Raw genomic sequence first — 57,671 nt, forward strand, 5'->3', positions numbered from 1 at the left:
ACGTCGAGGCGCGCTTTCCAAGGGTCGGCCTTGGTGACCGCACGCCCGTCGGCCTGAAACTCCAGCAGCGGATCGTCCGCCTTCGTGACCGGCAACCACGTGGGCAGGTCTTCACCGTTCGGATCGCCGCTCCGTGCGAAATTCACCCAGTAACGGTGCATTGTCGAAGCGATCGCTGCGTCGGTCGTACTCACCTTGTCGCCGAGGAGCGCTTCGACGCGGTCGAATGCATAGACGACTTCGCTCGAATGCTCGGCGCCCTTGATTGGCTTGCCACGCTGCGCTTCGGCGACATAGGAGAAGCGGAAAAGCCAGGCCGGCTTGCCGTTCGCCGCGATTGTGCGGGCGACGAGCCGCGCAGGTTCGATCATCGTCCGGTCACGGCCGATCATGCCGTTGACATCGTCGAGCGTTGCCGTGCCTGCGGGATCATAGGCAGCGCGCGCCTCGGCCGCCAGCGGACCGAAGGCGGCGAAGGCCGCGTCCTTCGACGGCGCGCGATTGAGGCCGAGGTCGGCTTCGTCGGCGCCGACGATCATCGGCAACGGCGGCGCGGCCTTCAGCGCTTCCGCCGGCTGCGCAGTGACGATGCGGCCATCGACGATCGGTCCCGAAAAACGGCTGCGCTCACCAAGGAACAACATGCCGAGCGCCGTCAGATTGCCCGCGACCTTTTCGGCGGGCAACGCGCGGAGCTTTTCGAGCGCCGCCGCGTCGCTCCCGTCGACGCCGACACTGGTTGCAAAGGCAAGGCCGATCTTCTCAGCCGATGCATGCGCCTCGGTATCCGTCGCCAGCATCTGCGCGCCGAGCAACTGCGTGCGCCCGCCGCCCGATTGGGCGATCACGCGCCGGAACAGCCCGCGCGCGAGCGGCGAGGCGGCGAGCGCGAGCACCGACTCGCCGCCCGCCGACGCGCCCATGACCGTGACATTGTCGGGATCCCCGCCGAACGCCGCGATGTTGCGCTTCACCCATTGCAGCGCCGCGATCTGGTCGAGATAGCCGTAATTGCCCTTCGGCTCGTCGGGCCGCTCGGCGGACAGCGCCGGATGCGCGAAGAAGCCGAAGCGCCCGAGCCGGTAATTGGGCGCCACGAAGATCACCCCGTCGCGCGCGAAGGCGGCCCCCGACGCCTCGGCCGGAACATTCGATCCCGACACGAAGGCACCGCCGTGGATCCAGACGATCACGGGCCGCTTCCCGGTCGCCGCGCCGGCGGGGCGCCAGACGTTCAGGTAGAGGCAGTCTTCGGAAGGCTCGAATGCCGGATCGGCAGCCGGGCGCATGCAGTCATGCCCGAAGCGCGCGGCCGCGCGCACGCCCTGCCAAGACAGGACGGGCTGCGGCGGTCGCCAGCGCAGATCGCCGACGGGCGGGGCGGCAAAGGGAAGGCCCTTGAATGCCTCGACACCCTCTTCGGCAACCCCCCGCACTTCGCCATCAGCCGTCATTACGTCCTGAGCAGCAACGGGCGTTGCCGCCGCTAGCAAGCTGACGACAAGCATCGGAAAGCGGCGCATCGGTCAGCGCTTCCGGTTTTCGGTGGCCGCGGTGAGCAGGGCGCTGCCGCTCAGCATCGGCTCGCCCGCCGATTTGCCGACAAAGAAGCGATATTCGCCGCGCGGCCTTACCCATTTTTTGGCGGCTGCGTCGTACGAGAGCAGGAGCCAGGGATCAGCCTCGATCGTCACCTCGCGGCTTTCGCCCGGCTTGAGGTCGACCTTTGCCCAGCCGGCCAGCCGGTGCGTGCGGCCCGGCGGCGCGACGTAGAGCTGCGCGACTTCGACGCCTTCACGGTCACCGCTATTGGTGATCCGCGCCTTGACGCTCAGCGCCTTGCCGCCGCGAAACTCGAGGGCCCCATAGTCGAAACTCGTATAGGTCAGACCGTAACCGAAGGGGAAGAGCGGCTTCGCGCCGGCCCGCTCGAACCAGCGATAACCAATGTCGCTTCCTTCGATATAGTCGATGGGAAAAGGTTCATATTTGACCCCGATCCCGAGTGGTCGCTGCTTCGCCGGATCGTAACCGACGACCGTCTTTTGCGGGAGCTGTCCGGCGCTCGCCGGGAAGCTGATCGGCAGTCGCCCTTGCGGCGCGCTTTTCCCGGTCAGGATAGCGGCTATCGCCTCGCCGCCGCGCTGGCCCGAGAACCACGCCTCAAGCACCGCCCCGACCTTGCCCAGCCATGGCATGGCGACGGGATTGCCGGTCTGGAGGACAACGACCGTTTTGGGATTGGCTGCGGCCACCGCGTCGATCAGCGCATCCTGCTCATAAGGCAGCGAGAAGTCGGCATGATCGATGCCCTCCATCTCGGGCTTGACCGCATAGACCACGACAAGGTCGGCCTTCTTCGCCACTTCGGCCGCGCGCGTCGCGTCGCTGCCGTCGTCGTAGCTGATCGCGGTACCCGGCAAGGCGGCCTGCAGCGCCTTCAGCGGCGAGGAAAGCCCGTAGCTCGGCGCCAGCAATGCAGAGAGCGGATTGGCGCCTGGCGCGTCGCGATAGACGCCGCCCCATCGGATGACCTGCGACGAGCCGCCGCCGATCGGCACGCCCTTGTCGGCGTGGCGGCCGATGACCGCGATGGATTTTGCGGACGCAGCTAGTGGCAGGACGCCATCATTCTTGAGCAGGACCATGCCCGCCTCGGCCATCGCCTGCGCCTTCGCACTATTGGCTTCGCGGTCGATGGCACCGCCCGGCGCGGCGCGATGATCGAGCGCGCCGACGAGGGTCATCGATCGCACGATGCGCAGCGCCATGTCGCGGACCCGCGCCGGCGCGATCTCGCCCGCCCTGACCGCGGCGGAGAGCCCCGCGAAATAATCCTTGTCCTGCGGTGACTGCTGGTCGAGCCCCGCGTCGATCGACGGCTTGAGGCTGTGCACTGCGCCCCAGTCGGACATCACCCAGCCCGAATATTGCCAGTCGCCCTTCAGCACGTCGCGCATCAGAAATTCATTCTCGCACGCATAAGTACCGCCCACCTTGTTGTACGCGCACATGATCGAGGCGGGCTTGCCGCGCTTGATCCCGATCTCGAAGGCCAGCAGATCGGATTCGCGCAGCGCCGCCTCGTCGATCCGTGCGTCATAGACAAAGCGGCCGCTTTCCTGCGGGTTCAGCGTATAATGTTTGATCGTCGAGGCGACGTGGCGATCCTGGATGCCGGCGATCTGTTCGCCGACGAGGGTGCCCGCGAGCAGCGGATCCTCGCCCAGATATTCGAAATTGCGGCCGTTGCGCAGTTCGCGTGCGAGGTTGACGCCCCCGGCGAGCATCACATTGATCCCTTTTGCGAAGGCTTCGGCACCGATCAGCCGGCCAGCCTCGCGCGCCATCGCGGGATCGAAGGTTGCCGCAAGCGACAGCGTCGCGGGCAGCGCGGTCGATTGCTGACCGGGACGCAGATAGCCGATATCGGCGACCCCGAGGCTCGCATCGCCCAGATGAAGCGCAGGGAAACCGACGCGGTCGACCGCGGGCACGAAGCCGGCGGTGCCGAGCGCACCGTCGGGTTTCGGCTGCCGCATCGCTTCGGGGATGAAGGCCGGGAGCGGAATGCCGAGGTCGAGCAGGCTGCCGCCCGACATCGATTTCGTCAGCGACATCTGCTCGTCGAGCGTCATCGCATCGACGATCGCAACAGCGCGTTTTTCCGCCGTTTTTTCCTGTTCGGTCATTCCGTCCGCCTCTTTCGCCGTCGCCGGCATGGCAATAATCGTGGCAACCGCCAGAATGGCGGTGGACATGGCGCGTCCCATTTCCCTCTCCCGTTATTTGCTGTTTTCAGGTCCCACCGACAGCACCCCGGTTTCGAGGCCGGCGGCCATCAAACGCTTGAGCACCTTCACCGAATCGCGAACGCTGCCGGGTTCGGGCGCCAGCACCTGCGCGATCGAGAGACCGCGGATCGCCCAGACGATCAATCGCATGACAGCCATCGCCCCGCGGGCGCCCTTCGCCGAAGCGAGGTGCGAAAACTCGAGGGCTTCCTTCTCGATCCGCGTCTGCACAGGGGCGAGCATCTCGCAGAGTTGCGGGTCGCTGCGCGAGCCCTGCATAATCTCCAGCACCGCGACGCCCGACGGGCGACTGAGCACCTCCCACGCCATTTCGGGATAGGCGAGGAAACGAGCCTGCGGGTCGGTGATGCCCTTCAGATATTCCGAATAATGCTCGAGCTCGGCCTCGAACACGGCTTCGACAACGAAGGTCATCAGATCGGCCTTCGTACGAAACTGGTGCAGCATCGCGCCGCGGCTGACCCCCGCTTTTTCGGCGACGAGCGTCGTCGAGGTCGCGGCATAGCCATGCTCGTGCAGCGCCTCGATCGCGGCCGCCAAGAGCAGTTCGCGCGTCCCCGCGCTCCGCTCCGCCTGTGTCCGCCGCTGCGGTTTCTCGGCCATGTTTTCGCCTCTCCATTTACAAGCAGTGTTGACCGTAACATATGGACGACATAGGATCATGGCAAGCACAAAGGAGCACGCCATGATAGAACGCCGCCAGTTTCTTGCCGCCGCTGCGGCCACCGCGATGCTTCCCGCGGCCGCCATTGCGGCGCCGGCGAGGCCGGTGATTGGCGTCCAACTCTATATGGCGCGCGAACTGCTCGCGAAGGACTTCGAAGGGACGCTGGCCGCTATCGCTGCAACCGGCGTGCGCCATGTCGAATTCGCTGGATTCTACGACAGGGATGCCGCTGCCCTTCGCAAGATCCTTGCCGATAACGGTCTTGTCGCGATCGGTGCCCACGCGGTGCGCGCCGACATGGACGATGCCGAGATCGACCGCTTGATCGGGCAATGCGCCGGGATCGGCATGGCCTATGTGGTCGCCCCGGTGCCGCTCGTCCCCGCCTATCGCGCGTTGGCCGGCAAGTCCGACAACCCCTTTCGCGATGCGATCGCCGCGCTCACGCGTGAGGATTTCCTGCGCACCGCCGACCGGTTCAATGGCATTGGCGAGCGGGCGAAGATCGCGGGGATGCGCTTCGCCTACCACACCCACGGTCTCGACTTCCTGCGCTTCGACGGGCGCTATGCCTTCGACGACATGGTCGAACGCTGCGATCCTGGGCTGGTCGATTTCGAGCTCGATATCGGCAACACGATCGCGGCCGGCGTCGACCCCCTTCCCTATCTCGCGCGCCTCGGCCGCCGTGCAAGTCTCGCGCATCTCAAGGATTGGCGCGGCCCGATCGAGCCCGCGGTCGACCGCATTCCACCGACCGCCCCCATCGGCGAGGGCATCGTCGATTTTCAGGCAATGATGCGGACGATGTCCGCCGCGGGTGTCGGCTATGCCTTCATCGAGGAAGAAGAGACGCCAGCGGACCGTGTGATCGCCGCCATCGGTTCGGCCTATCGCCATCTCGGGCGCCTATGAGGCCTTGCGCGCCGCCGATGCCAGCGCACGCTCGGCGATCGGGCGCATCACGGCATAGCCGGCCGGGGTCGGGTGGACGCCATCCTCGGCATGAAGCTTTGCCAATCCATGCTCGCCGTCGTCGAGGGCGGCATAATAGTCGGCGAACACAAGATTTCGCTCCGCCGCCAGCGCCCGAAGGCGCGTGTTCAACGCGGCGATCGGCTCGACCGGCGCGATTTCGGGACGCCAGTTGAACCGCCGGGCGGGAAGCACCGAGCCGATCACCACTGCAATCCCATGCGCTTCGGCGAGGTCAACCATCGTACGGATATTGGCCTCGATCCGCTCGATCGAGGTCGCGCCGATATTCCCGGCAATATCGTTGGTTCCAGCCATGATATGAACGATCCGCGGCTTCAGATCGACCACGTCGGCGCGAAATCGCGCGAGCATCTGCGTCGTCGTCTGGCCGCTGATCCCGCGATCAACGCGGTCGCCGGAAAAGAAATCGGGCTGCTTGGTCAGCCATGCTTCGGTGATCGAATCGCCGATGAAGACTATCCTGTTCGATGTCGCAGGCGGCAGGGCCCGATTCGCAGCGGCGTAGCGGCACAGGCCTGCAAAGTCGGCAAAAAGCAGATCCTGCTGCCATTTCGCATAGATAGCCATGCCATCCTCGGAACGCGGCGGCAGTGGATCGCCGGCGGCCAGCGCAGCCTTGGCGCGCGTCATATAGTCGGCAACAACGGCAGGCATCGGCGGCAGGGTAGCGCAGGGGTCGGAAACAACGCCGACGCGCGACGTAGGCTCACCCGCTGCCACCGGCAGCGAAACAAGCGCCAACGGCAAGAAAATCAACGATTTCATCAGCTACCTCCCAACGCTCAGGCCTGACACCCTATCACTCAAATGATAACTTACAAGCGGTCTTGACTGCTTTTATGTTACAAGCCTATCAAGCGGCACCGGCGCCGCGAGCGCCTTGTTGGGGAGGTTATCATGGTTCGATTTGGCGCGCGGCGCATATTGCTCGGTTCGGTTGCTGCGATGGCACTGCCCGCGATGCCGGTGTTCGCGCAGGACGCGGAGCCCGGCGCGGCGGCTGCGGGCGACGAGATCATCGTTACCGCAACCCGCCGCGAAGAACGATTGCAGGATGTCCCGCTTTCGGTAACCGCGGTCTCGGGCGAGAGCCTGGCGCAGTCGGGACTGAAGGAAGTCAGCGACATCCAGTATCTCGCCCCGAACATCACCTTCTCGGCGACCAACCCCGTGTCGAACGGCGGCGGCTATCAGATTCGCGGTGTCGGCACCCAGACCTATGACAGCGGCGTCGAGCAGACCGTCGGCCTTGTCATCGACGGCGTCGTCATCGGCCTGTCGCGCGACCCCGGCTCGACGGGCTTTGCCGATATCGAACGGATCGAAGTGCTGCGCGGTCCGCAGGGGACGCTGTTCGGCAAGAATTCGAGCGCGGGGGTGATCCAGGTGGTCACCAAGCGGCCCCGCATGGACGATGCGTCCTTCTCGCTCGACCTCAAATATGGCGAACGCAACGATCGCGTCGTGCAGGCGAGCGCCAACGTCCCGCTCGACGACACGCTCGCCCTGCGCATATCGGGCTATAGCAACGGACAGGACGGTGCGATTCCCTATGTGCTGGCCCCGTCGCACGCGGTCGGCGACCGCAGGAACAATGGCGTGCGCGCTAAGCTGCTCTGGGAACCTTCGGACACTCTCTCCTTCCTGTTATCGGGCGAATATCAAACCGCCTTTGCGCGCGACGGCCAGATCATCCAGTCGCTCGGCACCAGTGCCCTGTTCAATTCGCAGTTCGCCAGCTTTGCCGAGAAGCCCGGTCCGAACGTCTACAAAAGCTATATGGATGGCGACTGGACGGCCGATACCAAGCTCTATGCCGGCTCGATCGAGATCAACGCCGACATCGGCGAACACACGCTGACCTCGATCACCGCTTACCGGCAGCTCGAAACACTCCAGCTATCCGACATCGATGCCTCGCCCGCGAACATCTTCAACAACAGCGACGGCGGCGTCGACAGCAATCAGTTCACGCAGGAGCTTCGTCTGACATCGCCCGGCGGGAACCGTCTCGAATATGTGCTGGGGCTCTATTATTACCGGACCGAGAACGGCGGCTATGCCGTCCAGTACGGCAATTATTACGGGCTTTTCGGCGCTCCCGTGGTCGTCGGCGGCGGCCGGCGCGATGCGACGAACAAGGTGCGCAGCCTCGCCGCCTTCGGCAACGTCACCTTTGCGCTGACCGACGCGTTCAAGCTGATCGGCGGCCTCCGCTATACGAACGACCGAAACCACGGGACGCTCGTCGTCTCGCCCTTGCCTTTCCCGGCGGTCCCGCTCGGCATTTTGCCGAATTATGACGGCACAGTGAAGGCCGACAATGTGTCGGGCAAGGTGGGCGTGCAGTTCGAGCCGAGCCGCGACTTCATGCTCTACGCGACCTATTCGACAGGCTTCAAAGGTCCGGCGATCGACGGCACCGCCGGCATCATCCGGGAGGTTCGCCCCGAAACGGTGAAGAGTTGGGAAGTTGGCCTCAAGACCAGCTTCCTCGACGGCAAGGGCAATTTCAACATCGCAGCTTACTGGTCGAACTATCGCGACTTTCAGGCGCAGACGTTCGACATCACGATCACGCCGCCCGCCTTCTACCTGTCGAACGCCGGGCTGCTGCGCGCACGCGGTATCGAGGTCGAAACCGGGTTCCGCGTGATACCGGCGCTGCGGCTGTCGGCGAGTGGGGCGTATAATGACGCGACCTTCCGCGAATATGACGGGCAATGCTATCCGGGCCAGCCGATATCGCCGGTCGTCGGCCAGGGCTGCTACGTCGTCCCCGGCACGACGACGACGGTCGCCAACTATCGCGGCTTCCGCCTGCCCAATGCGCCGAAATGGTCGTACATCCTGCGCGCGGATTACAAGCAGGCGGTCGGCGGCGACATGGCGATCGACGCCGCCGCCAATTGGGCGTGGCGTACGAAGACCCAAGCCGTGATCGGCGATCCGAACGCCCAGATTCCGTCCTACGGGCTGCTCAACGGCACCATCGGGTTCGGCGCGGAAGACGGCAGCTGGCGGGTCGGAATCTACGCGCGCAACCTGCTCGATAAGCGCTTCTATGCACCCTATGCCGCGGGCGTGATCAATCCGGGCGGCTACTCCAAGATCGTGATGCCCGAAGCCTTCCGGACGATCGGCGGCACGCTCAGTTTTCGGATCTGATCGATCTGACTCCCTTCACCCTGTCAAAGGGCGAAGGGCGGAGCGACACATCATATTCCGAAGCGCCACGATCCGACGTCATTCTCGATCTGTCTTCCGTCCTTGGCCGGTTAGAGACGGTCCGGTTTTAGGCGCATGACGCAAAGAGCGGACGTTCGACGTATGCGTACGCTAGCAGGCCGTTTCTTCTCTAGTACTGAAATTTCGCCTGCAATGCGATCGTGCGCGGTGGCTGTATGAACTTTGAGATGATGCCCGCGGCAAGCGGGGTGTTGAAGGCATGGCTTGCCGTTAGCTCGTCGGTGAGATTCTTGCCGACCACCGCCAGTTCCCATCGCTTGCCGCTTCCCCGGATGCCTATCCGCAGATCGAACTTTGTGAAGCTGTCCTGCGCCGCCGCGGGGTTGAAGGATTCTTCCAGAAAGGCACTGCTGCGATAGGTGACGCCGCCGTTGGCGATGAAGTCGACCGCGCCGTTCAGCGGAAGTGCGATATCGGCAAAGAGCGTGCCGCTCCATTTCGGTGAGCGCGGCAACGGCCGCCCCGCCGCATTGTTGTTCGCCGGCACGCAGGTCGGGTTGGTGAACGGACACGGAGCGCCGGGGAAGTCGATGAATTTCGCGTCGAGATACGCCAGCGAACCGTTGAGCGCGAAACCGTCGGCGATCTGGAACACGAAGTCGGCTTCAACGCCTTGGCTGCGCGCCTTGCCCGCGTTGCTCGTGATGAAGCTGTTGCTCACCGCGTCGAAGGACGAGACCTGAAGATTGGTGAAGTCGGTGCGATAGGCGGCGATATTGAAACGTAGCCGGCGCTCGAACAGGGCGAGCTTGGCACCCACCTCGAAAGTCTCGGCATTTTCGGAGTCGATCTCGAACTGGGCCTGCGTCGTGGTCGACTGTGCCCCGATGAAGCCGCCCGCCTTCGATCCTTGACCATAGGATGCGTAAAGCATGGCATCGCGCCCGGCATCCCACTGGACCGCGGCAGAGGGATCCCACTCACGCTCTACGCGCCGCCCCGCAAGCGGCGTCGCGAGCCAGCTCGGCTGGACGACGCCGCTATTCGCGCGCGTCTGAGTCGCGGTCTTGCGGTCGAAGGTATAGCGAAGGCTACCGATCAGCCGCAGCGTGTCGGCGACATTCCAGGTCGCACTTCCGAATGCCGACCAGGCGAGGTTTTCCTGACGGAATGTGCGGTCAGATCGACCGTTGAAGGGCCCGAAATTGATGAGCGTCGTGCCGAAAAGGTCATAGTCGTTGACGTGGAAATAGCCCCCGACGATATATTCGAGGCTGCCTGTTGTGGGCGACGCGAGGCGAATTTCCTGCGACATCTGGCTGAATTTTTCGGCGAAGCGCGACGCGAACGACGGCGCGGCCCCGAAATCGGCATCGACCTTTTTGTCGAAATCATAGGATGAATAGCCTGTGATCGATGTCAGGACATGATCGCCGATTTCGATATTCGCCGTCGCGCTGGCGTTGAGGTTGTTGGTGTTGTCGTAATCCTTTTCCATGAAACCCGGGAAACCGCCGGTCGCGCGCTTGCGGTCGGGGTCATTGGGAGTCGAAAAACGTTCGACCGCCGTGCCGGTCAGATCGACCTTGCCGCCCTCGACCCGGATCAGAAGGTCCGCACCATTGCCGGGATCGATCAGGACGGACGCTCGGCCAAACAGGCTCTTGCGCTTGGTCTCGTTCCCGCCGAGCTGGGTGTTTTCGATATAACCGTCGCTGTCCTCATATTGCCCCGCGACGCGGACACTGACCGCCTCCGACAACGGCCCCGATGCCATGCCGAACAACCGGGCGCCCCCGAGCTCGAATTCATAGCTGCCCTCGAGCGTCGCGCGGAAGTCGCGTGTCGGCCGCGCGCTTACAACGCTGATCGCGCCCGCGCTGGTATTCTTTCCGACGAGCGCACCTTGCGGGCCGCGCAGCACCTCGATCCGCTCGACGTCGAGGAAGGGCGCCTGGAATTGGCGCGCGTGGCCGCCGTAGATGCCGTCCACGAACAGGCCGACCGTCTGTTCGAAAGCGAGGTTGCCCGGGGTCGAGCCAATGCCCCGAATATAGAAAGCGTTGTTGCCCGGGGTCGTCTGGACATAGAAATTGGGAACATAACGATCAAGTTCGGTGAAGTCGGCGATTCCAAGATCGCTGAGCTGTTCGCCGCCAACAACGGTCATAGAGATGGGAACATCCTGGACGTCCTGCTCGCGCTTCTGCGCAGTGACGACGATGACATTGGCATCGTCAGCCTCGACAGCCGTAGCCGCTTCCTGTCCCATGGCAGGAACGGTGAGCAGCAGCGCGCTCGACGCAATCAGGCATGCCCGAACCGAATATCCATATGCCTTGCCATTCGACATCCACATTCTCCCTCTTGTGGTTTCGGCGGCTCCGGGATTTTCCGGATGCTGATCGCCATCACGGAATTCATTTAGCCTTCTAAGGATATTTTGTAAAGTAGGTTGACAAAGTTGCGGCGATGGAGAAGCTTCATCATTGCCGGAACCACTCACAAATCCGGGCTTTTCGAAGTTATCCCTTCGGTCTGCCCATATCCCCAAGCGCAATGGGCCCGGTGAGAAAAACGGAGCAAAACGGCTCCTGAAACTGGAAGAGGAGAATCGGATGTTGTCGCGGCGCAATCTGGTGAAGGCAGGAGCGGCTTCGGCTGTCGCCGGGCTCTTGGGAACGCGGGCGCAGGCTCGCACGCCGGCGCGTAGGAAGCCCAATATCGTCTTCATCCTTGCCGATGATCTGGGCTCCGCCGACCTCGGTTGTTTTGGACGCGAAGACATTGCGACACCTTCGCTCGACGCGCTCGCGGCGGGCGGCGTCGCGCTTCACCGGTCCTATTCAAACAGCAGTGTCTGCTCGCCGACACGACTCGCGCTGATGACCGGGCAATATCAATATCGCTTCCCCGGCGGGCTCGACGAGCCTCTGGGCCTCCATCCCGATTTAGGTCTACCGGATTCGGCCATCACCCTGCCCGACCTTTTGAAGCGCGCGGGATATGACACCTCCCTCGTCGGCAAATGGCATCTGGGCGGCTTGCCGGAATTCGGGCCGCGCAAGAGCGGCTATGACAGTTTCTTCGGCATCTATCAGGGCGGCGCCGATTATTTCGAACATGGCATGACGATCCGCGGCCGGTTCAAGCACGACCTTTGGGAGAATGAGACCGAGATTCACCGCACCGGATATCTGACCGATCTGATTACCCAGCGCAGCGTTTCAGAACTCGGGCGTTTCGCGGCGGCCGATCGCCCCTTCCTGTTGAGCGTCCATTACACCGCACCGCACTGGCCATGGGAGGGTCCCGAAGACGAGGCTGTCGCCAAGACAATTCGCGACTCCTTTCATTATGATGGGGGTTCGAACGCAGTCTATGCCGCGATGGTCGAAAGCCTCGACCGTGGCGTCGGCAAACTGATGGCGGCGCTTGCCGCCAACGGACAGGCAGAGAATACAATCGTTATTTTCACGAGCGACAACGGCGGCGAGCGCTTTTCGAAGGTCTGGCCGCTGCGCGGCATAAAGGGCGAACTGCTCGAAGGGGGCATCCGCGTTCCATCGATCCTGCGCTGGCCAGGCCGTATCAAGGCCGGGACGACGAGCGACCTCGTGCATATCACGATGGATTGGACGCCGACCCTTTTGGCGACGGCAGGCGTCGCGCAGCGCGAACTGCCAAAGCTTGATGGGCGCAACCTGCTACCCGATCTTCTGGACGGCAACGCGACTTCCCCGCGCCAGCTATTCTGGCGTCACAAGGCCCAGGATCAGCGCGCTGCGCTCGACGGAAATCTCAAATATCTGGCGATGAGCGGGCATGAGTTCCTGTTCGACATTGCCGCCGATCCGCGCGAGGTCGCCAATCTCAAGACCGTAAGAGCCGAAGATTTTGCGCGGCTGAAATCCGCCTTCGAAAGCTGGAACAAGGACATGCTGCCCTATCTGCCGTCGACCTTCAGTTACGAACTGCGCGGCAACGGACACCTCGCCGGCTATTGAGCGGAGGGCAACGCCGAAATCTCGGGCGGAGGTCCCCAGTCGCGCCCCAGCGTCGCCCGCAGCGCGTCGACGGTCTTCCGTCCAAGCCGCTCGCCTAGTTCCTGGTCGATCCGGCTCAGAATTTCGAGCGCGTCGGCGCGAAGCTGCTGCGACTTGTCGCTGAAGGCCACAACCGAGGCGCGCCCGTCGGTCGGATCGGGTTCGATAACGATCCATTCGCGATCGACCATCTCCTGCAGCATTTTGCTCACCCCCTGCCGGGTGATGCCCAGATTGCGCGCGAGATCGATGGGACGCCGTACGCCCAGCGCAATATTGGCAAAGGCCATCGACTGCGAGCGCGACACGGCTTCCCATCCGCGCGCGCGCAGCGCCGACTGCAGCCCCTCGTCGAACCAGTAGAAGGCCCGCATCACGTCGAGCATGAGAAATCCGTCGGTCATGCTGCCCGCTTCGCCCAGCAGCGCCGATTGCGCAACCAAATTGAGTGCTGCGCCGGCAAGCGGGAACAGATAGGCGCCATCGTGAAAGCCAAGCGGGCGGCGGTCGTCACGCAGCGCCACGTCGACGACTTCGCCGATTACAACCGCATGGGTAGCATGGTCGACAATGCGGCCGGGGCGCAGCAATATGCTCGCACAGGCATCTGCGAGCCGGGGCGGCCCTCCGGGGCCGAGCACCCAGTCGCCGACTTCGAAGCGCTCCTCCGGCACCACGCCCCCGCCACAGCGCCGCGATATTTCGCGCTGATCCTCGGCCAGCAGGTTCAGGCAGACGTCGGCACCCTCGGAAACTGCCAAATGCGTCGCGTTCAAGCGGTTGATGCACACCAGCATCGATGGCGGATCCATGCTCACCTCGCAAAAGGCGGTGGCGGCCATCGCATGGTTTCGCCCGGCATGAGCAGCGGTCACGACGGCGACGGGACGGACAAGCGAGCGGAGTGCGCCGCGCAGACCCTCGGCACAATTTTGCGATGGAAACATCATGGCGAGATCGTGTCGTACACAAAGTATTTTGTCAACCTAGTTGACATATTTCATCGGCACGGACTATGGTCGGAAAAACAGAATGGAGACGATGATGTCCGAAAAGCTCGCCGATCGCCGCATTCCCGCGGGCGACGATTTCCTTTCGCGCGAAGAGGTGGAGGCGATCACCCCCGAGAGTCTGGTCGAACGGATGCTGGCGCTCAAACCCCTGATCGCCGAGAAGGCGGCTTCGGCCGAACGTGAGCGCCGCCCCGACGACACTGCATGGGAAGCCCTGCGCCAAAGCGGCTATTTCTATATGTACGTCCCACGCCGTTTCGGCGGGCTCGAATTCGACACCGACACCTATATCAGCGCGACGCTGCCGATCGCCGAGGCCTGCCCCTCGACGGGCTGGACCGCCTGCTTCGCGGCCGAACATAATTGGCTCATCGCCCAGATGCCGGAAAAAACTCAGGCTGAAGTGTGGGGCAAGACTCCGTACGTAATCGCGCCGAGCGCGGCCTCCCCTCCCGGCATCGCAACCCCGGTCGACGGCGGCTTCCGGCTGAACGGCCGCTGGAAATGGGGCACGGTCGTGATGAACGCCGACTGGATCATGCTCAATGCACTTGAACCGGTCGAAGGCGCCCCCCCGGTCGCCCGCATGATGCTGCTGCGCGCAGAAGAGGTCGATGTAATCGACACATGGCAGATGGCGGGCATGGCCGCGACGGGCAGCAACGACATCCGTGTCGACGACGTCTTCGTGTCCGAAGGCTATCAGTTCGCCGTGCAGCCCGTCCGCTCGGGCCGCGGGCACGGGCGCGCCATCTATGGACCGGGGCTTTACGGTTCGCCGATGCTTCCCAATCTCTGCGTCACCGCCGCGATCCCGGCGCTCGGCGCCGCGCGGCAGGCGGTGCAATTCTGCCGCGAGCGGCTTCAGACCCATGTGAAGTTGGGCGGGATGACCACAAGCGTCGAAAAGCCCGCTGCGCAAATGCGGCTGGCCCGCGCCGATCTGCTTGCCCGCTGCGCCGAGCGGACGATCCGCTCGGCAGCGCGCGAGAATCTGCTGATCGGCGAAATCGAGGAGCCCGAACAGACGGGCGAGCGCATCCGCATACGCGCGGAAATCGCGATAGCAGTCCAACAATGCGTCGAAGCGGTACGCACTTGCTGTGAGGCAGTCGGCTCAAGCGTTCATGCGCTCGACAACCCGATGCAGCGTCTGCTGCGTGACGTCCAAGTCATGCAAAGCCACATCGTTTATGATCTCGATGTTGCGACGGAGCTTCACGGCCGGACGCTGGTCGGCCTCCCCCCCAACTCGCTCCTCCTTTAAGGCAGCGGCGGACCGAGCCGATGCCGCGGCGCGAGTTCTGGGGCCTTGATGACAGCATCGGCTATCTGGCGCGCATCGTGTTCCGGCGCTTCACCGGCGCCTTCGAAAAGCGGACATTGCCTCATGGAATTTCGATGGGGCAGTATGCCTTGCTTCGCAGCCTCTGGAAAGCAGACGCCCTTACGGCGCAACCGCAATCAGGTCGCCCGCCGCTATCGTGCGATCGGCACCTTCAGGGATTATGAGCTCGAACCGTGTCCGGTCGGAATCGTTCAACGTAATACTCCAGCGTCCGGGTGCCAGCCCGGTCGCGCCAAACCGGCCCGCCGCATTGGTGAACAGCGGCACCGGCTCGCGCTCGGGATGCGCTTCCTCGACCGCGGTTCCCGCGATTAACGTGACCGGCTCGCCATCGGTGCCGAGCAGTCGTCCCACTACACTCACCATATAATCCGATCCTACCGTTAGCTTATATCCGCTGCGATAGGCCGGTAGCAGGCGGAATGACCCTTCGCCGAGGTCGGTGCCGATCGGGGCGTCGGGCGCAGTGACGAGCAGATTGCGCTCGCTGTAGCTGCTAAGGCTCGGCTGTAGCGCGGTGCCCATCGCGCCGCTGTTCGCGGTCGAGAAGCGGCCGTTGGCGTCGATGAAAAGGTCGGTGCCCTTCAGCGAAGGATGGGCGCGGACGATCGCGAAACTGTCCTGGACGGGGCGGCCGATCGAGAAACTGCCGTCGGCCACCGCCAGCGAGGTGCCGAAGCGCAAGGAACTCCGCTGCCCCGTCGATCCGCCAAGGTCGCGGTCAAAAGTGCCGAAATGGCTGAAGCCGAGTTCGGCGCGGTTGCTATAATAGATGCCGTTCGCGGTCGTCGCGATGCCGAGGTCGCTATGCTCAACATCGGCGCTGAAATTATACGCGCCCGTGCCCGAGCCATGATAGGTCTGATAGGTCAGCCGCTTGCGGTTGTTGCGGCTGTCATAGTCCGATCGCAGGCTCGACGCGCGGTCGAGGCGGAACACGAGCGAAAGGAAGACGCCGACGCGGTCCTGTCGGCCGGCGCGTTCATAGCTGACGTCGCCGGTCAGGTTCAGCCGCGGCGAAATACGCCAGCCCCCCGTCGCACGCAGGCTCGCGACATTGGGCTCGTCGTCACGGCCACGCGAATAGCGCGCGTCGAGCCCGGCATAGAGCGCATCGTTGATCGCGCCATTATAGCTGGCACCCGCGACATAGCGGTACGGGTTGGACGGAAGCCCGACGCCGATCGGCGCGAAGTTGCGGCTGCGCGTCTCGAACGACAGCGACAGCGCATCGGCGCCGCCGCTACGCCGCGTGATCGTGCGCTGAAAGGTCAGGATCGAAGCCCAGCCCGACCCCACATCCTTGACGTGCGACGCCGAGGCGAAACCGCCGAACGAGCCGATCGGCGTCGCGACCACCGTCTCGACCCCGCCCATCCAGCCATTGGGATCGGCCTGCGCATTCGCGCCGACGGTCAGCTGGTCGCTGATCCCGCGGCGGTAGAAGCCGCTGAACGCCATATCGTTGCTGTAAACCGGGCCGCGCCGGCCGAGCGGCGCGAGCACTCCAGCGTAAAGCCCGAACTCGCTCAGCCCCTCGGCGAGTTGCGCCTGATCGAGGAAGATGTCGAAATTGAATGATTCGGTGCGACCCGCGTCGTCGGTGATCGTCAGCCGGACGTCGTTCGAGCCCTGTGTGAAGGGAAAATCCTTGAGGTCGAAGGTACCGGGGTCGAGTTCGAGCCGCCGTACCAGCTGGCCGTTGACGCGTACTTCGACGACCGAGCGGCGCTCGATGCGGAAGCTGCGGTTGCCGCGCGGACGAATGATCCGCTGTGGGTCGAGCAAAGAATAGAAGCGCGAAATCGACAGGCCGCTGATCTCGGGCGCCGCCTGGAATCCGCGCGCGAGGGTCTGCAGATCGCCGCCTGCCCAGCGGACGAGATTGTTCCGGTCGTCGTAGATGAAGCGCGTCCCGCGGCGCTGGAAATCGGCGCCGCGTGCCCCCGCCTGCCAGTTCGCTTCGCTTTCGAGCACCACCCCGCCCGCGCGCACCGCGCCGTCAAGGAAGGTGATCGGCGCCGCGAGCCCCTTGTCGTTGCCTTGCTGCACCCAGTCCATCGACCCGCGGATATTGAGATAAGCGCTGAAATCGGCGGGGGCGATATAATTGACCGCCCCGCGTGCCGCATCGTCGCCGAGCGTGACCGACCGGGTGGCGCGGCTCGCGGGCGCAATGTCCATGACCAGTTGCAGCGTGAGCGGATTGTAGCGAATGCCGACGCCAACACCTTCCAGGTCGGTGCGCCCGATCGTACCGCGTTCGGCGAGGCGCGCGCGCAAGCGTTCGATGAGCGGCGGTGCCAACCGCGGCGCGAGCAGCGCGAGCAGACGCTCTGCTGAAAAGCTCCCCTGTCCGCCGGGTTCGAGCGTCAGCGTCGTATCGCCAAGATAGGTCTGCCCGTCGAACAACGGCGCGGTCAACACGACCGCCCGCCCTGTCGGGTTGATCGCCGCGCCGTCGGCGCCCGGGTCGATGACCACGCGCGTGCCGGCATCCGCCGGGCCCTGCGCATGGCCAGCAACCGGGATCGCCGAAGCCGCGAGCAAAAAACCTGCAATGAAAAGAGGGTTCATGCGAACCGCCGGAGCCTTCAATTGTCGGGCGTGAACTGCGCCTCGATCCGCCCGCCGGGTTGCGGAAGGCGAACAGGCAACGTCATCCGGCGCGTCTGGCCGCCACCGATCAACCCATAGCCGAGCGTCTGCTGCAGCTCGGGTCCCGAGATTTCCTTACGGAAGACTTCCTTGCCGTCGGGGCCGAACTGAATAACCCGAACGCGTCCGCGCGACAGATAGCCGTGTGCGGCCGAGGCGTTGGCCACCGCGATCACCGGCGCCGGATTGCCTTCGGCATCCTTGCCGATTTCGGCCGAAGCGATCGATAGCGACGGCTTCGTCCCGTCGGGCGACACGCTGACGAGGACCTGGAAATTATAGAGCAGCTGGACGTTCGATTGCGTGTCGTTCGTCTGCACCGGAAGCTGCGCCGCGGTGACGAAATAATGCTTGCTGCGCGCGAGCGTCGGTTCGCCAACATACTGGACGCGAAAGCTCTGGCGTTGGCCGGGCTGGATCAGCGCCTGCGGCGGAAAGACCGAGAGGTCACCAGGATCCTTGCCCGTCGCATTCACGCCGTCGGGGGTGAGGTCGAGGCCTTCGATGCGCATTTCCACCGGCAGCGGCTTGTCGAAGGTGTTTTCGACCGTGATCACCTGACTCATCGCGCGGCCCGAGGTGGTGAGGTCGATGACCACCGGCTGTACTACCATCGCATAGGCGGCCACCGACACGGCGGCCGCGATCGCCACGGCGACGATCGCGCCGCCAAAACTCCTGAGCAACTGCAATGATCTACTCCTCGCCCGTTGCCCCACCCGCGGATGCGACGATGGACCGAAGCCGGTGTTCCGCCAAGAAAGAAATTTAGTAATCATAGCGTTATCCATAAAGGCGACCGGCGGTCGCTCGCCGGTCGCCTTCAGTTGGGAAGGGGAACTCCCAACCAGTCGGGCCTGCCGCCGAATGCCGGCGTATCGGCCAGATTTTCATATTCGGCCGCCAGAAAAAGCAGGTCGGCCCGTTCCTGCGGTTCGGCGTCGAGCGCGCGACGGCGAAGTTCGGTTGCAAGAGCTTTGGGATTGCACATGACCATATCCTTCAAAGGTTAATCCCGGCAGGCCTGTGGACTTAGGCCTGCCGGGAACACCCCCCCAGGTGTCAGGCGGTCGGTGCGATCGTGATTTCGACCTTGCCGGCATAGGTGCCGGCGTCGAGGATCGCCGTCGAATCAGAGGTCAGGCCGCTGCCCACGGTCAGCGTGATGTTGTTCGCGGTCGCGGCCAGGCGGTCGCCGACCTGCGCCGTGGTCGCACCCGTGCTCAGCGACTGGTCGGCAACCGGCGTGGTGCCGCCCTTTGCTCCGGTCGCGACCAGCGTCGCGGTATAGTGGACGGTGTTGGTGTAACCGTTCGGCGAGTTGGTCGCGGCGGCGTTCACCAGCGGCTTGGCTTCGACCGAAATCTTCGGGTTCGAACCGTTGCACTTCACCGTGAAGTTGCGGCTGAGGCCACCGGTATTGCCGGCGAAGCTCGCATCGACGGTGCCGTCGCTCTTCGCAAGTTCGCCGAGCGTGATACTGCCGGTGATTGCGGTGACAGCCGAGCAGCGCGCGGCGACGGTGCCGGTCACGTCGACCGAGCCAGCAGCGGACTGAGCGAAAGCGGGAGCAGCGGCGAAGGTCGAACCGATGATCAGGGCCGAGAGAACAAGCTTTTTCATTTCATATCTCCAATCGAAAATCCGGGAGGGCTCATCGCCCTGACGAGTTGGAGATAGGCCGGATCGGCTTCCGCCAATATTTAGCGTCCGGCAAAAACGAAGCTAACTTCGGGAATCATTTCCTATACCCGACGATATAGGGGCGGGTCAGAGGCCTGCGCAGCTGGTCGCCGAGCTCGCAGTGACGATCGGCGTGAAGGTGATGCTGATGATGTCGCTATAATTGGTCGCGGGCGTCTTCGCCGAGCCGCCTTCCTTCAGCGTCGTACGCAGTGGCAGCACCCCGGCGCTGCCGTCCATGCCCGCGCGCGCGCAGGTGCGCGTGCCGAAACCGCTGTTGGAAGTGATTTCCTGCCCCAGGAAGCGCGCGCTGTAACGGATCGTCTGCGCGGCGTTGGACAGGCTGCCGCCGGGATAGGTCAGTTTAAAGTCGTTCTGCGAGCGCATCCTGACCTCGAACGGTCCCGAGCTACGCACGCGAAGCGAGTTGGACGCTGGAGTCGTATAGCGATCGGGCGCCGCGAGCACTGCCGCGGTCGTCGCCTCACCGATCTCGCCGAAATCGAGCGGCGATCCGGCATAATAAGCCTGCAGCGCGCTCACCGTATTGACGTTGATCCGGATCGTGCCGGTGTCGCGCGTCGGGACCGACACGCTCGCCATGCCATTTTCGCCCGAGCAGATATAAAGAAGGTCGAGGATGATCGGCTCGCCTGCCGACAGGTCGGTCCCCGGCGGCACGGTCACACGCAGGTTGAGCGGAGTCGAGGTGTCTGCGGCGAGCAGGCTGCCGAAATCATAGCGGATCTCGCCCGCCGCGCCCGCGCCATTGTCTTTCGAATTGAGCGAACGCGGGCGGCCCGCGGTCGAACCCTCGGGATAGATGACGCGATAGCCATTATAGGTGACGTCGAGCGCAGGCGACCCCGACGGGGAGACGAGGACAAGGCTGACTTCGCGGGTGCGGCCGAGGATAAGCCCGCGGTTGCGCCGGAGAATCAAAGGCACCGTCGCTTCGGACAGACCGCCGGGCGAAAAAGGATCGTAAGTGATGCTGGCGGGCGCGGTCGCTGCGCCGGTCACGCCGCAAACCGAGGATATCTGCGATTGGGCAGCGGCGGGCTGTGCGAGCGCGAGCCCGCACGTCAATCCCAGCGCTGATAAACCGGCCGTCCAAACCCTCATAGCTGAGGTGTTACGACGATCTCCAGCGCGGTGCGAGGGGAGAATGGCGCGGTGCGATCGGTCGCCGTCGGCACGCGCTTCATCAACGCACCATCCGAATCGATCATCCGCACTTCGGACGCCAGAACGGGCTGCGCCTGATTGCAGATCGCACGCGCGGGAGGCACCTGCACCGCCGCATTCGTCGTGGCGACCTTCATCGGTTGAGCAACCCAGCAGCGCGGCGCCACTTCCCCATAAATGGCGACCTGATTCACCTCGTCCGCCATCGCCGGCACCGCCGGCACCGCCAAGCTCATGCTGGCCAGGACAATCGCCGCGCGGGCGATCCGGTTCGAAATCAATATCGTAAGTGCCATCATATCGGACCCCGAAATAGGATCCGATAGTTAATAAGCGCGGATTCGACTTGTTCAACATAACGTTAAGGACTGACACTGACGGTGATCGAGAGGGTATCGCTATAGCGACCCGCGGCGAGCATATCGGTTCCAGCATAAGCCGGCGCGCTGACGCGCAGATACGACCCGTTCGCCTTGGTCGACGCGCCGCCGAGGCGAAGCCCGGTCGCGGTGCCTGCCGTACCGGCAAAGGTGCAGCTGCCGCCCGCGGCGAGCGTTGCGGCGGCGCAGGTCGCCGATGCGTTGGTGCCATTATCGGCGGCGACATAGAGCGCGACGTTGTACGGCGCTTTCGTCTGATACCCCGTGCCGCCGGCCGCCGCGGTCGTCATCCCGCCGTTCGCCGACGACACCGCAATCCGCGACGCTCCGGTGCAATTGAGCTGGATCGCGAAATCCTTGGTAAAGCCGCTCTTGTCGAAATCGGCCTGATCGACAGCACCGGTGGGCGCCCCGCCGGTCGCAAACCCGCAACGCCCGAGCACCGACGCGCGCACCTCGACGCCGACCTCGACGCTGTTCACCGCGCCCTGCCCCACCGCATAAGCGGTGACCTGCGCATGCGCATGCTGGCTGGCGATCACACCGATCACCGCCAAGACCAGCAAGAAAAGGACGCGAAGAAAGCCCATGAATCGCCTGTCGTCGGTGACGGCCCGATGCCGCCAACTTGATCGACAGATGCGCTATCTTTTGCGCGTGCGATATTTACCGCGAAGCGACAAGGCCGCTCACCAACGGCTAAAAGCGCTTATATCTTCCGGTATAGTTTCAGGCGCCGCGGTCCTGCCCGAGCAGGATCAATTCGGTGCGGCCGCGGATGCTAAGCTTATCAAAAACCTTATGAAGATGGACCTTGACCGTTCCTTCGGTCAGCCCGAGCTCGTCGGCGATTTCCTTGTTGCGCAGCCCGCGCTTCGCGAGCGAAGCGACCGCGCGCTCACGCCCGCTCAGGACCTCGAGCGGGTCGCGCGGGGCACCCGGCGACATCGCCTGTTCCATCACGCGCTGCATGACATCCTGATCGAGCCAGCGCCGTCCCTGGACCACGCTTTCGAGGCAGGTAAGCAGGTCGCGCGGCGCGGTCGCCTTGATCACGATCCCGTTGACCGACAGCTGGATCGCCTCGCGCGCCAGTTCGTCGTTCAGGCCGCCGGTGAGCAGCACGACGGGCCGGCTATCGCCACGGCTGCGCAGCGTGCGCAGCACGTCGAGCCCGCTGCGTTCGGGCATGCCGTTGTCGAGGATCAACAGGTCGGGACGCGCGCCGGGCAGTGTGTCGAGCACCGCAGCGCCGGTGTTCACCGTCGCCACCACTTCGAAATTACTCTTGTCGAGAAGCGCCGTAATTCCTGCCATGGTGAGCGGATCGTCGTCCGCCACGAGCACTTTCGTCATTTCAATCACCACGATGCTGTTGAACTTACATATTATCACCGGCGGCGGGCCATGGTCCACCCTCCGCCGTTAAGCATAACCACCGATCAGGCGCGATTTAGCGCGGCCATTTGAGTGAGTAAATCCCGCGTCAGACCAGCAATCGCATCGCCCGAAAGCCCAGCGTCGACCGCTTCCTCGACCCGCCGCGCGGCATCGCCGATCGCGCCATAACCGAACATCCCCGCGCGCCCCGTCAAGCTGTGGCTTAGTCGCGCCAGTTCGGACCAATCTTCGCAATCAAGCGAGGTCCTAATCTCAGCTGCAGTGTCGCCCATCTGCGCGGCGAAGCGTTCAGCAATCGCGGCTAGGCGCGCGTCGATCTCAGCCATCGATAAAGCCTCGCACCTGTCCGGCCAGCGCCATCGCGTCGAAGGGTTTCGCCAGCACGCCCCGTGCGCCAAGTTCGCGCAGCCGGGCCACCTCGTGCGCCTGCGTCCGCGCGGTGATGAACACGACCGGGATCGCCGCGGTCGCGGCATCCTGTCGGAGCAGTTCGAGCACGCCCGGTCCGTCGAGTTCGGGCATCATCACGTCGAGCAGGATCAGGTCGGGTTGCCATTCGCGCGCCGCCGCCAGGCCTTCGCGGCCCGACCCGCACGTCCGCACAGCGAAGGATGGATCGAGCTCCAGCGCCATTTCGGCGACCTCGCGAATATCGTCCTCGTCATCGATATAGAGAATCCGGCTGCTCATTTTCCGCCTCCGCCGTTCGCCCGCTTCGACCCGATCCGGTCGGTCACTTCGCGGACCAGCGTGTCGAGGCTGGCGCGCGATTTGACGAGGACGAGGTCGATACCGTCTTTCGGCGCGCCGTCGACCTCCTGCGCGGTGAATAGGACGACGGGCAAGCTGGGCGCGCGTTTACGAAGCGGCGCGACAAGATCGGTTCCGCATCCGTCGAGCATCCCGATATCGAGGATTGCGGCGTCGTAGCGCGTCCGCCGGATCGCGGCGCGCGCCTCGGCCACGCTCGGCGTCGAATGGATCGCCGCCTTGCCGTCGAAGGCACTGGCGACGACCGCGAGCATGTCGGGATCGTCATCGACATGAAGCACAACCGGCAGCGCGGCATCGCCGGGCGGCGGCGCCTCGACCTCGCTCGGCGCCGGAACGACGCCGAGCAATTCGGTGGCGGGCAGATCGACGTGAAAGATGCTGCCCGCGCCCTCGACGCTCTCGAAATCGACCGATCCACCATGCCGGACGACGATTTCGCGCACGATGCTAAGCCCGAGCCCCGTGCCGCCTTTTTGTCGTGAGTCCGACGCATCGGCCTGTGCGAATTTGCCGAAGATGCGGTCTCGGAAAGATTCTGGAATCCCCTCGCCCCGGTCGATGACGCTGATGCGGTAGCGCCGATCGAGCGGCGTCACCCGAACCGTTACCACCCCTCCGCGCCGCGAAAATTTTATCGCGTTGGAGAGAAGATTGGTGGCGACCTGCATCAACCGGTCCTCGTCGGCGAGGACCGCCACAGACGCCGCGACCGGCTCGACCTGAACCGATACGCCATATTCGCCGGCAAACCCCGCCGTCTGATGCTCGGCCGCCTCGAGCAATGGGCCCAATGCGAGTGCCTTGAGATCGAACTGCATTCGCCCCGCCTCGATCTTCTCGATATCGAGGATGTCGTTGATCAGCCGCACGAGGCGCGCCGCGTTGCTGTGTGCAATCTCGACCAGCCGCGCGGCCTTCGGCGGAATCTCGCCAGCCGCACCGCCACTGATCAGGCCGAGCGACCCCGCAATCGAGGTCAGCGGCGTGCGCAGTTCGTGGCTGACCGTCGCGACGAACTCGCCCTTCATCTGCTCGACCTCGCGCCGGTCGCTAATATCGCGGATCACCGCGACGAACAGCGTGGCGTCGGCGAGGTGTACCGGACTGACCGACACTTCGAGCGGAAAGGTCGCGCCATTCTGGCGGCGGCCGACGAATTCCTGGATCTGTCCGTAATTCTCCTTCCGGTTCGCCTTCAGCCGGCGCAGGAAGGTCTCGATCTGCCCCCGGTCGGGGGCGATTTCGAACAGCGACCCGATGTCGCGCCGCAGCAGCGATTCGGAGGGCACGCCGAACATCTTGGCGGCGGATGGATTGAGGCTCTCGATGCTGCCGCTCGGGTTCAGGACGATCATCCCGTCCTTGGCGCTGTCGAAAATCGCCTCCTGCCGCGCGGCAAGGTCGCGCACGCGGCGATGCGCTATTTTGCGCGCCCATTGGCTGCGCGCGATCAGGATGGACGACAGCGCCAGTAACAGGATCAACCCGATCTGCAGCGTAAAAGTACGATCACGCAATCGCTCTCGGGCAGCGTTGACGTCCACGGTGCGCTCCTCCAGCTTTTGCCGTTCGCCCTCGGAAATCTCGCTGATCAGCATGCGGATATGGTCCATCGACCGCTTGCCTTCCCCGCTCGCGATCAACCGCACCGCCTCGTCGCGCCGTCCGCTTTCCACGAGACCGACCGTCCGTGCGACGAAACGCCGCTTCTCCGCCGAGATCCGTCGAAGCTCCTCGATCCGTTTCCCCTGTCCGTCATTTCCGGCCAGTTTTTCAAACAGGTCGAGATTGGCGTCGATACGGGACGCCCCGCTTCGATAAGGCGCCAGAAATGCGGGATTACCGGTAATGACATAGCCTCGCTGGCCAAGCTCGAGGTCCTGATGCCGCGTCAACACGCCCTGCAAGGCCGCTCTTGCATCATAGGAATTCGATACTTGCTGGCGCAAACGAGCATTCTGCTCGAACCCCCGATCAGTTGCTAGCGACAGAAAGAATAGTATCAAAAGGGCGCCCGCACCGGTGACGACGAGCACCCAGTTGCCCCTGATCGACCGCTGCCAGCCTGCCGCCTTGCGCATGCTCGATAGTCCTTCATGATGCACGGACCCCCGTGTCGGGTGCATGACTAGCAGAAGAAGGCGACACGCGCACCGAAACGAGTGGTTAATCAGTGGTATCGCCACAGGAAAATGCCGGCGAGCCCCGGCGCGTCGAGCTTCCTTAAGAGCGTTCGAACGCAGCTGGCCGATAGTGGATGGTCGGCTTCTGTATAGAAAGTCGTGAAAAGCTGCCGTACGGCGGGCAATAGCCTGCTACATTAGAACATCGATTCTTCCGAGCGCCGAGGCTCCCGGCCCACACACAAGAGCCGTTGCCACCAGCCGACATCGTGCCAGGCATCAAATTTTCGTCCGACATCGCGGTAGATGCCCACCGGTTCGAAGCCCATAGCTTCGTGCAGCCCGACGCTCGCGTCGTTTGGCAGTGCGATGCCCGCAAATGCAGCATGATAACCCAAGCTCGCCGCGGCAGGCAGCAGACAGGAATACAACCGACGCGCCACTCCGCTTCGCTGTGCGCCGGGCGCGACATAGACTGTGACGTCGACGGATGTTCGATATGCCGCGCGAGTCCTGTGCTCGCTGGCGTAAGCGTAACCGACAACCTGCCCATCCACTTCGGCCACCAGATAGGGGTATTTGGGCAGAATGGCGGCGATGCGCCTTTCCATCTCCGCAATATCGGGCGGCACGTCCTCGAACGATACGGTGGTGGACGTGACATAGGGTGCGTAGATCGCCTGAACCGCTGGAGCGTCTTCTAAATCTATCTGACGCACATCCATGTTTGCACCAATTCAAATCAGAAGCTCGAAATACTGATCCGCCGAGACCGGAGAATCAAGGCCCTGCTCAACGCTGCATCCGCAATGCCCGGGAGTTGCCTGTCCGGACGCCAAGCAAGATCGGCGACGCCAACCCATCGGAAATTCACGATACGATTTGACTTGACAATATACATCGCATAATTCCGATGCATGAACCATGACGCAGCCTTGCTAGCCCTCGCCGCACTCGCACATCCGACGCGGCTCGAAGCCTTCCGGCGCCTCGTCCAGCATGAGCCGGAGGGACTTTCGACAGGCCAACTCGTCGAGCAATCAGGTCTGACCCAGAGCACCTTCTCCACGCACCTCGCCGTGCTCGCAAAGGCTGGTCTCGTTCAGTCGGAGAAGCGGGGCCGGCACTTCATCCAGCGCGCCGACATCGATGCGCTTCGTGGCCTGATGCTCTTCCTCGCGAAGGACTGCTGCCAAGGCCGTGCCGAGCTCTGCGAGCCCCTGCTTGCCGAACTCGCCTGCTGCTGATCGGAGCGAAACCGTGACTGACATCATCATCTACCACAACCCCGATTGCGGCACGTCGCGCAACACGCTCGGCCTCATCCGCAATGCCGGGATCGAACCGCATGTCGTCGAATATTTGAAGACACCGCCGTCGCGCCCGCTGCTTGAACAGCTGATAACCCGCGCCGGGATCGCGCCGCGTGATCTGCTTCGCGAAAAAGGCACCCCCTATACCGATCTCGGCCTCGACGATCGGGAGCTCGGAGATGCCGAGCTCATCGACGCAATGATGGCGCATCCGGTGCTGATCAACCGCCCACTGGTCGTCTCGCCGCTGGGGGTCCGGCTCTGCCGCCCTTCCGAAGTCGTGCTCGACATTCTCCCGACGGGCCAGCTCGGCGCTTTCGCCAAGGAAGATGGCGAACCCGTCGTCGACACCGGCGGCAAGCGCATCGGCAACTGACCAATGGCTGACACCAACCGGGAACGGCTGTCGTTCCTTGACCGCTACCTGACGCTCTGGATATTCCTCGCGATGGCGCTCGGCGTGTCGCTCGGGTCGTTCTTCGAGGGGCTGCCCGACGCAATCGATGCGATGTCGATCGGCACGACCAACATCCCGATCGCGATCGGTCTCATCCTGATGATGTATCCCCCGCTCGCACGCGTGCGCTACGACGAACTGCCCCGCGTGTTCGACGACCGCCGCGTGCTTGCGATCTCGCTGATCCAGAACTGGCTCATCGGTCCGGTCCTGATGTTCGCGCTCGCGGTCGTCTTCCTCTCGGACAGGCCAGAATATATGACCGGCCTGATCCTGATCGGCCTCGCGCGCTGCATCGCGATGGTCGTCGTCTGGAACCAGCTCGCCAAGGGCGACAATCAATATGTCGCAGCGCTCGTCGCCTTCAATTCGGTCTTCCAGATCCTGTTTTTCAGCGTCTACGCCTGGTTCTTCCTCGCCATACTGCCGCCGCTCTTCGGTCTCGAAGGCAGCGTCATCGATGTCGGCTTCGGGACGATCGCCGAGGCCGTGCTCATCTATCTCGGCATCCCCTTTGCCGCAGGCTTCCTGACCCGCCGTATGCTCTCGAAGGCCAAGGGGGATGAATGGTATGAGACGCACTTCCTCCCGAAGATCGCGCCGATAACGCTCGTCGCGCTGCTGTTCACCATCACCGCGATGTTCAGTCTCAAAGGCAGCGATATCGTCACTATTCCCGGCGACGTGATCCGGATCGCGATCCCGCTCACCATCTATTTCGTGGTGCAGTTCCTCATCAGCTTCTGGATGGGCAAGCTCATCGACGCCGACTATCCGCGCACGACTGCGATTGCCTTTACCGCCGCGGGCAATAATTTCGAACTCGCTATCGCGGTCGCGATCGCCGCCTTCGGTCTCGCATCGCCGGTCGCCTTTGCCGCCGTCATCGGTCCGCTCGTCGAGTTCCCCGTCCTCATCCTGCTCGTCAGCGTCGCTTTTCGGCTCGGTCGCCGCTGGTTCCCCGCAACCACACCCTCGGACATATAAAATCATGGCAGAACAGAATTTCACGCGCCTGCGCACGCTCGCTGACGCCGATCACCTTCCGGCTCTCAACGCCGAGTATCTCCGCGCACAGCCCGCGCTCGGCCTCGGACCTCTCGATCCCGCGCCGCGCATCCTGCTGCTCTACGGCTCATTGCGCGAACGCTCATACTCGCGGCTGGTGGTCGAGGAGACTGCGCGCCTGCTGCAGCTCTTCGGATGCGAGACGCGCATCTTCGATCCGTCGGACCTCCCCCTGCCCGATCAAGTCGCCGATGACGATCATCCCGCCGTCGAGGAACTGCGCCAGCATTCACTCTGGTCGGAAGGCCAGGTCTGGTGCAGCCCCGAACGTCATGGCCAGATCACCGGCATCATGAAGGCGCAGGTCGATCATCTCCCGCTCGCATACAAAGGCCTCCGGCCGACGCAAGGCCGCACACTCGCGGTCATGCAGGTCTCGGCAGGGTCGCAGTCGTTCAACAGCGTAAACACGCTGCGCATCCTCGGCCGCTGGATGCGGATGATCACCATCCCCAACCAGTCGAGCGTCGCAAAGGCCTATCAGGAGTTCGACGAGGTGGGCCGGATGCTCCCATCGAGCTATTATGACCGGATCGTCGATGTCGCCGAGGAACTGGTGCGCGTCACGGTGCTGACGCGCGGCCATGCCGATCAACTCGTCGACCGCTATTCGGAGCGGAAGGATCGGAAAGAACCCGTTGTGACACCGGCAGAACTGGCCAGAATTCCGGGCGCCTGACGAGCATTTCTGGCCGATAGCAGCCAGTCTGCTCTTGGGCGGAAAAGCTCGGCAGCGGACGTTTGCATATCTATTTAATGTTCGCGGCCGGCCTTCCACAGGGTTTGGGTGAGCGGTTCGAACAGATATTCGAGCGCGGTGCGTTTACGCAGCGGGACCATCACCTCGGCGGGCATGCCCGCGCGCAGGCCGTTGTCGCCGCGCAGCGCCGCGATCTTCTGCATTTCGGCCGGCGGGACCATCACCTCGATCTCGAAATATTCGAGACCCGTCCGGTTGTCCTCGAAACTGTCCGCCGACACCTTGCTGATCTTGCCCATCAGAATCGGCAGGCTGCGTTCCTGGATCCCCGAAAAGCGCACCTGCGTTTCCATGCCGCGCGACAGATCGTCAGCGTCGTTGGGCGACGCCTTCGCCAGCACGACCAGCGCCTTGTCTTTCGGCACGATCTCCATCAGCACATCGCCCGGTGCGGCGACGCCGCCGACGGTAAAGACCTTCAGACCGACGACGCGCCCGCTCGCGGGTGCGCGTACAACCGACTGCGTCAGGCGCTCGCGCGTCGCGAAGAGGCGCGGCTGCAATTCGTCGAGCCGGACCTGGACTTCGCGAAGCTGGGTCGCGACCTCTTCGAGCGTGCGGCGGTCCATCGACACCATCTGAAGCCGCGATTCGCCGATCGCTTCCTGGAGCCGCGCGACGTCCGAGTTGAGCGCGCCGAAATCGCCGTCGAGCTGCGCCGCGCTGCGCTCGATCGCCCGCAGCCGGTTCGTCGACACGAAACCACGCGCGGTCAGCGTGCGCAGCCCCGTCAGTTCCTCATGGATCAGCCGCTGCTGGATCCGGTTCGATTCGATCTGCGCGCCGTAACCGGCGATTTGCTGGTTATGCTGCGCGACCCGCTGGCCGAGCATGCCGCGTTCGGTCGCGTTCGACCGCCGGCGCGCGTCGAACAGCAGGCGCTGGCCGCGCATCGCTTCGTCGGCGAGCGCGCGGTCGCCTGCGAGGAAGCTGGAAAACTCGACCGGTTCGGCAATGCTGCCCGCCCCGTCGCGCTCGGCGATCAGCCGCGCCCGCTGTGCCAGCAGCGCGACAACCTCGCCCGTCAACCCGCGCTCCGCCGCGACCACGTCGGATGCGGATATCTTGAGCAGCACATCGCCGCGGCGCACCTCGCTGCCTTCCGCCACCATCAAGGCGGTGACGATGCCGCCATCCTTGTGCTGGACCGCCTGACGGTTGCCCGCCACCGACACCGACCCCTGGGCGAGCGCGCCGGCATCGAGCGGAGTCAGCGCCGCCCAGCCGAGCAGCCCGACGAAGAAGGCGCCGGCGATGATCAGGCCGGCCCTCACCTCGCGTCTGGACGAATCGATCGCCTCGACCGGCAGCGGCGCGCCGTGCAGGTCGTCGCCGAAGCTCATCGCGTTCATGGCTTTTTGCCCCTCTGCATCTTCACGACATTGGCGGCCGCGCGCGCGGCGCTCTGCTTGAGCTGTTCGATCACCTGTTCGCGCGGCCCCTGATGTTCGATGATCCCGTTCTTCATCACCGCCAGCCGATCGGCATCGCGGAGCGCCGCCTGCCGGTGGGTGACGATCATGATGGCGGCCTCGCGCGCCTTCGCGGCGGCGATCGCGTCGCCCAGGGCTTCCTCGCCCTGGCTGTCGAGCGAGGCGTTGGGCTCGTCGAGGATCAGGATCTTGGGATCGCCATAGAGCGCGCGCGCCAGCGCGACGCGCTGCGCCTGTCCGCCCGAGAGCCGCAGGCCCCCGTCGCCGATCCGCGCATTATATCCGCCCGGCAGGTGCAGGACCATGTCGTGGATGCCCGCCGCGATCGCGGCGCGCGTGACCTTGTGGTCGATGTCGGCCGCATGCTCGCCGCGCGCGGCGGCGAAGCGCGAGATATTGTCGCCGATCGTGCCGGGAAGCAGGGTCGGATCCTGCGGCAGATAGCCGATATGGGCGGCGAGCCGCTCGCCGTCCCAGTCGCCATATTGGGCATCGTCGATGCGGACTTCGCCGCCGTCGGGCGGGATCGCGCCCGCCGCGATGCGCGCGAGCGTCGTCTTGCCAGCTCCCGACGGACCGATCACGCCGAGCACTTCGCCGGGAATGATCCAGGTCGAGACGCCGCGCAGGATCAGCGCGCTGTTGTCGGGGGTGCGCAGCAGGACGTTGGCAAGTTCGACATAGCCCTCGGGCGCGGGAAGAATGAGGCGCTCGCCGACCAGATCGTCGGTATCGCGGAACAGCGCCTCGACCGACGCCTTCGCCTGACGCGCCTGGCCCACCGAGGGCCAGGCCTGCACCATCTGTTCGATCGGCTGGAGCGCGCGCGCGAGCAGCACCGAGGCCGCGATGATCGCGCCGACCGAAATCTCCGCATGGATCGCCAGATAGGCCCCGGCGCCGAGCGCGAGCGATTGCATGAACATGCGCGCGAATTTGACGAGGCCCGAATAGCGCGTGGCGACGAACTGCGTCGTCGCGCTCGCCTCGATCCCGGCGCGGCGATCGGCGATCTGGCGCGCGACCATCGCGCGCCGCATGCCGAGCGCGCGCACGATCTCGGCCTTGTCGAACATCGCTTCCTGTCCCGCATAGGCCAGCGCCATGGCGCGGTGCCCGTCGGCGGCCGAGCGCCTGGTCGCGCGTTCGTTGAGCAGCGCGAGGCCGAGGAGAATGACGCCGCCGCCAAGGATGATCATTCCGAGCAGCGGATGGATGAGAAACGCGACGATGAAATAAAGCGGCGTCCAGGGAATATCGAACAGCGCGATCGCGGCGGGGCTGGCGACCGCGCCGCGAAAATTGTCGAAATCGCGCATCGCCTGCGCGGCGCCCGGATCTCCGCTTCCTTTGGCCCGCGCGAGCAGCCGGTCGAGGATCGGCGCCGCGAGCTGGCGATTGAGCCGCAGCGAGGCGCGCAGCATCAGCCGGCTGCGCACCATATCGAGCGCGCTGAGGCAGGCGATCGATATGCCGACGATAACGGTGATCCAGAACAGCGTCAGTTCGCCGCCCGTCGGCACGACGCGATCGTAGACCTGCATCATGTAGATGGTCGGCGCCAGGTAGAGGATATTGACGAGCGCGCTGAACAGCGCCGCCGCGGCGAAGTGCCGACGGCAGGCCGCGAACGCGGCCTTGATCTGAACCGGAACAGCGGGATCGTTACGCATGATCCTGGCCTTTTCTTCTGATGATCTTGCTCAAGGATAGGCAAGACCCGGACCGGCTGAGCCGATCCGGGTCCCCGGGGGATTTCACACATAGTCCCAATCGTTGCGGATCATGTCGAAGCGATCGATCCACCAATCATGAGCCTGTCCCGACCAGCGATGATGGAGCTGGGGTGTGGGATCGAGATCGGCCGCCGACGGCGTGCCGCCTTCCGCGGGCGCGGCGAGCGGCGCAGTGCCGACGGCGCCCCCGGCGAAGCGGAAGGACGCGCCCGCAAGATCGCCCGCTGTCATGTTGTCGAACAGCATCGAGTGGCCATCGATCCGAAGAACGGCTCCGTCGCCCGATTGCGCCATCGCGACGCGCGCCGCGAAGCTCTGCGCGGTGATGCCAAGCGCGCTGAGGTCGATCACATCGTCATCGACATCGAAATCGGTCACCCGATCGTCGCCGGCACCGAAGACGAAGACGTCGTCGCCGCTACCGCCCGTCATCACGTCGTCGCCCGCGCCGCCGTCGAGCCGGTCGTCGCCCGATCCGCCGCCGAGCACATCGTCGCCGCTGCCGCCCGAGAGCAGATCGTCACCCGACCCACCCGACAGCACATCGTCGCCGGCGCCGCCTTCGAGTTCGTCGTCGCCCGATCCGCCCGAGAGCGTGTCGTCGCCGCCGCGCCCGCGGATGACGTCGTCGCCCGACCCGCCCTTCAGCACATCGTGCCCAGCCGTCCCGGTCAGCGTATCCGCATCCGAGGGCAGCGGCGTATCATCGTCGTCGTCATCGTCATGATCATCGTCGTCGTCGTCATGATGTCCATGGTCGTCGTCATCGTCGTCCGAAGCCGACGCACCGCCCGCGTTGGCAGCGGTGCCAAAGAAGGTCACGCTGTGCCCTTCGGTGGCCAGCGTCGTGCTGCCGTCGGCATTTTCGGTCGCGGTATAATCGTCAAGAGTTTTGCCGTCGGCGAGTTCGAAACGATCCTGTTCGCGCATCTGGCCCAGGATCACGTCGTTGCCGCCGCTCGACTTGAACACGACGCGGTGCGCCGACTGGAGCGCGCCGATGTCGACGATGTCGTCGCCGTCGCTGCCTTCGATCGTGATCGTGCTGGTCGACAGGCTGGTCGGAGCGAAGTCGCCGATCGGGAGGAAGGTATCGCCACCGCCGCGACCGTTGATCACGATTTCCTCGACATTGTCGAGTTCGGCGATGATGTCGGTGTTGGTGGTGCCGTTGCGCGTGATGATGATCTCGGCATTGGCGTTGAGTCCGGTCAGCCCCGCCGCCAGCGCCGCCGCGCGCGAATAGATGCGGAAGGTTTCCGCGCTCGCATCGCCCACGACCTTGACCGTGTCGGTGTCCGCCCCGCCATCGATGAAATCACGGCCATCGCCGACCGACCAATAGGCGGTGTCGTTGCCCGCCCCGCCGTTTACCGCGTCATTGCCCTGACCGCCAACGAGCAGATCGTTGCCCGCGCCGCCGTTGAGCGAGTCGGTGCCGGCAAAGCCGAACACCGCCTGCGACCCGCCAGCGCCTGCCGCGCCGTTGAGATTGGCGTTGTTTGCTCCGGTCCCCGCCACCACGCTATAGTTGGTGCCGGCGAAGCGCAGCGTTTCGATCGTGCTCAGCGTGTCGGTGCCTTCGGCGCCCGTCAGGTCGGTTACGATCAGATTGGTGCCGTTCGACGCCAACGCGAAGTTTGCGACGTTGCCGGCAAAGACCGCGACGTCGGTTCCGGCCCCGCCGTCGAGCCGATCGTCGCCCGCTCCGCCGTTCAGCGTGTCGCTTCCGCCCGCACCGTTCAAAATATCGTTGCCGCCGTTGCCGTTTAGCGTGTCGTTGGCCCCTGCGCCGAACAGGCCGCTGGTGCCATCGGCGATATCGTCGCCGGCGGTGCCGTTGAACGTATTGGCGAGGAAGGGAACCGCGTCCCAATTGTCACCGACGACACCGGTCGGCGCGGAAACGAGCGTTTCCTGATGCCCCGCGCCGTCGGTGAAGCTGACACTGACGCGCAGCAGTCCGCCGACCTGGCCGCCGATACCGAGAATGCCGTCGGTCGGGGTAAAGGACGCCCCCGTCCCGCCGGTCAGGACGTTATTCCAGGTCGCCCCATTGTCGCTCGAAACCTGCCACTGATAGCCGAACGCGCCGAGGCCGTTTTCATCCTGGATCGAGCCGACATTCGCCGTCAGCGCCTGACCTTCGGTCGGGGTAAGGTCGCTGATCACCGGTACACCGGTCGCGGGTGTGTTGATCAGCCCCGCGGTCGAAATCCGCTGGTCGCCGAACTGCAGCCATTCGACATTATGGACCTGATCGATGCCGTCGGATTCGCGGTTGCGGCCAGTGACGGGGTCGATCGCGCCGCCGGTCTGATCGACATGTTCGATGCGCAGCCCGCCGGTGGCGTTGCTGGTGATCGTGTAATTTTCGAGCACGTCCCAGAATACCGCGGTGTCCTCACCGCTGTCGTCGGACAGGATTTCGCGGACGATCTCCATCGCGCCCGGGTTGATCCGGCCGTCGATCATCCAGCTCGTCAGCGACTTGGTGACGCCGCCCAGCGTGACCGAATCCTCCATGCTGGTGACGCTGAAGGCGATGCCGTCCTTCGTGACGCCGGCCAGCTTGACGCTGAGATAGCGGTCGCCGTCGATCACATCGTCGCCGCCGCGGCCCTCAATCGTGTCGCTGCCCCCGCCGCCGAGCAGGATATTGCCGCCGACGAAGACCGCTTCGGTGATACCGGTCGCGCCATTCTCCCACGATCCGGTCGCCCAATAGGGCAGCGTCTGCATCAGGTCGGGGGTAATGATCTCCGACAAGCCAGCGATCCGGTCGATCCCCGCCTGATTGAGCTCATTGTAGCGGAAGCCCGTTTCGGGCGTCGGATCGGTCGTCGTGCCGCCCTCGGCATCGGCGCCGGTGCGGTCGTCGCCGCGCAGCACGTCGTTGCCGTTCCAGCCCGACAGCGCCTCGACCTGACTGAAACGATCGCGCAGCACCTCGTTGGGCAGCGTCGTGAAGATGTCGACACGCATATCGGCATCGACACCGCTCGACTGCCCCTGATGGGTCACCCAGTCATGGCCCCACATGCCGATATTCTTCTGGATGCCCTCGCCCGCGAACATGATGTCGTCGCCCGAGTCGGCGTCATAATCGGTATCGCCCTGCCCGCCGTTCAGCACGTCGTGGCCGATGATCGTCGAGTTGAAGAACAGTTCGGCCATGTCGCCGGCGATGAAGTCGAAACCCCCACCGCCCTCGACCCAGTCATTGCCCTCGTTGCCGAAGAGCATGCCCATGCCGTCGCCGCCATAGATGAAATCGTCGCCCTGACCACCGCGGATTTCGCCGTCATCGAAACCCGAGACGATATAATCCTTGCCATCACCGCCGAAGATTAGCGACATGCCGGTGCCGTCGACGATGACGTCGTTTCCGCTCTCGCCCTTCAGCACCGAGATGGCGCCGATATCGGTGCCCGCGCTGGTGATGATATCGTCGCCCGCACCGCCGTTGATGCTGTCGACGCCGTAGCCAGCTTCGATGCGGTCGTCGCCATCCTCGCCCCAGACGGTGTCGTCACCGCCGCCCGCGACGATATGGTCGTTGGCGTTGGTGCCCTGGATGACGATATGGTCGAGCCCGTTGTAGCGGATATATTCGGCCACCCCGTTGCCATCGACATCGCGGCGCTCGACGAGGCTGGAGATGCCCTGCAGCACGGCATTTTCGTGCACCGGGTCGGCGGTGTTCGTCATCGCCAACTGCTTGCTATAATCCATGTAAAGGATGTGATCGGGGGTCGAGAAGATGTCCGCCGGCAGCGCGAAGCCGTCGAGGTCGGTATTCTTCTTGACCATCTTCGCGAGCGAGTTGTTTTCCAGCTCGGTCAGCAGGTTGAGACCCTGCGTGCGCGACAGATAATAGAAGCGGTCCGAATCCTGCAGATTTTCCATCTGCATCTGGAACACGAAGGAGAAGGTCGATCCCAGCATGCCGCCGAACGCCATCTTCTTTTCGGCCAGGCCGCCGATCCAGAGGTCGACGTCGTTGAGCCCGCCGAGGCTGCCGCCCGCATAGGCGCCGGTGGCGTTGAGGAAGTCGAGCCGGTCGCCCGGCGCGCCCTCGCCGCCGAAGACGAGCGCCATCGCGGCGTCGCGCTTGCCCTCGATGGTCGTTTCCGCGGTGATCGTACCATGCGTGCCATAGGCCGCGATGAAGTTGATCACCGATTCGGGGTTGCGCATGTTGAGCGCGAAGTCGGTCCAGCTGGTATAGGGGCGCAGCAGCGTGTCGCCCATCGCCATATCCTGGAACTGTTCGCGCGCCTGATTGAGCGTCGGCATGCCGGTGTCGCGGCCGCGCGCGATGTTGAGCGCGGCCAGGTCGAGCGGAATGCCGACAAGCTGATTGCGCAGCACGTCGGTGACGAATTCGTCGATCTCGTTGCCGACCTGCATCGTCATGCCGCGCACGATCGCCGCCGCCGCCTCGCGGTGATCGACCGTGTCCGATCCGAACGCCAGCGGATTGAGGAAGGCGTCGAACAATTCCATGTTGGTCACGGTGCCGTCCGCATTCTGCTGATCGACCGTCTGGTTCAGCATCGAATGGCCGAAGCGATAGACGACGTTCGCGAACTCGGCGAAGATCGCCGGGTTCAGTTCGACATCGGGCTCGACGAGGAAGATGTCGACGTCGGGCTGGATCTTGCGCGCGAACTCTTCGAAAACGAGGTGCTGATACTGCATTTCGGTCGCAAAGCGCGCCGCCTGGAACAGGCGTTCGCCATCCCACGCCAGCCCGTCCATCGTCGCGGGAATGCTCGTCACATCGACGGCAAGCCACTGGTTGAGGAAAGCGAGATCGCCGGATTCGAACGCCGTCTTCTTGATCTCGTCGACCTGCCGGTTGTGTTCGGAGTGAAAGACGTGGTGAACGGCGGTCAGACCGATATTCTCGTTCCCGCGCCCGTCGCCCGTGATGTAGTGCGCGTCGAGCAGCTCGTCGTCATATTGCGTCTGCTGGCCGCGCGTGTTGAAGCCGCCCGAATAGCCGACGGCATCGTCGGCATCCTGTTGCAGCACGCCGCCGGCGACCACCGGCACCGCCGCATGGGCGATGTCGTCGAGGAAGGCGTTGCCGGTGCGCGCCGCCGAAACGGTTTCGCCCGCCTCGATCACATTGTCGCCGCCCGATCCCATAATCACCGTTCCCACGGGAAGCTGGATCGCCGACGGGTTGATCGGGCTCGCAAGGCTGCCCTCGACATAGATGGGCTCGCCCTCGGGCGTGAAGGCGGCGAGAATCTGCGGCAAGCCGTTCGGGCCACGGATGAATTCGCCATAGGGATCCATCCGGAAGACGGGCACCTGTGTGACGTCGGCGTCGGTCAGTTCGATGCCGAGCATGGTGCGCGCCTGTTCCTTGACGTCGGCCCAGGTCGCCATGCCACGCTCGCCCTCGAGCAGATGGCCCGTCGAGACGGGCTTGCCGCCCACCATTTCATATTCGCGCAGGAACAGCTGGTGTGAGGCGTTCGACGTATAGGTCTGGTTCTGATCGACCCAGGGCGTGGTGACGTTGCCCGCGCCTTCGCCCACCGTCGCGCGCGTCATCGCCATGAAATTGGTGTGCGGACTGTCGGGGTTATAAAGCGGATCGTCGGGCTGGAGCGGGATGTAGACCGTCCCATTGCCGCCCTTGGAGACGAGATCGAGGCCGTGGTCGAAGAACTGACCAAAGAGGGTAAACCAGCCGTTGTAGGATGCCGACAGGCCCTCATCGGGCGACACGTTGCGCAGGAGGACGCTATTGCCGTCCATCTCGACGCCATAGTCGTCGAGGGTCGCGGAGAGCACGCCCTCGGCGACCTCGACCGCGTCCTCGGCCGCAGTGACCGCGACCTGGGCTTCGGCCTGCGCCGTAGCAGCGGCGGAAACGGCGGCAATAAGGGCGGGTATGGCGGCCGGATCGGTCTCGGCGATCAGGTTCGCGACCGCCTGATTATAGGCTTCCTGCGCGCTCGTCAGCGCCAGATTGGCCCCGGCAAGTCCCTCCAGCGCGTCGGGGTGCGCCTGCATCGCCGACCTGATGGCGGCAATGCCGTCCATGATTTCGTTTTCGGGATGCCCCGCGAGGCGGAGCGCCGCGGCGATCACCGCCGGATTGTTCAGCGTCTGGTCGACGATCAGGTTGGAAATGGTGCGCGGATCGGCGTCGACCAGCGTCCCGCCGCCAAGGCCGCCGGGGCCCGAAGGCGGGCCGTTTTCGCCGTAATTGCCGTCGGTGAAGGTGATCTGCCCCGGCGATCCCGCGCCGAAGATGATCGAATCATCGCTTTCGTTGACCCAGTTCGGCGTCGTCAGCCGGGGAAAGGCTTCGCCCGACGCGCCCCAAAGTTCGCGGCCGGGAACAAGGTTGTTGAAGCTGCCGTCGACGGTGCGCAGTCCGTTTGGAAGGAGCGGATTGTCGACGAGCAGGCGCAGCGCCTCACCCGGGTCCATCCCTTCTTCCTGCACCAGCCGGTTATGCTCCTCGGCGAGCTCGATCTGATCGAGGATGAAATTGAGGTCATGTTGAGTCAGCTTAACCATGTCACGTCTCCGGTCCTGCCTTCTCGCGAACCAGGCGCGAGCGGCCTCATCCGCAAATTCGTGCGGACGAAAGGTTGAACATAGAGCTGGTGCGGCCCCGCCAGCAGCGCCGAACGTCACGAGTCAATGGACTCGCCCGACGACTTAATGAAAGCTTAAGAAAAACTGGGAGTCAGAGTCGATTGGGCTTTCGGTATTAGCCCAAAACGGGACTCCATGAGTCCTCGGTATTATCGATCTGGTGAGACTATCTAATACTTTCGGCCATGATTGCGGCGCGAGAAACTGGCACGGTGAAATCGTGCAGTTTGATTAGCTTATGGATGTTTCAACCGAAGGCGCGCTTGCGCGGCTCATACGCCTTGCGCGCGCCGAGCAGCTGGTCGCGCATGAACACCGATGCGCCGCTCCGGCCCTCGATCACCGCCACGGCCCCGACACGATTGCGAACGCCGAGCAGGCGAAACGCGGCCGCCACATGCACTTTGACCGTGCTTTCGGAGATGCGGAGCGAGCGGGCGATTTCCTTGTTCGATTTACCCATCGACATATGGGTAAGGACTTCGCGCTGCCGTTCGGTCAGGCTGGTGATCGAGGCTTGGTGCGAACCAGAAGAGCCCGGCGCCAGCGTTTCCGCATCAACGTCGCTGACGATCGGCGGAACGTAAACCTGACCCGCAATGACCTGCCGAAAGGCCTGGAGCATGTCATCCTGCTCCATATCCTTCGGGATGAAACCATGCGCCCCTTCGCCGATGGCGCGGAGCACGGAGTCGCGGTCGCGCCGCCAATCGACGATCACCAAGGCGAGCTGCGGGTAGCGGCGGCGCAATCCGCGAATGCCATCGGGCTCCACGGGCGCGAGGTCGATTCCGCCGTCGAGAATGAGCAAGCCGGGCGCGTCGGTCGCCGCCAGCCAAGCCAGCGCCTGGTCGGCGTCGCCGGCTGTCGCAACCTCAATGGTCCTGAATTCGCGCCGGACAATGGAAGCGAGACCGCTCCGGCAAAGCAACTGCCGTTCCCAAACCAACGCCGTCGATACAGCCGACAAAATCTTTCCCCCACAGTCCATCAACGGTTGCGACCCGCTGTGAACGCCGGATAGCTGCTCGCCTTATTTTGTTCTGAGCCAGTCCGTCGCGAGGTTCGGCCCCCACCGAATCCTTCACGCCATATCCTACCGGATTTTGCTGACAGAAAGCTTACGAGGCCCGGACCTGTCTCAGGATGCTACATTCGCCCCGAAATCCAGTTCGATCGACGGCTCTTCGGGATGCGAGCGCATCGTTCCGCCATGAACTTCCACGATCCGCGCGACGATCGACAGGCCAAGGCCGGCGCCCCCGAAACTCGCATGTTCACCGCGCCGGAAACGATCCGACAGGGCCAACAATCTATCCGGGTCGATCCCGGACCCGCCGTCGGCGACCCGGATCTTTGGTCCCGGTCCGCGGATGATCATCACCTCTCCGCCCGCGGCGGTTACCCTGACGGCATTCTCGACCAGATTGCGCAGCGCCGCGGTGATGGCTTCGACGCGGCCCATAACGGGCGCGGCGCCTTCGTCGCGATAGGCGAGCGCCACCCCCTTTTGCGCGGCATCGACCGCACAGAGCTTGATCGCTTCGAGCGCCGGGTCCCGAAGGTCGATGGACCGAAACGGCTGCGGCGCGGCCGCATAGGCGTCGAGCTGCGCGAGTACGAGCAACTGTTCGACCAGCCGGTTCATCGTCGCGAGATCGGCGATTACCCGGTCGGTATCGGGGGTCTTGAGCCGTTCGAGTTCGAGCATCGCCACCGCCAGCGGCGTCTTCAGCTCATGCGCGACGTCGGCGGCGAACCCCTCCTGCCGCCGCGCCGCATCGTCGAGCCGCGATAGCAGCGCATTGACCGCCTCGGCGAAGGGCAGGGCTTCGGTCGGAAAATCGGCGAGCCGGACGCGAAAGCCCCTTTCACGGCCCGTGGCCTGATGGATGAGATCGGCGGCGTCGTGCAGCGGCCGCAGCGCGCGGCCGATCAGCCACCGGGTCGCGATCGCCAGCGGCGCGAGCAGGACGATGATCGGGAATATCACATGGTCGATGACCTCGTGCGCGATACCGATATGTCCGTATGTCCGGCGGATTTCAGCCTGGAGCAACTCGAAATCGACGACCAGAAAAGCGGCGAGCACGATACTGCCCGCAGCCGCCATCCACGCGAAACCGGAACGCAGTTCCGCAATGATCGACCGCCCGCCCGTCATCCGCCCACGGGCTCGATCATCAGATAACCGACGCCGCGGAGCGTGACGAGTTGGTCGTGCACGCCCAGCGTCGCCAGCTTTTTCCTGACCCGCGATACCAGCACCTCGATGGCATTGGGTGTAACCGGATCGTCGAAAGGATAGAGCGACGCCTCGATCTGGTCGCGGCTGACGACGCTGCCCGCCTTGACCAACATCAGCTCGAGCAGTGCCGCTTCCCGTTGGCTAAGGTGCAACGGTTCGCCGCTACAGGTGCCGGTCCGCGCAATCGTGTCGAATTCGATCGAGCCAACGGAAAGCTGCGCGCTCAAACGCGCGCCGGGCCTTCGCAACAGCGCGCGCACGCGGGCGCCAAGTTCTTCGACTGCAAACGGTTTTATCAGATAATCGTCGGCGCCCGCGTCGAGACCATCGATGCGATCTCCCAGCGCGGAGCGCGCCGTCAGCATGATCACGGGCGTCGCAAGGCCATGCGAGCGTTCGACCATCAACCATTCCCGGCCGTCGCCATCGGGCATGCCGAGGTCGAGCACGACGATGTCGTAACTGGTCGCGGCAAGCAGTTCCGAAGCCTCGGCAAGCGTCGGAGCGATGTCGCAACAAAAACCCATCGCCGAAAGGCCTTCGGCGGTCAAAGCGCCGATCCTGGCATTATCTTCAACAAGAATTATGCGCACCTTCGTCCCCTGAAAGGATTGCACCACCCTGATCGGAAATGGTCAAGCGCTACCATCTAGTCCCTATGGCTTAATGCGATCAGCCAGATAGACGGCGCCGCGATCGCGCTTGAATTATTACAATCTTGGATACAGATGTCATAATTGGCCGGGGATCGGAGGGGTAATGCGCAAAGAAGGCTGGTTTCTGGGTGCCCTTGCCTCCCTCTCCTTGCTGTGGCTCGTGCTCCACATGTTTGACATACTTTAGATCTTTACCTCATGTTCTGAGCAAACCTGATTAAGTTGCGGACCCTGACGAAATGGCCGGTTCCAGATAGGCAGCTTCCAGGCCAGGATTGAGAGAAGCGGACATTCGCTGTCGCCGAACTTGACGGGCGGGCTCCGCTCGCGGAAGGATCGCACGTCCGGGGGCGGAACAAACAGATCGGGGCAAAAAAGGGTCGATGAGAGGTTTATTCCACCGCGGAATCGCGGCGTCAGAGGCTCAGGGGGCCGCCGGGCCGGGTGCCCGCGCGTGACTGTATCGGCGATTGAGGCGAATGCAGCGGCCGCGGTACTTGCCGTCGACGCGCCGGCGCTGCCTCGTGACACGCCCGCCAAACCATCGGCAAGGCGCCTGCTCGGCCTTTATCTGCTGCTCGGTTTCTCGGCGGGGCTGCCATTTTACATGTTCAATGCGGTGCTGACGCTACGTCTCGCGCGGCATGGCGTCGACATCGTGATCATCGGCTTCTTCGCGTGGATCGCGTTGCTGCCGACCTTCAAATTCGCTTGGGCGCCGCTGATCGAAAGGTACGACATCCCCGGCTTTTCGCGCTTCTGGGGGCGGCGGCGCGGGTGGATCATGCTGTCGCAGCTCGGCATTTTTGTCTCGATGGTCGCGATGGCGCTCACCTCGAGCGATCAAAGCCTGCCGCTCACCGCCTTGTTCGCGATCCTGCTCGCCTTCTGGACGACGACGCTCGAGGTCGCAGCCGATGGCTGGCGGATCGAACTCGCGCCCGGCCAGGCCGCACAGGCGCCGATCGTCGCCGCCAACCTGTGGGGTTATCGCAGCGCGATGGTCGCGGCGGGGAGCGGCGCGATTCTGGTCGCGGCCTGGGCCGACTGGACGATCGCCTATCTGGTCATCGCAGTGGCGGCGTTTGCGCCTTTCCCGATCCTCGCGGCGATGCGCCCCGAACGCGAAGGCGCGGGCGGCCGCGCCTTCGCGCTGGCGAGCGGGATCGGCGCCAGCCTGCTTATCCTGCTGATCGTCGCGCTGATCACCGCGGCGGCCGGCTGGGTCCTGCTGTCGGCCGCTGCGGGCATGGGGCTGTCGGCGAAGAGCAATGTAACGCCCGTCGTGCTGGCAGCGGCGCTGCTTCCCTTCGCGGCGCTGGCATTGGCGTTGCCGCGGATCAATCGCCTTTCCGCCGGTACGACGGCCACCATGCCCGCCTTCGCCGCGCCCTATGTCGAGCTGTTCTGGCGCTATGGCTATGCGGTGCTCGCGGTGCTCGCCTTCGTTTCGCTCTACCGCATGGGCGACGTGCTCACGCTGACGCTGTCGCATCCGCTGTGGAACGCGAAGGGCTATTCGCTACACCAGATCGGCGTTGCCGACGGCGTGGTCGCGCTGTCGGCGAGCATGGCGGGGGTCGCGCTCGGCGGCTTTCTGTCGACGCGGCTGTCGCTCGGCTGGACACTCGGTATCGGTGCGGTGACCGCCGCCGTGGGCAACTGGATCTATGTCTGGCTGTGGCACGCCGACCCGTCGGCGGTCGTCCTCTACACCTCGGTCGCGGTCGACCAGTTCGGCAACGGCTTCGCGGGCGCGGTCTTCGTCGTCTATCTCTCGATGCTGGTAAGCCCGACTTATCCCGGCGCGCAATATGCCCTGCTCTCGGGCTTCGCTTTCCTGCTGCCGCGCCTCCTCGCAGGGGCATCGGGATCGATGCAGACGCAGATCGGCTATGACGGTTTCTTCCTGCTGTCGGGCGCGCTGAGCTTTGCCGCGATCTTTCTGTTGCCCGTTGTCGCCCGCGTGAAAGGGCGCGTGCCGGCGTGACGGTCGAAGCTGTTTGCGAGGCGGCCTTCGCCCCCGCGCGCGAAGCGGTCGAAAGCGGGCGCATTCCCGGCGCAGCGGTCGGCGTGGTTGGTGCCGACAGCCGAAGTGCGGTGCAGCTGGCGGGCATGGCCGCGCTCGTTCCCGCGCGCGAGACGCTGACGCGCGATCATTGGTTCGACCTCGCCTCGCTCAGCAAGGTGATCGCGACAACGACGATGATCCTGACGCTCGCCGAACAAGGACGGCTGGGCCTCGACCGGCCGCTGACCGACGCGATCCCCGACCTGCGCCAATATGACATCGCGGGCGCGCCCGAGCGCAAGCTGACCTTTCGCGATTGCCTGATGCACCGCAGCTTCCTGCCCGCGGTCGAGCCCATCTATACCTATGGCGACGACCCGGCGCGGCTGCGCGCCTTCGTCCTTCAGCGCGAGTGGCGGCACGGACCGCCCGTCTATTCCGACATCAATTTCATCCTGCTCGGCATCGCGATCGAACGTCTTACCGGCGCGCCGTTGTCGGACTGGCCGCTCGGCGAAGGGCTCAGTTTCGGTCCGCCGCCCGGCCCGGCGGTCGCGACCGAGCATTGCAGCTGGCGCGGGCGCGTGATGAAGGGCGAGGTCCACGACGAAAACGCGTTCGCGCTCGGCGGCGCGCCGGGTCACGCGGGACTGTTCGGCACGGTCGACGGCGTGCTCGGCTTTGCGCGCGCCATGCTGCGCGGCGAAATCCTGTCGCCAGCCATGATGGCCGAGATCCGCACGGCGGGCGATCGCCATCGCACTTGCGGCTGGGAGCGCGCCTTTGCCGGATGGCACGGCGGCGATGCCTGTTCGGCAGAGACGATCGGTCATACCGGATTCACCGGCACCGGCCTCTGGATCGATTTCGAACGCGGCCTTGCCTGGACCTTGCTCTCCAACCGGGTCCATCCGACCCGCCACGCCGATAGCGGCATTGCGACCCTGCGCCCTTCCGTCGGCGATCGGGTCATCACTGCATGGGACGAACAGACGAAATCATGAACGCACCGATCAACAAGCTCGCTCTCGCCGCCGCGCTCGCGCTGTCGTTTTCGTCGGTCGCAACGCAGGCGCAGACGGCTACGAGCCCGGCGGCTGCACCGCTGCTGGCGACTGTCGAGCAGAAGCTGGCAGAAGGGCCAGCGGGTTCGCGCTTCGGCGTGCTCGTCACGACGCTCGACGGCGAGGTGCTGGTGTCGATCGCCCCCGACCAGCGATTCATCCCTGCGTCGAACACCAAAATGTTCACGACAGCCATCGCCTATGCCGAACTGCCTTTGCTGCAGCACACCGCAAAGGGCACGGGCGTGCGGCTCGAAACCGGCGCCGACGGCAAGGTCGATGTGGTGCTGCACGGGCGCGGTGACGCGGCGCTGTCGAGCGCCGACGATTGCAAGAGCGATTGCCTGCGGACGCTCGCCGATGCGGTCGCGGCGAAGACGCGTCATGTCGGCAACATCATCGGCGATGACAGCTGGTTCCCCGACGAGCGCTGGAGCCCGGGAATGAGCTGGAACAATATCCCGTCGCGTTACGGCACCGGCATATCCGCGCTGACGCTCGACGACAATGAGCTGGTGGTGAAACTGGCGCCCGGGAAAGTGGGCGCCGCGCCCGTTCTGCAAACGTCGGGCTATTACGTCATCGAAAACCGGATCGTCACCATCGCGGGCAAGGAAGAGGCAATCGAGGCCGATCGCATGCCGAACAGCCGCACCCTCCGCCTGACCGGCACCGTCGGCGCCGATGTCGCGCCGATGACGCTCCGCTATGGGATCGACGATCCCGCCCATTATACGGCGTGGCGCTTTGGCGAACTGCTGCGCGCGCGCGGAGTGCGCGTCGACGGCGATATTGCGGTGCGTCACCGGCCGCTGACCGCCGCCGACGATCCCGAAGAGCGCAAGGGCGCGCCGACCACCCTGCCCCCCGAACCCGCCATGCTTGCCGAATTGCCCGCGTCGTCGCTCGCCGAAAATATGGTGCGGATCAACAAGGAGAGCCAGAATCTCCACTCCGAGCTGATGCTGCGGCGCGTCGCGCGGCACGCGGGCAGCGGCTCGATCGCTGACGGGCAGGCGGTGATGCGAAAGATCATGACCGGGGCGGGCGTGTCCGAGGCAGGCTATCACTTTGCCGACGGGTCGGGCATGTCGAGCTATAACCGCCTCAGTCCGCGCGCCGCGGTCGGCCTGCTCGGCTGGATCGCACGCCAGCCATGGGGCGCGGCGTGGCGCGAGACGCTGCCGATCGCCGGACGCGACGGGACCCTGCAGAACCGGTTCAAGGGCACGATCCTTGAAGGAAAATTGTTCGCGAAGACCGGCTCGCTCAACGCGTCGCGCGCGCTGTCGGGCTATCTCATGACGCGCGGCGGCGCGACGCTCATCTTCTCGGCGCTGGCGAACGACATGCCCGAGGACACCGATAGCGAGGCAACCGCCGCAGTCGACCGCGCGCTGGTTGCTATCGCCGAGGAGCTTTAGCCGCCGGCGTCAGGATCAGCCGCGCGGCGGCGTGCCGTTCGACAGCCCCCTTGCTGAACCACAAGGGCTGCATGTCGCCCGCGATCCATCTGGGATAGAAATCGCGATAGAGCGGCGAGCGCGGATCGGCCGACTGGCCGGGGAGCAACAGAAAGCGACTATTGTCCCACGCCCCGACGTCGGCGACGAAGAGATAGCTGGCGCCGTGCGAAACGTCGAAGCCGCGTTTGGCGTTGAAACCGCGCGCCATCGGCGTGTTCCAGTCGCCGCCCGAACGGCCACCTTCGATTCGCGGGAAGGCGGCGGCGATCGCCGGGTTCGACGACGCCAGCGGATGGGCGATCGTCACACGGTGAAGGTCGCCCCAGCGCCAGCGCGCGGGATCGGGGCCGGCCAGCTCGACCGCACGCTTCCAGCCCGCCGCCAGCGCGCCATCGATCATCGCATCGCGCGCTGCCACGGGATCGTCGCCGAGGCGCTTGTCGGGTGAACCGAGGATCCGCAGCATTTCGGACAGGTTGACCGAGGGGATCAGGTCGCGTGCAGCCGCAGGAATGATCCGCTCGTAAAAGGCCGTCGACAGCGATGCCATGACCATTTCATAAAGCAGGGTCGCGGCGCTATCAGCCTCGATCCCGCAATTCCAGCGGTGGAGCATCGCCGCAGCGCCGGCGGCTTCGAGCGACGGGGCGGCCGGAAGCAGCTTGACGATCGCGCGTGCGGGGAGCGACTGGATATCGTGCTGAAGCGCGATGCTGTCCTCGATCCGGTGCTTCGGCTGGGCACGCAAGACCTCGGCGCAGCGATCGTAACGAAAGGGGTCGCTCCAGCTGAAACTGATGATCCGTTCGCGATAGGGATAATCGGGCGGCAGGTTCATCTGGTTCGCCGACGCGAACCAGCCTTCGTGCGGATTGTAGACGTGCGGCATATCCTCGACCGGCAGGATGCCCGTCCAGTCGAACGACCCGTCGCCGGGCGCCGGAAACAGCCCGTCGTGCCTCGGCCGGCGCGGTACAAAACCGATCGTCTGCCAGCCGGTGTTGCCGTCGACATCGGCATAATGGAAATTGGTCGGCGAAACGTGAAGCTTGAATGCCTTGCGGAGCGACGCCCAGTCTTTTGACAGGTTGATCGCGATGATCGCGAACCGCATGTTCGCACCGGGCAGCATGTTGACGGTCGCCAGGGCGACAGCCCGTTCGCGTGCCGCATCCTCGGACACGACCGGACGGCCGTCCGCATAGCGCAGGATCACGCGCTCGGCCGACGCATCCTTGACGGCAATCACCTCCTCGAACGTCTCGAACGCTTTCCATTCGCCCTTGTGCCAATAGCGGCCGGGATCATCTTTTTTGGTGCGGAGGACGAAGAGGTCGGTCTGATCGATGTGGAAATTGGTGCGGCCGAAGGCGAAGCGGTCGGTATGGCCCTGCATGATTCCGGGCAATCCCGGCGCGCCAGCGCCGATGACGTCGAGCCCCGGCGCGGTCAGATGGACCATGTGCCGCGGGCTCGACCCGCCGATGCCGAGATGCGGGTCATTGGCGAGAATCGGCCGCCCGGTCGCGCTGCGCGACGGTGCGACGGTCCATGCGTTGCTGCCGAGTGCAAAGCGCTCGGCATTGCGCGCGGCGGGGTCGAGCTGCGTTTCCTGGATCGGGGCGAAGCTCGCGGGCCGGTTGGCAGGGTCGAGAATACCGAGATCGGCTTCGCTCACCGCCGCGACGTCGAGCCCTTCGGGGATGGTGAAGGACCAGGCGGGGCGCAGCGGCATCATGAGCTGGTCGGCGTCGAGCAGGCCGCGCGCCTGAAGCTGTGCGCGGCGCACCTCGTCGTCGGCATCGCCCATGCTGATGCCGCGGTCACGCACGAGATCGCGCACATCCCAGCGCAACGGACTGATCCCGAGGATGCCATATTCAAGCGGCAATTGCGCCGGATCGGCTGCGAGTTCGTCGATGCGGGCGTTGACGCCGGCGACATAGCCGCGCGCGCATTCGAGGACGTCGCGCGGCAGCGCCGCGAATTCGGCGTCGATGTCGCCGCGATAAAGGAAAAGTCGCGCCGCCCTGTCCGCCGCGATAAATCGTGGGCCGAAAGCTTCAGCCATCCGCCCCATGTCGCGGCGGTGATCCATGTCGATCTGGAAGAGCCGGTCGCGCGCGACGAGGTAGCCCTGTCCGAAAAAGGCGTCGTGCAACGACGCGGCGCGGACGTGCGGCACGCCCAGCTCGTCCTCGATCACCTCGATCGGTGCCCGCGCGCCCGACAGCCGGACCGACCGCGCTGTGCCCATCCCTCCCGTCACCTTGGGTTTTGCCATCAGGTTTGCCGGCATCGCGACGAAGGCGGCGGAAGCCAGCAGGAACGCACGGCGCTGGATCAACAAGGGCCCTCCAATATCTAAAAGGCATAACGAACGCCGACCCTATCGCACCTCGCCGCGGCGCGGCCATAACAAGCGGGTCACGTCCTATAACTGCAAGCTATCCAGCTTTGCGGCAAGCACTACCACAGCATCATTCCTTAAGGCTATATATCCATAAATTCAGGTTATTAGGGTAGTTGTTGACCTGCCGAAAGCACCCTGTAACCTCACCGTCATGAAACCGACCTGGGCCAGCCTTGTGCGTGGCGGCCGCGGGTACGGTGCGACGCTTATCATGAATATAAAAGGGCGGAGCAAGGCATCCGCCAGATGGTCAGGTTGGACATAGGCAAGCCGAGCCGGAAACACGCCTCGGGGCGTGCGGCTCGGGCAATAGGGGACTGCTGATATGCGTGATATGGAACATGTTCGTGGGCCGCTGGGCCGTTTCGGCGCGGCGATGACCGCACTGGCGCTGGTGCAGGCCGCACCGGCACTGGCGCAGGAGGAAGCCTCCACTGCCGACAGCACCGAAGCGGCGCTGGCCGACCAGATCATTGTCACCGGTTCGCGCGTCGCGCGCGACGGCTTCCAGGCCCCGACCCCGCTGGTCGTTCTGTCGCAACAGGACATCCAGAACACCTCGCCGTCGAACAATATCGCCGATTTCGTCAACCAGCTTCCGCAACTCGCCGGTTCGACACGCCCCGCCAACTCGCGCCTCAATATTTCCAACGGCTCGGCGGGCATCAACGCGCTCAACATGCGCAACCTCGGCGAAAGCCGGGTGCTCGTTCTCGTCGACGGCCGCCGTTCGGTGGGCTCCACGATTTTCGGCTGGGTCGACATCAACACCATCCCGCAGGCGCTGGTGGATCGGGTTGAGGTGGTAACCGGGGGTGCATCGTCGGCCTATGGTTCCGACGCGGTCACCGGCGTCGTCAATTTCGTCCTCAACAAAAAGCTCGAGGGGCTCCGCATCAGCGGCGACATCGGCCTCACCGACAAAGGCGACGGGTTCAACTATTCGGGCAGCGTGGCGGGCGGCCTATCCTTCGCCGACGGCCGCGGCCACGCCGTCTTCAACGCCGAAATCGCGCATCAGGACGGCATCTACGAGATCGATCCGAACGACCGGCCGTGGAACCACCGTGGCTATCTGGCCTTTCAGAACCCGGACTATGTGGCGGGCAACGGCCTCCCCCAATTCATCACCTTTCGCGAGAATGCCGGCCAGACGAATCAGGCGCCCGGCGGCTTCATCACGGGTTCGGTGGGCAACAATAATGCGCTGCGCGGCCTGTATTTCGGCCAGAATGGTCAGGTCAATCAGTTCAACTATGGGTCGTTCAACTCGCCCGCGCTGAACAGCGGCTCCGCGGTGACGCGCACCGTCGGCGGCGACTGGCGCCTCAACGATTCGGGCCGCCGCATCGGCCTGAACCCCAAGGACGATCGCTGGGGCGTCTTTGGTCGCCTCAGCTATGAGGTCGCCGACGGCGTCGAAATCTTCGCCGAAGGCTCGTATAACCGGCAGGAAGTCTTCTTCAACGCCGGTCCCAATCTGGGCTCGGCCACGCTCGGCACGGTCGGTTGCACGGTCGTCCCCGTCCCCACGACCTGCAACGCCTTCGCGCTGCAGACGCTGGGCGCGGCGCGGCTCGCGGGCGTCGACAGCGTGAGCATCACGACCACCGCGGCCGACCTGCCGTTCCGCGGCATCAACAACAAGCGCGAGGTCCAGCGCTATGTCATCGGCGCCGAGGGCGAATTCGACGCGTTCGGCAAATCCGCGCGCTGGGACGTCTATGGCCAATATAGCCGCTCGGATCTGCGCGAGCAGCTCCGCAACATCATGCATGTGACCCGGATGCGAGACGCTACAAACGCCGCCTTTGCGCCGGCCGGAAACGCGGGCGGCTACGCGACCGGTTCGATCCAGTGCCTGATCAACGTCGATGCGGACGCCAACAACAACGATCCGAACTGCGTGCCACTCAACCGTCTGGGTATCGGCGTCGCCGACCCGGCGGCGATCGACTATGTGCTCGGAGACCCTTATCGCAAGCAGGTGATGGAGCAATATGTCGCCGGCGCCAACCTGTCACTGACACCCTTTGCGACATGGGCAGGCGACGTGAGCATCGCGATCGGCGGCGAATATCGTGAAGAGAAGATTCGCGGCAGCGTGCCGGAAGAATTTCAGCCCGCCCGCAACGCCGACGGGACGACGTCGAACCGCTGGTCGGTCGGCAATTATCTGCCGTTCAAGGGCAGCTATAATGTGAAGGAAGCCTATCTTGAGACCGTGGTCCCGCTGGGCCTTGGCCTCGAATTCAACGGCGCGGTGCGCGCGACCGATTATTCGACCTCGGGCTATGTTACCACGTGGAAGCTTGGCGCGACTTGGGCGCCGATCGAGGATATACGCTTCCGCGTCACGCGGTCGCGCGACATTCGCGCCCCCAACCTCAACGAACTGTTCCAGGCGGGCACCGCCAACAGCGATTCGGTGCGCAACCCGGCGTTCGTTCAGGGCGACCCGACCAGCGGCCCGCAATTCTTCCCCTATTCGGGCCTGACGACGGGTAATCCGGACCTGAAACCGGAAAAGGCCGATTCGTGGAATATCGGCGCGGTGGTCACGCCGCGTTTCCTGCCCGGCTTCAGCGCATCGGTCGATTATTTCCGGATCGATCTGGAAGATGCCATCGATACGATCTCCGCACAGGAAATCGTCAATCGCTGCGACGAAGGAAGACAGGAATATTGCGACGCGATCACCGAGGATCCGGCGCGTGAACAGCCGGGTCCGCCGCGTGTTCCCTATCTGCTGATCCGCAGTCAGCCCTTCAATTTCGTCAGCAAGCTGGTGCGCGGCATCGACTTCGACGTTGCCTATCGCTTGCCGGTCGGCGGCGAAAGCAGCGTCACGCTGCGGGGTAATGCGACGCGCTATATCGAGAATCTGTCGGACACCGGCATTGCCGGCGTGACGCCGGTCAATACCGTCGGCGCGGTCGCCACCCAGGCCAGCACGCCGAAGTGGATTTTCCGCGGCAGCCTCAATTACGAAACGCCGGCCTTCTCGGGTACGGTTACCGGCCGCGGCGTCAGTTCGGGCAAATATCTGGCGAATGCCATCGAATGCACGAGCGGCTGCCCGACCTCGACCAGCCAGGCGCCGACCTATGACAACAACCACGTCAAGGGCACTTTCTACGTCGATCTCAACCTGACGCAGAAGGTCCGGATGAAGAGCGGATCGCAGGCCGAACTCTTCTTCAACGTGACCAATTTGTTCGATGCCGATCCGCTACTCCTGCCCGAAACCGGTCTGGCTGCGGCCAGTACCTATTCGGATCTCCTCGGCCGGCAGTTCCGCGTGGGGATCCGGTTCAGGACGAAATAACCTGAACCGGCAAGAGCCCGCTGCCAATTTCGCGTGACAACAGGCTGCGAACCGCTGCGCGCCGGAATCAAGGTGGTGGCCATGCGGGCGCTTCGCTCCGCAAGATCGCGAAGGAAGCGGGGGCACACCACCGTCGCGATCGCCGATTATTTCGAGGACAAGGAAGCGACAGTCCGCGCGATCATCGAACCGATGTTCGACGAATTCGACGAAATGCTCGATCCTGGCGGCGAGGTCGAAGACATACGCAAACGCTTCCGGCGGCGGGCCGACCGCCTGAGCTCGATCGGCGATGGCTGGATGATGTGGCTACCCGTCGAGCCCGAACGCTCCGCCCCCGAAGGAGGCGAAGCGTTGATCTATCCGATCAGGGTGCGGCTGTCGCGGCGGTCGTCACTGGCCGATTGCGGAATGTCGGCTTTTCGTTCGAAGTCTGCAAAAGCAGACTAGTACTACAGTGAGTTTGACAGCAATTCCTTCAGCGGCCTTTCGATGTCAGCAAGCTGCTCCGCAGTTGCCTGCAGCCCCGCGGTGACGATCATCCGGCCCTGGACGTAGTCTTTCGTCGCGTTGACGCAGTCGATCGCAATGACCGTTCCGGCCTTCAGATAGATGACCGAGAAGCTGCGCGAGACAGGATCGCCGCGCAGGACCGCTTCGTCATGCCCCGTCGACAGCCCGGCGGTCTGGAGCTTGAGATCGTATTGGTTCGACCAGAACCAAGGGATCGCATGATAGGGCGCTTCATCGCCGACGATGCCCTTGGCGACGACATTCGCCTGATCATTGGCATTCTGTACCGATTCCAGCCGGATCACTGCGCCCTCGGCATAGTCGTTCGCGTGCGCTGCGCAGTCGCCGATCGCATAGATGTCGGGCAGGCTCGTCTTGCAGAGCTTATCGACAAGCACGCCGTTTCCGCCCTCGGCGCCGGCCGCGATCAGCGGTTCGACCGCGGGGACAATGCCGATCCCGACGATGACCAGATCGGCGGGGACCACTTCGCCGTCGGCCAGCCGCACGCCGGTGACATGATCGACGCCCTCGATCGCCTCGACCCGGACGCCGAGGCGGATTTCGACGCCATGCTCGCGGTGTTCCTTCTCATAGAAGCGCGAGAGATCCACTCCCGCAACGCGCGCGAGGACGCGGTCCAGCGCTTCCAGCAGCACAACCTTCTTGCCCGCCTTGTTGAGCACCGCCGCGGCCTCGAGCCCGATATAGCCGCCTCCTATGACGACGATCTGCCTCGCGGACTCGGACGCCGCCTTCATCGCATCGGCGTCGGCGCGCGTGCGCACACCCTGGACGCCGGGCAGGTCGCCGCCGGGGATCGGCAGCATCCGCGGGGATCCGCCTGTCGCCCACACCAGCTTTCCGTAGCCGATCGTCTCGCCGCCATCGGTGGTCACCATATGCGCGACGGGATCGACGCGTGCGACGCGCTTGCCGAGCAGCATCGTCACCTCGCGCTCATCCCAATATTTCGCGGGACGCAACTGGATGCGCTCGAATTCCTTCTCGCCCGCAAAATATTCCTTCGACAGCGGCGGGCGCTCGTACGGAAACTCCGGTTCATCGCCGATGATCGCTATGCTGCCCGCAAACTTCTGCGTCCGAAGCATCACCGCAACCTGCGCGCCGCCATGCCCCCCGCCAACGATCAAGATATCATAAAACATGTTCATTCTCCCGATCAGCGTTCGTGCCGCGGCCGCGCAGTTGAAGGAGCGCAAGTGCGGCAACGATCATGAAGGCCCCGATAAGCTGCATGCCGCCCATAGTTTCGTCGTAGAGCCCCCAGCCGATGATCATGTTGAGGAGCGGAAAAAGAAGGATACAAAGGCCGCCGAGCACGGGCGCCACACGCGGCATCGCGAACACGACGAGCCCCTGCCCGAGCACCTGCGCGGCGACAAGCAAGGAGATCGGCCACCATGTGACCGGCACAAGCTGTCCCGGGAGCGCGAAGGGCGCGATGCACAGAAAGCCTGCCGTCGTACTGATCGCGTGAACGGTCATCGGCTTTACCGATCCGGGCATACGCATGATCACCACGAAGTAGCCCGTGAAAAGAATGGCTGCGAGCAAGGCCAGCAGATCGCCGCCGGCCGTATCGTGCGATAGCGAGACGGACGGGCCGAGCAGGAAAAGGAGACCTGCGGCCGACAGCGACAGCGCTGTGAGTACCGCGCCGCCCGGCCGCCTGCGTTCCGTGACCACGGCGATCCCCGCGACAAAGAAGCTACTGAAATTTCCGATCAACGCGCAATTGGCGAGCGACGTCGAGAGAGCCGACGCGTTCATCACGAGCGTTCCGGTTCCGTATAGGCACCCCGCAGCGGCGATCGCAGCCAGCAGCGGCTTCGCCAAGCGGCTCGGGCGGTCGGCGCCCATGCCGACGACGAGTGCAAGCATGGGGATAGCGAGGCCGAGCCGCCAGAATGCAGCACCACTGGCCCCGATGTCGGCCAGGCGGACCATCAACGGGCCGACCGACAATAAACTTATGCCCGCTATCAGCAGCACGAGGTTAGAATAATTTCTATCGTACCTGCTAGTTTCTACGATATTTTCGTTTGCAAACTGCTTCTTCACCTGAAATTTTCCTCATAAATAGAGCAGTATTACGAGAAAGGAAGAAGGTTGTTCTTTATTTTCCTCGGCACGGACAATCCGGACTGTTTCGATCTGCGTCGCGATACGAAGAGCCGTCATAGCGCCTATCTCGACGCGGCCACGGGCAGCGTCGCGGTGCTGATGTCCGGCCCGACGCTCGACAGCGAGGGTCGTGAGGCGGGAAGCGTCATGATCCTCGAGGCGCCGGACACGAAGAGCGTCATCGGCTTCTTCGAGACCGAGCCCTATCACCTCGCCGGACTCTTTGGTGCGACGGACGTGCGGGCTTGGAACTGGAAGCGCGGCAACCCTTATCTATGAGGGAGGTGGAACTGCGGGGCACCATGCCCCGCAGTTTCTGCCCCTCCCCAGGGGTAGCGTCGGGCTTAGCGGCCAACCTGCTCCAGCTGCGCCTGCGAATAGCGATTGCCGGCGGTGCCACCCACCGGCGCGGCAGCTTCGAGCTTCTCCATCTGCGCGGCGCTCAGTTCGACGTCGGGCGCAGCATAGCTGTCCTCGACTTCGACGACTTTCTGCATGCCGGGAATCGGCGCAATGTCGGCGCCCTTGTGCAGCAGCCAGGCCAAGGCGATCTGCGCGCCGGAAACCCCGATTTCCCCGGCGACTTCCATCACCGCGTCGACCATGCGCAGGTTTTTCTCGAAGTTGCCGGGCGTGAAGCGCGGGTCAAAGCCCGACTTGCGCAAATCGGTCGGGTCCATATTCTCGGTTGAACGGATCTTGCCCGTGAGGAACCCGCGGCCGAGGGGAGCAAAGGGAACGAGGCCAATGTCGAGTTCGCGCAGGACCGGCAAGATGCCGTTTTCGATGTTGCGTTCCCAAAGCGAATATTCCGACTGAACCGCAGTAATAGGGTGGATGGCGTGCGCCCGGCGAAGTGTGTCCTCGTTCGGCTCGGACAGGCCGAGGTAGCGCACCTTCCCTTCCTTCACGAGGTCGGCCATCGCGCCGACCGACTCCTCGATCGGGACATTCGGATCGGTGCGGTGCAGATAATAGATGTCGACATAATCCATCTGCAGCCGGTCGAGCCCCTCTTCAAGCGCCTTGCGCGCATTGGCGGCGGAGCCGTCCTGACCGGTGACCGAACTGCCGTCGGGCGCGTAGGTGAAGCCATATTTGGTGGCGATGACAAGTTTGTCACGGCGCCCCTTGGCGGCGCGGCCGACCTGCTCCTCACTCAGCCAAGGGCCGTAGCATTCGGCGCTGTCGATCATCGTCACGCCGAGTTCGATGGCCCGGTCGAAGATATCGACCACCGTTTCGTCGGGAACCTTGCCGTAGCTTCCGAGCGGCGTTCCCGAAAGCGGCGAGCAACCGAGGCCAAGCGCGGAGACTTCGAGCTCGGGCCCGAGGTTGCGATATTTCATGTCATCTCTCCTTCAACTTTTATCAGGGACGTACAGTGATCCTTAGCGGCAGCGATTCTAGCGTGCGCAGCGCGTTGGTCGGACGATAAAGCGGCGCGCCCGCGGGTTCGAAGCCAGCCACCCGTCGGGCGAAGGCGCCAACGAGGCAATCGGCCTCGAGCCGCGCAATCTGTTGTCCGACGCAGACATGGACGCCGCGCCCGAGCGCCAAGTGCGCGCCCGCCGACATGCGTTCGATCCTGTAGCGATCCGGATCTTCGAACTTCGCCGCATCGCGGTTGGCGGCACCCATGAAATAGCCGATCTTGCGGTCGCCCTTCAGGCGGACACCATTCAGGACAATGTCTTCCTTCACGGTGCGGAACACGACCTGCGCCGGTGCCTCGTGCCTTATAGCCTCCTCGAAAGCGGCCATCGATCGGCTCGGGTCGCGGTGAACGATCGCATATTGATCGGGATTTTGGGCGAGCTGATTGAAGGTGAAGCCGAGGCCCGCGATGGTCGTGTCGACGCCCCCGCGTATGAAGCTGCGCACGAGGGGAGCCGCGATGCCGGCCGGAAGGTCGCCAGCGTCTTCGGCTTCGAATATTTTCTCGGCAAATCCTCCGGGAATCGCGCCCTCCCGCTGGAAGGCCGCTTCATATTGTTCGAACCACGGCTCGGCCGCCGCCACCGAGGCCTTGGTGCGTTCGTTGTTCGGACCCATCTGGTTGAAGTTCATCTGCCCGACGAGCAGGAAGGCCTCAGCCGGGATCTTGACGCCAAGGACCGAGGGAAAGACCGAAGCGACAAAAGGTTCGACGAGATCGCGTACCCCGTCGAATTCGTCGCGCGAGACTACACGAGCCACGAGTGCCTCGGCCTCCTCGGCAAAAGCCTGCTTCCACCCGCGAAGAACCGCCGGCGACAGTATGCGGTTCATCGCCCGCCGAATGGCCGTATGTTCCGGCGGATCGACCTCGCTGATCGGGCTCGGCGTGCGCCAGGCATCCGGGCGCCGTATGTCGGCCATCGCCATCCCCGCCCGTGAATGGAATCGCTCATAGTCGGACGCGACGATCTCGGCTTCGGCATGATTGCCGACCGCATAGATATCCCACGCAGCCAGATAGGCGACCGGCCCCGCGGCGCGAAGCTCGTCGAAAAAGGGATAGGGATCGAGCAGCACGGACTCGGAGAAAGGGTCGGTTGCCAGCGTCGCCGGTTCGCGCGCCATGACCTCCTGCTCTGCGACATCCATAAATTTCTCCCTCTCGTTACCGGGCCAAAGCAGGGCAGCGCCCCGGCCTCATCTTGGATGATTGGCTACACGATCATTGTTTCACCGTAAATGGATTTTTTTGAAAACATCGATTAAATCGTTGACGAGCAAGTTTCCGAAAAATATATCACTCCCTCGACAGCCAGCAGGCGGCCCCGGAGACAGGGGAGAAATTCGGAGAGAGACGATGGCCGATTCCAGTGCACCCGAGCAGTTTCCGCCGCGCCGCGACCCGCGATGCCCGATGCGTCCGCCGGCATCGCTGATCGAGAAAAACGATCTGCCGCTGACGAAGGTCAAGCAATGGGACGGGCTGGAGCCTTGGCTCATCACGAAATTCGAAGACGTGCGCGCGGTTCTCAATGACCGGCGGTTCAGCGCCGATCCCCGCAAGCCGGGCTATCCCGAAAAGACCGAGGCCTATGGCGCGAGCGTTGGCCAGGATCGCAACCTGCGAACGATGGATCCTCCCGAACATGGCGAGCAGAAGCGGATGCTCGTTCGAGACTTCACCATCAAGCGTGTCGAGGAAA

At 64.1% G+C, this 57,671-nt stretch carries 44 protein-coding genes (2 of these 44 only partly in view); 15 read left to right on the forward strand and 29 right to left on the reverse strand.

All coding sequences use genetic code 11. The features are described from left to right. The 3 genes in view from VFG17_RS17525 to VFG17_RS17535 are tightly spaced (at most 24 nt apart) and all read right to left on the reverse strand, a layout consistent with a single transcriptional unit that may run on beyond the window. Positions 1–1,523, reverse strand: the 5' portion of a protein-coding gene (locus VFG17_RS17525) for a carboxylesterase/lipase family protein (RefSeq protein WP_325030645.1). The gene continues 31 nt to the left of window position 1, outside the view; 1,523 of the gene's 1,554 nt are visible here — the first part of the coding sequence; it begins with the start codon at positions 1,521–1,523; its stop codon lies off the left edge, out of view. A gap of 3 nt (positions 1,524–1,526) precedes the next feature. Further along, complete coding sequence (locus VFG17_RS17530; protein ID WP_325030646.1) at positions 1,527–3,761, reverse strand: beta-glucosidase; 2,235 nt, start codon at positions 3,759–3,761, stop codon at positions 1,527–1,529. Positions 3,762–3,785: 24 nt separating this feature from the next. Next, positions 3,786–4,418 (reverse strand): TetR/AcrR family transcriptional regulator, encoded by a 633-nt coding sequence (locus tag VFG17_RS17535; protein WP_325030647.1) that lies wholly within the window; start codon positions 4,416–4,418, stop codon positions 3,786–3,788. 82 nt (positions 4,419–4,500) lie between these two features. Between VFG17_RS17535 and VFG17_RS17540 the strand changes: the two genes are divergently transcribed. Beyond that, positions 4,501–5,397 (forward strand): sugar phosphate isomerase/epimerase, encoded by an 897-nt coding sequence (locus tag VFG17_RS17540; protein ID WP_325030648.1) that lies wholly within the window; start codon positions 4,501–4,503, stop codon positions 5,395–5,397. Here VFG17_RS17540 and VFG17_RS17545 read toward each other — a convergent pair. Next, complete coding sequence (locus VFG17_RS17545) at positions 5,392–6,246, reverse strand: SGNH/GDSL hydrolase family protein (RefSeq protein ID WP_325030649.1); 855 nt, start codon at positions 6,244–6,246, stop codon at positions 5,392–5,394. The two genes, VFG17_RS17540 and VFG17_RS17545, sit on opposite strands and share 6 nt — an antisense overlap. A 132-nt stretch (positions 6,247–6,378) precedes the next feature. Between VFG17_RS17545 and VFG17_RS17550 the strand changes: the two genes are divergently transcribed. Continuing rightward, a complete protein-coding gene (locus VFG17_RS17550) occupies positions 6,379–8,649 on the forward strand; it encodes a TonB-dependent receptor (RefSeq protein ID WP_325030650.1) in 2,271 nt (756 codons plus the stop codon). 190 nt (positions 8,650–8,839) lie between these two features. Here VFG17_RS17550 and VFG17_RS17555 read toward each other — a convergent pair whose 3' ends face one another. Continuing rightward, positions 8,840–11,023, reverse strand: coding sequence for a TonB-dependent receptor (locus tag VFG17_RS17555; protein WP_325030651.1), 2,184 nt, complete (start codon positions 11,021–11,023; stop codon positions 8,840–8,842). A gap of 265 nt (positions 11,024–11,288) precedes the next feature. On the opposite strand from VFG17_RS17555, the gene VFG17_RS17560 reads away from it, so the two are divergent. Then, complete coding sequence (locus tag VFG17_RS17560; RefSeq protein WP_325030652.1) at positions 11,289–12,677, forward strand: sulfatase family protein; 1,389 nt, start codon at positions 11,289–11,291, stop codon at positions 12,675–12,677. Here VFG17_RS17560 and VFG17_RS17565 read toward each other — a convergent pair. Further along, a complete protein-coding gene (locus VFG17_RS17565) occupies positions 12,671–13,666 on the reverse strand; it encodes a flavin reductase (protein ID WP_325030653.1) in 996 nt (331 codons plus the stop codon). The two genes, VFG17_RS17560 and VFG17_RS17565, sit on opposite strands and share 7 nt — an antisense overlap. 94 nt (positions 13,667–13,760) lie before the next feature. Here VFG17_RS17565 and VFG17_RS17570 point away from each other — a divergent pair, with 94 nt between their 5' ends. Next, positions 13,761–14,996: an acyl-CoA dehydrogenase family protein gene (locus tag VFG17_RS17570; RefSeq protein WP_325030654.1), complete on the forward strand. Its 1,236-nt coding sequence runs from the start codon at positions 13,761–13,763 to the stop codon at positions 14,994–14,996. A 180-nt stretch (positions 14,997–15,176) separates the two neighbouring features. Here VFG17_RS17570 and VFG17_RS17575 read toward each other — a convergent pair whose 3' ends face one another. From VFG17_RS17575 to VFG17_RS17630, 12 genes are all read right to left on the reverse strand, one after another. Further along, entirely contained in the window at positions 15,177–17,654 is a 2,478-nt protein-coding gene (locus tag VFG17_RS17575; RefSeq protein WP_325030655.1) for a fimbrial biogenesis outer membrane usher protein, read from the reverse strand. Between the two features lie 17 nt (positions 17,655–17,671). Continuing rightward, positions 17,672–18,427 carry a fimbria/pilus periplasmic chaperone gene (locus tag VFG17_RS17580; protein WP_325030656.1) on the reverse strand — a complete coding sequence of 252 codons (756 nt, stop codon included), beginning with the start codon at positions 18,425–18,427 and terminating at the stop codon, positions 17,672–17,674. A 131-nt stretch (positions 18,428–18,558) separates the two neighbouring features. Continuing rightward, on the reverse strand, positions 18,559–18,726 hold the full coding sequence (locus VFG17_RS17585) for a hypothetical protein (RefSeq protein WP_325030657.1): 168 nt from the start codon (positions 18,724–18,726) through the stop codon (positions 18,559–18,561). A 71-nt stretch (positions 18,727–18,797) separates the two neighbouring features. Further along, entirely contained in the window at positions 18,798–19,358 is a 561-nt protein-coding gene (locus VFG17_RS17590; protein WP_325030658.1) for a hypothetical protein, read from the reverse strand. A 147-nt stretch (positions 19,359–19,505) separates the two neighbouring features. Then, complete coding sequence (locus VFG17_RS17595; protein ID WP_325030659.1) at positions 19,506–20,441, reverse strand: hypothetical protein; 936 nt, start codon at positions 20,439–20,441, stop codon at positions 19,506–19,508. A gap of 98 nt (positions 20,442–20,539) precedes the next feature. After that, entirely contained in the window at positions 20,540–20,905 is a 366-nt protein-coding gene (locus VFG17_RS17600; protein ID WP_325030660.1) for a hypothetical protein, read from the reverse strand. Between the two features lie 62 nt (positions 20,906–20,967). Next, entirely contained in the window at positions 20,968–21,576 is a 609-nt protein-coding gene (locus VFG17_RS17605; RefSeq protein ID WP_325030661.1) for a hypothetical protein, read from the reverse strand. 139 nt (positions 21,577–21,715) lie between these two features. Further along, positions 21,716–22,342: a response regulator transcription factor gene (locus VFG17_RS17610; RefSeq protein WP_325030662.1), complete on the reverse strand. Its 627-nt coding sequence runs from the start codon at positions 22,340–22,342 to the stop codon at positions 21,716–21,718. 86 nt (positions 22,343–22,428) lie between these two features. Then, positions 22,429–22,713, reverse strand: coding sequence for an Hpt domain-containing protein (locus VFG17_RS17615; RefSeq protein ID WP_325030663.1), 285 nt, complete (start codon positions 22,711–22,713; stop codon positions 22,429–22,431). Next, positions 22,706–23,077: a response regulator gene (locus VFG17_RS17620; protein WP_325030664.1), complete on the reverse strand. Its 372-nt coding sequence runs from the start codon at positions 23,075–23,077 to the stop codon at positions 22,706–22,708. Before VFG17_RS17620 ends, VFG17_RS17615 begins: the two co-directional genes overlap by 8 nt. Beyond that, positions 23,074–25,242 (reverse strand): CHASE3 domain-containing protein, encoded by a 2,169-nt coding sequence (locus VFG17_RS17625; protein ID WP_325030665.1) that lies wholly within the window; start codon positions 25,240–25,242, stop codon positions 23,074–23,076. Before VFG17_RS17625 ends, VFG17_RS17620 begins: the two co-directional genes overlap by 4 nt. A 239-nt stretch (positions 25,243–25,481) precedes the next feature. Next, the gene (locus VFG17_RS17630; protein WP_325030666.1) at positions 25,482–26,009 is read right to left on the reverse strand and encodes an arsinothricin resistance N-acetyltransferase ArsN1 family B; all 528 of its coding nucleotides are present in this window, start codon (positions 26,007–26,009) and stop codon (positions 25,482–25,484) included. A gap of 192 nt (positions 26,010–26,201) precedes the next feature. Between VFG17_RS17630 and VFG17_RS17635 the strand changes: the two genes are divergently transcribed. Genes VFG17_RS17635 through arsH form a run of 4 tightly spaced genes read left to right on the forward strand, consistent with a single transcriptional unit; the run spans position 26,202 to position 28,801 of the window. Then, complete coding sequence (locus VFG17_RS17635; protein WP_325030667.1) at positions 26,202–26,531, forward strand: metalloregulator ArsR/SmtB family transcription factor; 330 nt, start codon at positions 26,202–26,204, stop codon at positions 26,529–26,531. Positions 26,532–26,544: 13 nt separating this feature from the next. Then, a complete protein-coding gene (gene arsC, locus VFG17_RS17640; RefSeq protein WP_325030668.1) occupies positions 26,545–26,973 on the forward strand; it encodes an arsenate reductase (glutaredoxin) in 429 nt (142 codons plus the stop codon). 3 nt (positions 26,974–26,976) lie between these two features. After that, positions 26,977–28,041, forward strand: a complete 1,065-nt coding sequence (gene arsB, locus VFG17_RS17645; protein ID WP_325030669.1) for an ACR3 family arsenite efflux transporter — start codon at positions 26,977–26,979, stop codon at positions 28,039–28,041. Between the two features lie 4 nt (positions 28,042–28,045). Then, a complete protein-coding gene (gene arsH, locus VFG17_RS17650) occupies positions 28,046–28,801 on the forward strand; it encodes an arsenical resistance protein ArsH (RefSeq protein WP_325030670.1) in 756 nt (251 codons plus the stop codon). 74 nt (positions 28,802–28,875) lie between these two features. Here arsH and VFG17_RS17655 read toward each other — a convergent pair whose 3' ends face one another. From VFG17_RS17655 to VFG17_RS17680, 6 genes are all read right to left on the reverse strand, one after another. Further along, positions 28,876–30,234 carry an HlyD family type I secretion periplasmic adaptor subunit gene (locus VFG17_RS17655; protein WP_325030671.1) on the reverse strand — a complete coding sequence of 453 codons (1,359 nt, stop codon included), beginning with the start codon at positions 30,232–30,234 and terminating at the stop codon, positions 28,876–28,878. Next, positions 30,231–31,988: a type I secretion system permease/ATPase gene (locus VFG17_RS17660; RefSeq protein ID WP_325030672.1), complete on the reverse strand. Its 1,758-nt coding sequence runs from the start codon at positions 31,986–31,988 to the stop codon at positions 30,231–30,233. The genes VFG17_RS17655 and VFG17_RS17660 overlap by 4 nt, the downstream gene beginning before the upstream one ends. Positions 31,989–32,072: 84 nt before the next feature. Continuing rightward, positions 32,073–38,600, reverse strand: a complete 6,528-nt coding sequence (locus tag VFG17_RS17665; RefSeq protein WP_325030673.1) for a peroxidase family protein — start codon at positions 38,598–38,600, stop codon at positions 32,073–32,075. Positions 38,601–38,928: 328 nt separating this feature from the next. Beyond that, positions 38,929–39,651 carry a response regulator transcription factor gene (locus VFG17_RS17670; RefSeq protein ID WP_325030674.1) on the reverse strand — a complete coding sequence of 241 codons (723 nt, stop codon included), beginning with the start codon at positions 39,649–39,651 and terminating at the stop codon, positions 38,929–38,931. 171 nt (positions 39,652–39,822) lie between these two features. Further along, the gene (locus tag VFG17_RS17675; RefSeq protein WP_325030675.1) at positions 39,823–40,845 is read right to left on the reverse strand and encodes a HAMP domain-containing sensor histidine kinase; all 1,023 of its coding nucleotides are present in this window, start codon (positions 40,843–40,845) and stop codon (positions 39,823–39,825) included. Next, positions 40,842–41,549, reverse strand: coding sequence for a response regulator transcription factor (locus VFG17_RS17680; RefSeq protein WP_325030676.1), 708 nt, complete (start codon positions 41,547–41,549; stop codon positions 40,842–40,844). Before VFG17_RS17680 ends, VFG17_RS17675 begins: the two co-directional genes overlap by 4 nt. Positions 41,550–42,039: 490 nt before the next feature. On the opposite strand from VFG17_RS17680, the gene VFG17_RS17685 reads away from it, so the two are divergent. Genes VFG17_RS17685 through dacB form a run of 3 tightly spaced genes read left to right on the forward strand, consistent with a single transcriptional unit; the run spans position 42,040 to position 46,084 of the window. Further along, complete coding sequence (locus VFG17_RS17685; protein ID WP_325030677.1) at positions 42,040–43,575, forward strand: permease; 1,536 nt, start codon at positions 42,040–42,042, stop codon at positions 43,573–43,575. Then, on the forward strand, positions 43,572–44,600 hold the full coding sequence (locus tag VFG17_RS17690; protein ID WP_325030678.1) for a serine hydrolase domain-containing protein: 1,029 nt from the start codon (positions 43,572–43,574) through the stop codon (positions 44,598–44,600). Before VFG17_RS17685 ends, VFG17_RS17690 begins: the two co-directional genes overlap by 4 nt. Continuing rightward, positions 44,597–46,084 (forward strand): D-alanyl-D-alanine carboxypeptidase/D-alanyl-D-alanine endopeptidase, encoded by a 1,488-nt coding sequence (dacB, locus tag VFG17_RS17695; RefSeq protein WP_325030679.1) that lies wholly within the window; start codon positions 44,597–44,599, stop codon positions 46,082–46,084. Before VFG17_RS17690 ends, dacB begins: the two co-directional genes overlap by 4 nt. Here dacB and VFG17_RS17700 read toward each other — a convergent pair. Next, positions 46,065–48,473: a penicillin acylase family protein gene (locus VFG17_RS17700; protein WP_325030680.1), complete on the reverse strand. Its 2,409-nt coding sequence runs from the start codon at positions 48,471–48,473 to the stop codon at positions 46,065–46,067. The genes dacB and VFG17_RS17700 overlap by 20 nt on opposite strands. 391 nt (positions 48,474–48,864) lie before the next feature. On the opposite strand from VFG17_RS17700, the gene VFG17_RS17705 reads away from it, so the two are divergent. After that, a complete protein-coding gene (locus VFG17_RS17705) occupies positions 48,865–51,867 on the forward strand; it encodes a TonB-dependent receptor plug domain-containing protein (protein ID WP_325030681.1) in 3,003 nt (1,000 codons plus the stop codon). An 81-nt stretch (positions 51,868–51,948) separates the two neighbouring features. Then, entirely contained in the window at positions 51,949–52,317 is a 369-nt protein-coding gene (locus VFG17_RS17710) for a hypothetical protein (protein WP_325030682.1), read from the forward strand. Positions 52,318–52,319: 2 nt separating this feature from the next. On the opposite strand, the gene VFG17_RS17715 is transcribed toward VFG17_RS17710, so the two are convergent. Together VFG17_RS17715 and VFG17_RS17720 are read right to left on the reverse strand one after the other, a co-directional pair. Then, positions 52,320–53,549: an NAD(P)/FAD-dependent oxidoreductase gene (locus tag VFG17_RS17715; protein WP_325030683.1), complete on the reverse strand. Its 1,230-nt coding sequence runs from the start codon at positions 53,547–53,549 to the stop codon at positions 52,320–52,322. Next, positions 53,539–54,465: a DMT family transporter gene (locus VFG17_RS17720; RefSeq protein ID WP_325030684.1), complete on the reverse strand. Its 927-nt coding sequence runs from the start codon at positions 54,463–54,465 to the stop codon at positions 53,539–53,541. The genes VFG17_RS17715 and VFG17_RS17720 overlap by 11 nt, the downstream gene beginning before the upstream one ends. A gap of 48 nt (positions 54,466–54,513) precedes the next feature. Here VFG17_RS17720 and VFG17_RS17725 point away from each other — a divergent pair, with 48 nt between their 5' ends. Next, positions 54,514–54,807: a YciI family protein gene (locus VFG17_RS17725; RefSeq protein WP_325030685.1), complete on the forward strand. Its 294-nt coding sequence runs from the start codon at positions 54,514–54,516 to the stop codon at positions 54,805–54,807. A 65-nt stretch (positions 54,808–54,872) separates the two neighbouring features. Here VFG17_RS17725 and VFG17_RS17730 read toward each other — a convergent pair whose 3' ends face one another. Together VFG17_RS17730 and VFG17_RS17735 are read right to left on the reverse strand one after the other, a co-directional pair. Beyond that, on the reverse strand, positions 54,873–55,877 hold the full coding sequence (locus tag VFG17_RS17730; protein WP_325030686.1) for an aldo/keto reductase: 1,005 nt from the start codon (positions 55,875–55,877) through the stop codon (positions 54,873–54,875). A gap of 22 nt (positions 55,878–55,899) precedes the next feature. Next, entirely contained in the window at positions 55,900–57,117 is a 1,218-nt protein-coding gene (locus tag VFG17_RS17735; RefSeq protein WP_325030687.1) for a cytochrome P450, read from the reverse strand. Positions 57,118–57,325: 208 nt separating this feature from the next. Here VFG17_RS17735 and VFG17_RS17740 point away from each other — a divergent pair, with 208 nt between their 5' ends. Continuing rightward, positions 57,326–57,671 carry the start of a cytochrome P450 gene (locus VFG17_RS17740; RefSeq protein WP_325030688.1) on the forward strand. The gene runs 869 nt beyond the window's last position, so the window shows 346 of its 1,215 coding nt (coding positions 1–346); its start codon is at positions 57,326–57,328; its stop codon lies off the right edge, out of view.

The organism is Sphingopyxis sp., assembly GCF_035686825.1.
Classification (GTDB): domain Bacteria; phylum Pseudomonadota; class Alphaproteobacteria; order Sphingomonadales; family Sphingomonadaceae; genus Sphingopyxis.

Coding starts and splice junctions, on each gene's coding strand:
- VFG17_RS17550 (WP_325030650.1), top strand. CDS start 6,379: ATGGTTCGATTTGGCGCGCGGCGCATATTGCTCGGTTCGGTTGCTGCG.
- VFG17_RS17625 (WP_325030665.1), bottom strand. CDS start 25,242: ATGCGCAAGGCGGCAGGCTGGCAGCGGTCGATCAGGGGCAACTGGGTG.
- VFG17_RS17575 (WP_325030655.1), bottom strand. CDS start 17,654: ATGAACCCTCTTTTCATTGCAGGTTTTTTGCTCGCGGCTTCGGCGATC.
- VFG17_RS17585 (WP_325030657.1), bottom strand. CDS start 18,726: ATGTGCAATCCCAAAGCTCTTGCAACCGAACTTCGCCGTCGCGCGCTC.
- arsB (WP_325030669.1), top strand. CDS start 26,977: ATGGCTGACACCAACCGGGAACGGCTGTCGTTCCTTGACCGCTACCTG.
- VFG17_RS17535 (WP_325030647.1), bottom strand. CDS start 4,418: ATGGCCGAGAAACCGCAGCGGCGGACACAGGCGGAGCGGAGCGCGGGG.
- VFG17_RS17530 (WP_325030646.1), bottom strand. CDS start 3,761: ATGTCCACCGCCATTCTGGCGGTTGCCACGATTATTGCCATGCCGGCG.
- VFG17_RS17715 (WP_325030683.1), bottom strand. CDS start 53,549: ATGTTTTATGATATCTTGATCGTTGGCGGGGGGCATGGCGGCGCGCAG.
- VFG17_RS17675 (WP_325030675.1), bottom strand. CDS start 40,845: ATGACGGGCGGGCGGTCGATCATTGCGGAACTGCGTTCCGGTTTCGCG.
- VFG17_RS17540 (WP_325030648.1), top strand. CDS start 4,501: ATGATAGAACGCCGCCAGTTTCTTGCCGCCGCTGCGGCCACCGCGATG.
- VFG17_RS17730 (WP_325030686.1), bottom strand. CDS start 55,877: ATGAAATATCGCAACCTCGGGCCCGAGCTCGAAGTCTCCGCGCTTGGC.
- VFG17_RS17565 (WP_325030653.1), bottom strand. CDS start 13,666: ATGATGTTTCCATCGCAAAATTGTGCCGAGGGTCTGCGCGGCGCACTC.
- dacB (WP_325030679.1), top strand. CDS start 44,597: ATGAACGCACCGATCAACAAGCTCGCTCTCGCCGCCGCGCTCGCGCTG.
- VFG17_RS17665 (WP_325030673.1), bottom strand. CDS start 38,600: ATGGTTAAGCTGACTCAACATGACCTCAATTTCATCCTCGATCAGATC.
- VFG17_RS17630 (WP_325030666.1), bottom strand. CDS start 26,009: ATGGATGTGCGTCAGATAGATTTAGAAGACGCTCCAGCGGTTCAGGCG.
- VFG17_RS17735 (WP_325030687.1), bottom strand. CDS start 57,117: ATGGATGTCGCAGAGCAGGAGGTCATGGCGCGCGAACCGGCGACGCTG.
- VFG17_RS17710 (WP_325030682.1), top strand. CDS start 51,949: ATGCGGGCGCTTCGCTCCGCAAGATCGCGAAGGAAGCGGGGGCACACC.
- VFG17_RS17555 (WP_325030651.1), bottom strand. CDS start 11,023: ATGTCGAATGGCAAGGCATATGGATATTCGGTTCGGGCATGCCTGATT.
- VFG17_RS17605 (WP_325030661.1), bottom strand. CDS start 21,576: ATGGGCTTTCTTCGCGTCCTTTTCTTGCTGGTCTTGGCGGTGATCGGT.
- VFG17_RS17620 (WP_325030664.1), bottom strand. CDS start 23,077: ATGAGCAGCCGGATTCTCTATATCGATGACGAGGACGATATTCGCGAG.
- VFG17_RS17635 (WP_325030667.1), top strand. CDS start 26,202: ATGAACCATGACGCAGCCTTGCTAGCCCTCGCCGCACTCGCACATCCG.
- VFG17_RS17705 (WP_325030681.1), top strand. CDS start 48,865: ATGCGTGATATGGAACATGTTCGTGGGCCGCTGGGCCGTTTCGGCGCG.
- VFG17_RS17655 (WP_325030671.1), bottom strand. CDS start 30,234: ATGAACGCGATGAGCTTCGGCGACGACCTGCACGGCGCGCCGCTGCCG.
- VFG17_RS17600 (WP_325030660.1), bottom strand. CDS start 20,905: ATGATGGCACTTACGATATTGATTTCGAACCGGATCGCCCGCGCGGCG.
- VFG17_RS17545 (WP_325030649.1), bottom strand. CDS start 6,246: ATGAAATCGTTGATTTTCTTGCCGTTGGCGCTTGTTTCGCTGCCGGTG.
- VFG17_RS17615 (WP_325030663.1), bottom strand. CDS start 22,713: ATGGCTGAGATCGACGCGCGCCTAGCCGCGATTGCTGAACGCTTCGCC.
- VFG17_RS17560 (WP_325030652.1), top strand. CDS start 11,289: ATGTTGTCGCGGCGCAATCTGGTGAAGGCAGGAGCGGCTTCGGCTGTC.
- VFG17_RS17660 (WP_325030672.1), bottom strand. CDS start 31,988: ATGCGTAACGATCCCGCTGTTCCGGTTCAGATCAAGGCCGCGTTCGCG.
- VFG17_RS17610 (WP_325030662.1), bottom strand. CDS start 22,342: ATGACGAAAGTGCTCGTGGCGGACGACGATCCGCTCACCATGGCAGGA.
- VFG17_RS17590 (WP_325030658.1), bottom strand. CDS start 19,358: ATGAAAAAGCTTGTTCTCTCGGCCCTGATCATCGGTTCGACCTTCGCC.
- VFG17_RS17570 (WP_325030654.1), top strand. CDS start 13,761: ATGTCCGAAAAGCTCGCCGATCGCCGCATTCCCGCGGGCGACGATTTC.
- arsH (WP_325030670.1), top strand. CDS start 28,046: ATGGCAGAACAGAATTTCACGCGCCTGCGCACGCTCGCTGACGCCGAT.